We start from the raw sequence: 57671 nt of genomic DNA on the forward strand, positions 1-57671 counted from the left end.
CAGCTCGCCGTGCTCGCGCTGCGGCTGGAAATGGCCGCCGCCTACCTACGGCTGATCGGAACCCGCGGTACCGCACCCGACAGTCGAGGGCAGTACGGGGGAAGCTACTAGTGCACGAACTCGTTGGTGCGTTGCGCTCGTATGCCTGGGGCTCGCGCACCGCGCTCGCTCAGCTGTGCGGCAGGCCGGTTCCGTCCGCGCATCCGGAGGCCGAACTGTGGTTCGGCGCGCACCCCGCCGACCCCGCGCACGTCCTGATCGACGACCGCACCCGCTCACTGCTGGATTTCGTCGCCGAGGACCCGCAGCGCGAATTGGGCCCCGCCGCCCAGGAATTCGGCGGCAAGCTGCCGTTCCTGCTGAAGATTCTGGCCGCCGAGGAGCCGCTGTCGCTGCAGGCGCACCCGAGCACCGCGCAGGCGCGCGCCGGGTTCGAACGGGAGAACCGCACCAAGGTGCCGTTCGACTCGCCGATGCGCAACTACCGCGACGACAACCACAAGCCGGAACTGGTGGTGGCACTGGACCGGTTCGAGGCGCTCGCCGGCTTCCGTGAACCGCACCGCACCGTCGAACTATTGCGCGCGCTGGACGTGGACGGGCTCGCCTCGTTCGCCGATCTGCTTGCCGCGCAGCCGGACTCGGACGGTCTGCGCACCCTGTTCACCACCTGGATCACGCTGCCGCAGCACGTGCTCGCGACGTTGCTGCCCGAGGTGCTCGACGGCTGCGTGCGCTACCTGTCCGGAAAAGGCAAGCGCGGGTTCACCCCCGAGGCGCGCACCACGCTCGAACTCGCCGAGGCCTACCCCGGCGATGCCGGCGTGCTCGCGGCGCTGCTGCTGAACCGGCTGACGCTGGAGCCCGGGCAGGGCCTGTTCCTCGCGGCCGGCAACCTGCACGCCTACCTGCGCGGACTCGGTGTGGAGATCATGGCCAACTCCGACAACGTGCTGCGCGGCGGTCTCACGCCCAAGCACGTCGACGTGCCGGAACTGTTGCGAGTGCTCGACTTCGAGCCGATCGACCTGCCCGTGGTGCTGCCGGAACCGGCGGGCGACGGCTCGGTGCGCTACCGCACGCCCGCACCGGAATTCGAGCTGCGCCGCTTCGATCTGACCGCGGGCTCGGCGCAGGTCCCGCTCACCGCGGCGGGCCCAGGCATCGTGCTGTGCACGGCGGGGTCGGTGCGGCTGCTACACGGCGCGTCCGAGTTGACGCTGGAACGCGGCGCCGCGGCGTGGATCTCGGCCGCCGACACCGACATTCGGGCCCGCGCGTTGGACGGGTCGGCCCAGCTCTTCTGCGCCTGCGTCGGCAAGGTGTGAGCCGGCGCGGTGCCACCGCGGCCGAATGATCACCTCCGGTATCGGGTATCCGATCTCGGCACACGCTAAGTTAGCCAGGTTCGGGCAATCGGAGAGAGGACATCCAACCCATGTCGGCTGGTGGTGGCAAGAAGGCGATTCTCGCCGCATTGACGGCGAACGCGGGGATCGCCGTGGCAAAGTTCATCGGTGCGGCGATCACCGGTTCGGCGTCGATGCTCGCCGAGGCGGTGCACTCGGTGGCCGACACCTCCAATCAGGGTCTGCTGCTACTCGGTCAGCGCCGCGCCGCGCAGGAAGCCGACGAGCTGCATCCGTTCGGGTACGGGCGCAATCGCTACTTCTACTCGTTCGTCGTGGCACTGGTGCTGTTCACCATCGGCTCGATCTACGCGATCTACGAGGGCATCCACAAGATCCAGCACCCGGAGGATCTGAGCTCGCCGATCGTCGCGATCGTCATCCTGCTGATCGCGATCGGGCTGGAGACCTACAGCTTCATGACCGCCATCAAGGAGTCCCGGCCGCTCAAGGGAAATGCGAGCTGGTGGCGGTTCATCCGCACCTCGCGTAGCCCGGAGCTGCCGGTGGTGCTGCTGGAAGACACCGGCGCCCTGGTCGGTCTGATCTTCGCCTTCGTGGGCGTCAGCCTGACGATGCTCACCGGCGACGCCATCTGGGACGGTATCGGCACCCTGGCCATCGGCCTGCTGCTCGGCGTCATCGCCGTCATCCTGATCATCGAGATGCAGAGCCTGCTCATCGGCGAGGGCGCCACCCCCGCCGAGGACCGCGCCATCCGGGAGAACCTGGCCGACGGCGCGCGCATCGAGCGGGTGATCCACCTCAAGACCCAGTACCTGGGCCCGGAGGAGATGCTGGTCGCTGCCAAGATATCTTTCGTCCCCGACCTCAATATCGCCGACATCGCGGCCGCGATCAACGACGCGGAAGCCCGCGTGCGCGCCGCCGTTCCGGCCGCCCGGGTGATCTACCTGGAGCCCGACCTCTACCGCACCGAGAGCGTCTAAGGATTACGGAGCAGCGCCAACGGATCGGTGGTGATGCCGAACCGCTGACGCAGCACGTGGCGGGCCGCGTGCAAGCCGGACATGCCGTGCACACCGGGGCCGGGCGGGGTCGACGCGGAGCACAGGTAGACACCCGGAAGCGGTGTGGCGTAAGGGTTCCAGCGCGGTGCGGGGCGGAAGGCCCACTGGCGCAGCGTCATTGCGCCCGCCGAGATGTCGCCGCCGATGTAATTGGCGTTGTGCGCGGGCATTTCGGCCGCGGTGTAGACGTGCTTGGCGAGGATCAGGTCCCGGAAGCCGGGGGCGAAGCGCTCGACCTGGGCGATGATCGTCTCGCTGATGTCGCGGGTCGAGCCGTTCGGCACGTGCGCGTAGGTGTAGAGGGTGTGCTTGCCCGCCGGCGCGCGGGTCGAGTCGACCACACCGGGTTGAATGGTCAGCACATACGGTCGTTCTGCGTGCTGGCCCGCGGCGACCGCGCGTTCGGCGGCCATCGCCTCGGCCCTGGTGCCGACCAGATGCAGCGTGCCGGCGCGGTCGAGGTCAGCAGCCTGCCAGGGCACCGGGCCCGCGAGCGCGAAATCGACCTTGCAGGCGGCGCCGCCGTACCGGAAACGCCGGAGCCGCTTGATGTATCGGTCCGGCAGTCGATGACCGGCGATGCGCAGCAACTCCGCGGGCGCGAGGTCGAGCACGACCGCGCGGGCGTCGTCGAACTGTGCGAGCGCGTCGATGCGGTGACCGGTACGCATCCGCCCGCCGAGGCGTTCCAGCTCGGCGATCATCGCGTCCGGAATCGCCTGGCTGCCACCGCGCGGGATCACCCAGCCGCCCGCGTGCGCCAGCGTGCCGAGCATCAGCCCGGCCCCGGCGGCGGGCACGGCGCGCGGCGGGATGATCGCGTGGGTGGCGACGCCGGTCAGCAGCGCGGCCGCGGTGTCGTCGCGAAACCTGGTGTTCCACAACGGCGATCCCTGCTCGAGCGTCCGCAGCCCGAACCGCACCGCGGTCAGTAGGTCCTTGGGTGGTCGGCGCATGTCCGACATCGCCAGGTCGACGATCGCCTCCCAGTGCGGCACCAGCGGACCGAACAGCGAGCGCCACGCGGCGCCGTCCCGGCCGAGACCGTCGACGGTCCGGTCCAGATCACGCCAGGCGATGCCGGCCGTGCCGCCGTCCATCGGGTGCGCGTAAGACGCTTCCGGCGTGAGCAGTTCGACGCCGTGCGCCGCGAGATCGAACGCGCGGAAGAACGGGGAGGCCAACGCCATCGGGTGCGCGCCGGCGCACACGTCGTGCCGGTATCCGGGCAGGGTCAGCTCCGCCGTGCGCGACCCACCGCCCGCCGCGTACTCGGCCTCGTACACCTCCACGGAGAGTCCGGCCTTCGCCAGGATCACCGCGGCGGCGAGACCATTCGGCCCGGAACCGACGACCACAACATCAGGCATATCCCCCACGCTACCGGCCTGCGGTCGGTGCTTCCTCGGTCGGGAAACGCGCCGCGGCGCACAACGGCGGCCCCACCTGCCGCATCGGCGCGAAAGTGTCGCCTGCCACCCGCCGCAGTCGATTCGGTCCGCGGGAACAGGATTCGCCTCGGCAGGCGCGATAGTCGGCTGCGGTCAGGCCGACGTCGCGCCGACGGCGGCCAGCCACTCGGCGACCAGGATGTCGAGGCGCTGCTCGCGCAACTCCGGGCGCAGGCGGGCGCCGCGCTCCAGGGTCGCGAGGCCGTGCATCGCGCTCCAGGCCACCTCGGTGCGGGCGCCCAGCTCCGCCTCGTCGACGAACGGCCGGAACATCGCCTCCAACTCCGCGAAGGCGTCACGCAGCGTCTGCGACGCCTCCAGCCCGAACACGAGGTCGACATTCATCACGAACATGGCGTCGTAGCGGGCCGGGTTGGCGGCGGCGAAATCCAAATAGGCGCGGGCGACGCGGGCCATTCGGTCGGCCGGACTCGTCGCCTCGGCGTGCGCCTGGTGCAGGACGACGGAGAGATCGGCGATACCTTGCTCGGCAACGGCGGCCACGATGGCCGATTTGCCCGCGAAGTGGCTGTACAAGACCGGCTGGCTGTACTCGATGCGCTCGGCCAGCTTGCGCACGGTCACCGCTTCCCAGCCCTGTTCCTCGGCCAACTCGCGCGCGGTATCGATGATCCGCTGACGACGTTCGGCTCGTTCACGTTCCTTGCGCGTCTGGAGGGTCATGCTCAAATTCTAGCAGCGCTAGACAAGCTAACGAAGCTCCGTTATTGTTGCTCTCGAACCTAGCAACGCTAGAAATCAGAGCAGGATCAGCACCGCACCAAGGAGCAGCACCATGACCACCTCGCGCATCGCCACCGCACTGTCCCTCATCGGCGCGGCCTTCATCCTCTACATCGGCCTCAGCTACCTGATCAGCCCGGACACCATCGCCCCCGGCTTCGGCCTGCCCGCGTGGCCGGACGGCGAGGCGACCGCGTTCATGAACCTCAAGGGCGTCCGCGACACCGTCTTCGGCGTGCTCATCCTGGTGCTGCTCGCCGCGAAGCAGCGCTATGCGCTCGGCATCGCCACCCTGGTCATCGCCCTGGTCCCGGTCGGCGACATGCTGACCGTGCTCGCCTGGAACGGCTCCACCGCCACCGCCTTCGGCATCCACGGCCTCACCGCCGCCCTGGTCTTCCTCACCGGCGGCCTGCTGATCCGCGAGCACCAGCTGGCCCAGCGGGCAACCCCACTGCCCATCGCCGTCCCCGCCTGATCCCACCGCACCCACTGTCCGGTACCGGTTTTCGCCGGTGCCGGACAGTTCCGCGTCCGGACCGACTCGCGCAGACCAAAATTCGCACGCACTCGTGATCCGGCACACAAACCACCCGCGCCCGATGAATCTTCCGAAGCGCCGCCGTCAACACCACTGAACGCACGACGACCACAGGAGACGACCACCATGTCGACCAAGCCGCACGGACCCGCGTCCTACTTCCCGTCCATCGAGGCCAAGTACGGCCGCACCATCGACGAGTGGCGCACCGCGATGGGCGAGTCCGGCCTGACGTCGCACAAGCCGCTGGTCGAGTGGCTGAAGTCCGAGCACGCCATAGGCCACGGTCATGCCACCGCCCTCGCCCAGTACCACCTCAACCCGGAGAAGTGGGCCTCCTGACCCGAAATGCGCGAAGGGCCCGCAGATCCTGCGGGCCCTTCGTGTTTCACAGTGCAGCTAAGCCGGAACCAGGTCCTTGGTGTCGGGCTCCTGCTGCGGCTGCGCGCCGTGGTCGTCATCGACCATGGTTTGTTCATCGAAGGGCAGCTTGCGGTCGAGAACTTCCTTGACGCGGTCCGCGTCGATGGTCTTGGTCCAGGTGCCGAGGAGCACCGTGGCGACGGCGTTGCCGGAGAAATTGGTCAGCGCGCGGGCCTCGGACATGAAGCGGTCGATACCGACGATCAGGCCGACGCCGTCGAGCAATTCGGGTCGGTGACTCTCCAGGCCGCCGGCCAGCGTGGCCAGGCCCGCACCGGTGACACCGGCCGCCCCCTTGGACGCGACGATCATGAACAGCAGCAGACCGATCTGCTCGCCGAGGCTGAGCGGTTTTCCCATCGCATCAGCGATGAACAACGACGCCATTGTCAGGTAAATTGCAGTGCCATCCAGATTGAACGAATATCCGGTCGGCACAACCACACCCACAGTCGTCCGCTCGACGCCCATGTGTTCCATTTTCGCGATCAACCGAGGCAGTGCCGACTCCGAGGACGAGGTCGCCAGGATCAACAGGTACTCGCGGGCCAGATAGCGGACCAGCTTCAGCACCGACACCCGAGCCACCGCCCACAGCAGCACCCCGAGCACGCCGAACACGAAGATCAAGCAGGTCAGGTAGAACGCGATCATCAACGTTGCCAACTTCAGCACCGCATCCAGTCCACTCTTGCCGACCAGATTGGCGATCGCGCCGAACGCACCGATCGGCGCCAGCCACAGGATCATCACCAGGATGCGGAACACCAGCTTCTGCAGCAACGCCACACCGCGCAGAATCGGCTCGCCGGTCTTGCCCATGGCCTGCACCGCGAAACCGACCAGCAGTGCGACGAACAGGGCCTGCAGCGTGCTACCCGAGGTCAGCGAGGACAGCAGTGACGTCGGGACGATGCCGTTGAAGAAGTCCCACGTCCCGCCCGCCTTGTGCGCGGTATCGGTGAGCGACTTGACGGCTTTCGCGTTCTCGCCGACATTCAGCCCGGTACCCGGCGAGATCACATTGCCGACGACGAGCCCGATGATGAGCGCGGCGGTCGACATGATCATGAAGTACGCGATGGTCAGCCCGCCGACCTTGCCGACGGTCGCCGCCGAGCGGATCGAGCCGATGCCGAGCACGATGGTGCAGAAGATGACCGGCGCGATCATCATCTTGATCAGGTTGACGAAGATGGTGCCGAGCGGAGCAACCGACACCCCGAAACCGGGCGCCAGCCAACCCACCAGAATGCCCGCGATGACCGCGATGATGACGGCTATATACAGCCAGTGGGTGCGGTCGCGCTTGCGTGGGGGTGCTGCTGGTGTTGCTTGGCTCATACCGAGTGATGTCCTCCGAAGTGGTGCCGACGTGAAGGGCCTCACGCCTTCCAGGCAGAATGATGACGGCCCTGGTGACGCCGGTCACGGTTTGGTGCATTACGTTCAGCGGAGGAAAACAGCTAGTGAGACGCGGTCGGCTATCCCTGGCCGGTCAGGCCTTCGCACTACAGCTGATCGTGTTGACCCTGATGGTGGCTGTCGGCGCGGTCCTCGCGGTGGTCGACGCGCGGCGCCACAGCGACGTGACGACCACCCGCGAAGTGAGAGATGTCGCGGTGAGTGTCGCTGAAGCCCCGTCCACCCTGTCCGCCGTCTACACGATCAATCCCACGGCTCGGCTGCAACCGGTGACCGAACGCATCCGCCACGCGACCGGCATGGACTTCATCGTCGTGATGGCGCCGGATCGCACCCGCTATACGCACACCAACCAGAACATGATCGGCAAGCCGTTCAGCGGAAACATCGACCGCGCCCTCTCCGGGGAGACCTTCACCGAAACCTTCACCGGCACCCTCGGGCCGTCGATCCGCGCGGTGGCACCGGTTTACGACGGCGGCAAGGTGGTCGCGCTGGTGTCGGCCGGGGTGACCCGCGCCAAGATCGGTGATCAGGTCGCGGCGCAACTGCCGTTGATCCTGGGCATCGCCGCGGCGGGCCTCGCGGTCTCGGGCAGCGGGTCGTTCCTGCTGAGCCGCCGCCTGCGCAGGCAGACCCATGGGCTCGCACCCGACGAGTTGCGCGCCATGTACGAACAGCACGACGCCGTCCTGCACTCGATCCACGAGGGACTCGTCGTCTTCGGCATGGCGGGCGAGCTGGCCGAGGTGGTCAACGACGAGGCGCGCAGGCTGCTCGAACTGCCCGACGGCGAGGTGCGCCGCAGCGACCTGCCGACCTCGATGCAGCAGATGAGCTGGGGCGTGGTCCGCGACGAGATGCACGTGACCGGCGACCGGATCCTGCTCATCAACCAGGACATCGTCAGCTGGGAGGGCCGCCCGATCGGCACCGTCATGACGATCCGCGACCACACCGAATTACGCGCGGTGATGGGCGAACTCGACTCGGTGCGCAGTTTCGCCGAATCGCTGCACGCCCAGGCGCACGAATCCGCCAACCGGCTGCACACCGTGGTCACCATGGTCGAACTGGGCCGTTATCAGGAGGCGGTGAACTTCGCCACCTCGGAACTGCAACTGTCCCAAGCCCTCATCGATCGGCTGCTGAACGCGGTCGGGTCGCCTGCGCTGGCGGCGTTGCTGCTCGGCAAGGTGAACCAGGCCGCCGAGCGCAGCATCGAACTCACCATCACCGAGGACACCGCGCTCGACTCGATCGAGCCGCTGACCCCGCAGGAGATGGTCACGCTGGTCGGCAATCTCATCGACAACGCCATCGACGCTGCCGCCGAGAGTCCGTCGGGCTGGGTGGAGGTCACCGTGCGGCACTGCGGCGACAATCCCGAAGGTGTTCGCGCCGAACCAGCTTCGGCGTTATATGTGCGCGTCGCCGACAGCGGCCCCGGTATGTCCGAGGAGACGTTCGCGCGGGCGTCGCGGCGCGGTTATTCGACCAAGGCCGACCATCACGGGCTCGGCCTCGCACTGGTGCACCGCCTGGTGGCCAGGCACGGGGGAACCATTCGTACCGAACTAGATCCGGAAAGCGCGGTAACCGTGACGATTCCGCGAAAGGACGCACAGTGATCCGAGTGCTGATCGTCGAGGACGAACCACTCATCGCCGAGGCACACCGCGCCTATGTGGACCGCATCGAGGGCTTCACGCCCGTCGGGGTGGCCCACACCGGCCGCGAGGCGATGCGTGCGGCCGCCGAGGCCGCGGCCGAAGGCACGCCGATCGACCTGGTGCTGATGGATATCGGGCTACCCGATGCCAGCGGCTTGGACGTCGCGGCGGCCCTCACCGGCCTGGCGCCCCGGCCCGACGTCATCGCCATCACCTCGGCCCGCGACCTCGCCATGGTGCGCACCGCGGTCTCGCACGGCGTTGTCCTCTATCTCTTGAAGCCGTTCACCTTCGCCGCTTTTCGCGACAAACTGGACCGCTACCGCGAATTCCGCACGGCGCTGCCCGCAGGCGAGACCGCGGTCTCCCAGCACGACATTGACCGCGCGCTCAGCGCGCTACGCACCCCCGACCAACGCGCCACCACTCCCAAAGGCGTTGCGCCGCAGACCCTCGACGAGATCTCCCGCACCGTCCGGGCCGCTCCCGAGGGCATCACCGCCGCGGACACCGCCACCACCATCGGCGTCTCCCGGATCACCGCGTGGCGGTATCTGGAAAAGCTGGCCGACGACGGATTGGTCACCCGCCGTTCGGATTACGGCCGCGCGGGGCGGCCCAAAACCCGCTACGTCTGGAAAACCCGGGCGTGACAGAAGTCTTCGCACAGACACCTCGAAAGAGGGTCTGCGCGAAGACTTTCGGGCCGCCTATGCGGGCAGGTGGTTGTAACCGAAGATGTTGATGAAGTAGTTGCCGGGAATCAGTTGATTCATGGCATGCCACTGCCCGCCGGGGTCACGCTGGTAGTGGCTGACACCGAAACCCGCGTCGTAGCAGACGATGTCGGCGGTGCCGAACGGGCTCCAGTAGGCGCTGGTACCCGGGCGGGCGGGTTCGAACGGCGTTCTGAACTGGTGACTACACGGGGTGATGCTCGGTTCGTAGATCGATGGTGCCGCCGTCGCGCTCGGTGCGGCGCAGATGCCGACCGCCCCCGCGAAAGCTGCTGCGGCCAGCACCCGAAAGACAGACTTCCCCATAAACGTTCTCCTCAACTATTCCTATTGGCACAGTGAGCAAAGAAGCGATCCCGCGACGGAGCCCCGGGACCCTGGGCAGCACCCTGCCAGAAGCACCGTCGCGACGAAACCGTTTTCGAGGCTGCGCCGATCAGACGTCGGTGGAGAAGCGGATCCCGCCGTCGGGGATCTCGACGCCCGGCCACACCCGCGCGCCCCGTAGGAGTTCGCAGCGCGCGCCGACGTGCGCACCGTCACCGATGACGCCGTCGCGCACCAGCGCGCGCGGGCCGATGCGGGCGCCGAACCCGATGATCGAGCGTTCGACGGTGGCCCCCGCCTCGATGATGGCACCGTCGAAGATGACCGCGCCGTCGAGGCGAGCACCCGCGCCGACCTCGGCGCCGCGGCCGACGACCGTGCCGCCGATGAGCAGTGCGCCGGGCGCGACACCCGCGCCAGGATGGACCAGGGATTCACCGCGCTGGCCCGGCAGTGCGGGCGAGGGCGCGATGCCGCGGACCAGATCGGCGGAGCCGCGCACGAAGTCCTCCGGGGTACCCATGTCGCGCCAGTACGAGGTGTCGACGTGGCCCTGCACGCGGGCACCCTCGGCGAGCAGCTGCGGGAACACCTCGCGCTCCACCGAGACCGGGCGGCCCGCCGGGATCTTCTCGATGTACTCGCGGCGGAAGACGTAGCAGCCCGCGTTGATCTGATCGGTCGGCGGATCCTGAGTCTTCTCCAGGAACGCGGTGACCCGGCCGTTCTCGTCGGTCGGCACGCAGCCGAAGGCGCGCGGATCGCTCACCCGCACCAGGTGCAGCGTGACATCGGCGTTCGTGGACTCGTGCGTGTCCAGCACCGCGCCGAGTTCGGTGCCGCCGAGCACGTCACCGTTGAACACCATCACGGTGTCGGCGCGCAGTTTGGGCAGCACGTTGCGGATGCCGCCGCCGGTGCCGAGCGGCTCGGTCTCGGTGACGTACTCCAGCTCGAGGCCGAGCTCGGAACCGTCACCGAAGTGGTCCTCGAACACCTCCGCCTTGAAGGAGGTGCCCAGCACCACGTGCGTGATCCCGGCCTCGGCGATGCGAGCGAGCAGATGCGTCAGGAACGGCAGTCCAGCCGTCGGTAGCATCGGCTTCGGTGCCGAGAGGGTCAGCGGGCGCAGTCGTGTGCCCTGCCCGCCCACCAGGATCACGGCGTCGGTGCCTGCATTTCCTGCCATTCAAGGTCCCCTGTTCACAGTGGATCGATTGTTGCTCGCGCGCCGATCGACACTCGGCTGCGCGCCAGTTCACTCGGGCCGCACCGATTGGTGCGGGCCCTACCTCGATTGTCGCTCGGCCGGGTGACCAGCGAGTCACGCTTTGCACCCTATTGGCTCGCGGTTTGCGCTTGTTAACTCACGTCCTGCGCAGGTCGGCTCGCGTCCCGCAATTCGTCGACTCGCGCCCGGCAGTTTCGGCTTGCGCCCTACGCCTGTTGACTCGCGTCCTGCGCCTGTTGACGCAGCGCAGATCGAACCGCAATCCGGGAGCGCACCGCAAGTCCGGCCCGCAGCGCCAGCCGCAACGGCAGCTGCCACCAGTGCGGATGCCGGTCGGCCTGGAACCGGTACGCGCTCGCGTGGTGCGCGGGCAGCATCACCTCGGGATGCCGTCCCGCGGCGTGCCCCTTCGCGTGAGTGACCTCCGCGGACGGCACGAACACGTTGTGCCAGCCCGCCTTGCCCATCCGGTCGCCGAAGTCGACGTCCTCCATGTACATGAAGTAACGCGAGTCGAAACCGTCGATCGAGTCGAACGCCGCGCGCCGCACCAGCAGGCAGGAGCCGGACAGCCAGCCGACGGCCCGCTCGGAGATCTGCTCGTTGTCCTGGCGGTAGCGCTGGGTCCACGGGTTCGTCTTCCACACCGTGCCGAGGATCGCGTGACCGGCGCCGTCGAGCAGACCGGGCACCCGGCGGGCGGAGGGGTAGACGCTGCCGTCCGGTTCCAGCACCAGCGGGCCGAGCGCACCGGCCCGCGGCCAGCGCTTCGCGGCGGCGAGCAGCTGATCGATGGAGTCGGAGCCCCAGCGGATGTCCGGGTTGGCGATCACCACGAACTCGATGTCCGGATCGATCTCGGCGACCGCCCGGTTGATCGCGCCGCCGTAGCCGATATTGCCGCCGGTGCGCAGCAGCCGCACATGCGAATTGGCCTCGGCGATCAGTTCGGGCACCCCGTCGGTCGACCCGTTGTCCGCGAGGATCACCTGCGGTTTCTCGGTGGTGGCGGCAGCCAGCGTGCTGATGAAGTGCTCGAGGTGCTCGCCCGGTGAATAGGTCACCGTGACGACGGCCAGCCCCTTATGGGCGGAGTCGGATACGTCCACGGCCCGAGAGCCTAGTCGGACAACCGCGCGAGCGCGTCCCCCAGTGCCGCCTGCCAGGGCCGCAGCGGCGTCAACCCGGCTTCATCCCAGGCCCGGTGCGACAACACCGAATATGCCGGGCGCGGTGCGGGTCTCGGAAACGCGGACGAGTCACAGGGCCGGACCCGCGCCGGATCGGCGCCTATCCCCGCGAATACCGCCCGCGCCAGGTCGAACCAGCTGGCCTGGCCTGAGTTGGTCGCGTGCAGCAGCCGCGGCGCGTCCGGCCGCCCCGCGAGTTCCACCAGCGCCACCGCGAGATCGGCGGCGTAGGTGGGGGCGCCGAGCTGGTCGTTCACCACGTCGATGGTGTCGCGTTCGCGCTCCAGCCGCAGCATGGTGGCGACGAAATCACTTCCGCGCCCGGCATATACCCACGCCGTGCGCACCACGTGCGACTGCGGGGCAAGGGTCAGCACCGCGTGCTCGCCGGCCAGTTTGGACCGGCCGTAGACGCTGACCGGCCCGGTCGGATCGGTGGTCTCGTAGGGACGATCGTGCACGCCCGCGAACACGTAGTCGGTGGACAGGTGAATCAGCCTGGCGCCGATCCGCGCGCAGGCGGTGGCGAGCACGGCCGGACCGGTCTCGTTGCCCGCGAAGGCCGCGGCCACGTCGGACTCGGCGCGGTCGACCGCGGTGTAGGCGGCACAGTTGATCACCACATCGCCCGGTTCGAGCACGGCGGCGACCGCGGCCGCGGCGGTGATATCGAGGTCGCGGCGACCGAACGCGCGAGCGGCCGGCGCCAGGGCGAGCAGTTCCCGGCCGACCTGTCCACCTGCCCCGGTCACCACGAGGCGGGCGGGCGCGGCGGCGCCGGATGCTGTCGAAGCTGTCACGGGGTCGAGTCTGGCACGCCGCCACACCTGCGGATTGCGGGTGCCCGGGCCGGTATTCGTTAGCCTTCAGTCAGTTGCCCTCGGCAGACACCCGCCCGCGAACATGGGTTTGCTGAAAGGGTGCGGGGGCTACGGAAAGGTGGGGTGGTCGGTCGGACCGTGCTGTCGTAAGAGGCCCCGAGCGTGTCGAAAGGATGTCGTGTTGGCGAGAGGACACAAAGTAGCTGCGGCGGAGGGTTCCGGGTGACCCGGCCACGCAGCACCCAATCGCGGTTACCGGCGGGCGGTCCGCTGCGAGCCGGCGCCGCGGTGCTCGCGGTGGTGGTGCTCGTCATCACCGGCTTCGCCTGGCACAGCGTCGACAGCCTGATCTCCAACATCGAACGCATCGGCAATCTCGGCCTCGGCGGCGGGCGCGACGGCGCCGTCGACATCCTGCTGGTCGGCGTCGACAGCCGCACCGACGCGCACGGCAATCCGCTGAGCGACCGGGAGCGCGCGCTGCTGCACGCGGGCGACGAGGTCGGCACCAATACCGACACCATCGTGCTGATCCGGGTGCCGAATGACGGCCGGTCCGCGACCGCCATCTCCATCCCCCGCGACTCCTATGTCGACATCCCCGATCTCGGCAAGGGCAAGATCAATTCGGCGTACGGCGCGACCAAGGAGACGCAGCGGCTGAAGCTGATGAACCAGGGTGTTCCGGAGGCCGACGCGGACAAGCAGTCCACCCAGGCGGGCCGTCAGGCGTTGATCAAGTCCGTGGCCAACCTCACCGGCATCAGCGTCGATCACTACGCCGAGGTGAGCCTGCTCGGTTTCGTGCTGCTCACCGACGCGGTGGGCGGGGTCGAGGTGTGCCTGAACAATGCGGTGGACGAATGGATGTCGGGCGCCGACTTCCCGGCGGGCCGCCAGCGCCTCGATGGCCCGGCCGCGTTGAGTTTCGTGCGGCAGCGGCACAATCTGCCGCGTGGTGACCTCGATCGCATTGTGCGCCAGCAGGTGTTCATGGCGCAGTTGGTCGGGCAGGTGCTCAATGCGAAGACGCTCAGCAATCCGGGGCGGATGAAACAGCTCAGCGACGCGGTCGGGCGCACCGTCGTGCTCGACGACGACTGGGACGTGCTCGCGTTCCTGCAGCAGTTGCAGGATCTCTCGGGCGGCCAGGTGAAATTCGAGACCATTCCGGTCACCGACCTGAATTACCTGACCACCAGCGGTGAATCGGTGGTGCGGGTCGATCCGGCAGCGGTGAAGTCGTATGTGGGCTCGCTGGTCGACGGTAAGGCCGCCGAGCCGGAGTCGGACGAGCCCGCGCTGGACCCGGCCACGGTGACCGTCAGCGTGTACAACGCCAGCGGCGTCGGCGGCCTGGCCGGTCAGGTCGCACAGGCTTTGAGCGGTAAGGGATTCCACGAGGGTTTGGTCGGCAACTACACCGGCCCGAATGTGTCCAGCAGCCGGGTGCTCGCCGCGAAGACCTCCGACGCGAAAGCCAAGGCGGTGGCCAAGGCGCTCGGTGGGCTGCCGGTGCTCGCGGATACGACGCTGTCGCCGGATTCGGTGAGCGTTGTGCTGGCGAGCGACTATTCTGGTCCGGGCTCGGCGGCAGGAAGCATGTTCGACTTCTCCGGAACGTCGAGTGCCGCCGCGACGCCAGTCCCGCCCGCCCCACCGATCGACGCAGGCCAGAACGGACCGAAATGCGTGAATTAGACAATGCGTGAATTCGACAAGGCGCTCACCCTCACCGAAAAAGTGCTCGATCCGATTCTCGCGCGGGACCCCGCGGGGCCGCGCGTCACCTACTACGACGACGCCACCGGAGCCAGGATCGAACTGTCCGGGCTCACCCTGGCGAACTGGGCGGCCAAGACGGCCAACCTGATTCGCGACGAGTTCGGCCTGAGCCCCGGCGCCCGGATCGCGGTGCTGCTGCCCGCGCACTGGCAGACCGCCGCCGTGCTGCTCGGCTGCTGGTGGGCGGGCACCGAGGTGGTGCTGCGCCCCGACGAGCACGCCGAACTGGCCCTGGTGACACCCGACCGGCTCGACGACGCGGACGGCGTCGCCGAGGTCGCGGCGCTGTCGCTGGACGCGATGGGCGCGCCGGTGCGTGATCTCCCGGTCGGCGTCACCGACTTCGCGACCTCGGTGCGGGTGCACGGCGATCAGTTCCTGCCGGGCGGCGCGGGTGCCGCGCTGGACGGGATGCCGGTGGCCGAGGTGCTCGCCGAAGCGAAAAAATCGGCCATGCGGCAAGGGTTTTCCGAGGGCGACCGGGTGCTGTCGAGCACGCCGTGGGACACCCCCGCCGAACTGATCGACGGCTACGTCGCGGTGCTCGCGGCAGGCGCCTCGCTCGTCCAGGTGGTCAATCCCGATCCGGCCCTGCGCGATCGCCGCATCGAAACCGAACGCGTCACCGCCCAGCGCGCCTGACCAGCACCTCCTACCACGGTATAGGTGGAAGTCCGACTGGAGGACGTTCCACATTCTGGCCGGGTTCCGTACGGTGGACTTATCGCACAACGACGGAGTTGGTGAATGATGAAGCCGCAGTATTGGTTCCGCTGGTTGTCCGTTCAAGGTGCCCCCCGGCTGGTGTTGCGCAGGCAAGCCAAGCGCGGTGACGCGTTCGCCGAACTGATGGGCGGACCCGGCGGGTTCGCCGATCCGTATCCGCTCATCGAGCGTTTACGCGGTCGAGGCAGGCTCATCCGCACCTCGATCTCCTGGGCCACCTTCGACCACGAGCTGTGCCGAGCTATCCTGCGCGACAACCGATTCGGTGTACGCACCACCGAAAGCTTCGACATCCCCGGTCCGCTGCAGAAGCTGGCCAACTACTTCCCCTTGCCGCCGAACCCGGTCGAGCCACCGTCGATGCTGGTGATCAATCCACCGGAGCACACCAAGATGCGCAAGCCGGTCGCGTCCGCGTTCACCCCGCGCGCCATCGGCAGGCTACGCGACCGCGTCGAAACGGTCACCGCGGAACTGCTCGACGCGCTGCCCGCCGGCGGGTCCGCCGATCTGATCACCGCCTTCGCCGCGCAGGTCCCGATCGCGATCATCTCCGAAATGCTGGGCTTCCCGGACTCGGACAAGGACCGGTTCCTGCACTGGGGCGATGAACTGACACCGCTGCTCGATGTCGGCATCTCCTGGCGCGCCCACCAGCGCGCGTTGCAGGCCATGGAGGTGATGAACGCCTACTTCGACGAACACATCGCACGCCTGCGCCGTACCCCCGGCGACGATATTCTCAGCGCTCTGGTCACCGCGGGCGAGCTGGATCTGTTCGAGCTCAAGGCCTCGGCGAGCCTGCTGATGGGCGCGGGCTTCGAGACGACCGTGAACCTGATCGGCAACGGCGTGGTGCAGCTGCTCGACCATCCCGAGCAGCTGGCGCGGCTGCGCGCCGAACCCGAGTTGTGGCCCAACGCCATCGAGGAGGTGCTGCGCTTCGACTCACCGGTCCAGACGACGGCACGCACCGCGATGTGCGATGTGGAGATCGCCGGCGAGCGGCTGCGTGCCGGCGACACCGTCGTCCTGTCGCTGGCCGGCGCCAATCGCGACCCCGCGGTGTTCGCCGAGCCCGATCGTTTCGACATCGGCCGCGCGAATGCCAAGGAGCACTTGTCGTTCAGCAACGGCATCCACGTCTGCCTCGGCGCCAGCCTGGCCCGCATGGAGGGCGTCTACGCCTTGCAGGCCCTGTTCGACCGTTTCCCCGACCTGCAACTGGACGGGCCACCGCAACGCCGGGAGTTGTTCACCCTGCACGGATATGAGCAGCTGCCGGTCCGCCTCGGGCGGCGCGCACCCGCCCCCGAACCGACCACCGTCTGACTTCGCCGAGCGGCTCGGTACCTTCGAGCCGCACTGCGAGACAACAGGTCTCAGCCGAATCCGACGGCTTGCGCACCCCAGGCGGTGTGCAGTTCCGCGTCGGGGTCGTCCACCACCCGATCGACCGTATCGATCAGCAGCGTGGTGCGCGTGTCCGGACGGTACGGCGGCCAGTGTTTCGAGCCGTCCAGCGCTGCGGGCACCCCGTGGGTGGCGAAAGCCAGCCAGCGCCGCATCATTCGGCCGGACACCTCCATGGCCACCTTGCGGCCACCGAGCCAGAACGTCGGGTCGTGGTTGAACGAGCCGAAATTGCCGAAGACATAAGGCAATTCGGTCGCGTGCCCGGCGCCGACCCGGGCCGCCCGCAGCATCGGCGTCGCGTGGTCGAAGCGGTACATCCAGGTCGGTGAGTGCTGCGCGTGCGCGTCGGCCACCCAGTGCGCGGGCATCCGGAACGCGGCGTCGCCGGACATGGCCAGCGCGCCCCTGGTCTTGTCCAGATCCGGGTAGGCCGAGGTGATTTCGGCGATGCGCTCGTGCGAGAGCTCCGGGTGGCTGGCCGCCACATCGTTGAGCATCGCGTTCACCGCGTCCGGGGTCACCGGCATGATCGGCGACCGGAACACCCGGAACAGCGAGGCCTCGTCCTTGTTGGCGCCGATCATCAGCGGCACCCGGTGCGACCGCCCGTGCTGGAACCGCTCGATCGGATAGGTCGGCAGCAGATCGCCGTCGACCACCGGCGCCGCGGCCAACCTGCCCGGCTCCTTCAACGGAACCTCGTCCAGCAGGATGCCCGCGACCTCCACGATCTTCTCGACCGGCCAGTCGAGCAGTTCGACGGCCCTGGCCGCGGGCAGTTCCAGCAGTTCCAGGAATCGCCGCGCCACCGCGGCCGCCCGCTCCTGGCCGAAGACCGTGGTGGCCGGCGGGCTCTGCGCGATGGCCTTGTGGAACAGCCCGGCCGCGCGCGGCGAAGTCAGCAGTGCGGTAACGCAACCCGCGCCGGACGATTCGCCGAACAGCGTGACATTGCCGGGGTCACCGCCGAACGCGGCGATATTGTCGCGCACCCATTCCAGCGCGGCGATCTGGTCGTGCAGGCCGAGATTCGGCGTGAACGGACCGGGCAGCGAGGACAGATCGAGGAATCCGAGCGCACCGAGACGGTAGTTCACGGTGACCACGACGACGTCGCCGGTTTCGGCCAGCTTGCGGCCGTCGTAGATGCCCTGTGCGGCCGTGCCGAGGCAGTAGGCGCCGCCGTGCAACCAGACCAGCACCGGGCGCGGTTCGCCCGTATCGAAGGTGTGCACCAGGTCGCCGACGTCGCGCCGGGGCGACCACACGTTCAGCCAGAGGCAGTCCTCGCCCATCCGCAGATCGGAGTCGACGGGGACCATGTTGCCCATGGTCTGCGGCGCGATCTCGCCGAAGGTGGCGCAATCGCGGATCCCGTCCCACTCCGGTGCGGGCCGCGGCGGCAGGAACCGATGGGGGCCGCTCGGCGGCGCCGCGTAGGGAATGCTGCGCCATACCGCCACCGGGCCGTCCCAGCGGCCGCGTACATCACCCGAGGTCGTGGTGACGACTGGCTCGGCGCCGCGCACTTCCCAGCCCGCTTCCTTCTCGAACTGAGCAGTCATTGTTCGCACCTCCTGCCAGCGATCCATCGGTGTGCTGCCGATTTGCTCCAGCTGGCCTCGCACCGCGTGATCTCCTATTCGAGGGTACTTACCCACCGGCGACCTGGATATGCGACGCACCAAGCTGAGATCGCGACGGTACGCTTGACCGATGCCGAGCTACAGCTACCGGTGCCGCAGTTGCGGCGACACCTTCGAGGTGAACCGACCGATGGCGGAGTCGTCGAATCCGGCGTCCTGCCCCGCGGGCCATGCCGACACAGTCAAGCTGCTGACCACGTTTGCCACGGTCAGCCGTGGTGGCACGGCTCCGGCGCCGAGCCAGGCCGCGCCGCAGGGCGGTGGCGGCTGCTGTGGTGGCGGCTGCTGCGGCTGAGTCTCGCCTCGGCGGCTGGACGCCTGAGCCCGAAAGGCTCAGCGCCGGAGCTGCCTGGTTCAGTCGCGCCGATCCGCGTGGCCGAGATCACGGTCCGGCGCGACCCGGTCGCGCACCCGCTGCTTCAGCACCGCGATATCGGGAAAACCGCCGTCGGCCTTGCGTTCCCACACCTGCTCGCCGTCGACGGTGATCCGGAAGAGGCCGCCCGTCGCCGGAATCAGTGCCACCTCACCGAGTTCGGTGCCGAAGGTGCTCAGCAGTTCCTGCGCCATCCAGCTCGCGCGCAACAGCCAGCGGCACTGGGTGCAGTACTCGATCGCGACACGGGACATGGTGGCTCACGCTACCGTTCGGGCCCGCGCCGCGCCGCACGCACTCACGCCTCGATCTCACCGTCCAGGTACACCCAGGCGCCGTCGGCGCGCAGGAACCTGCTGACCTCGTGCAGTGCGCCGCGGGAGCCGTCCGCCCGATAGTGCGCGACGAACTCGACCAAGCCGGTCTCGTCGAACAGCCCGCCGTCGGCGGTGCGCAGTATCTCCAGGAACAACCAGCGCTGGCCGGGATCGAGCTCCAGCTCGGCGGGCCTGGTGCGCGGATGCCACGATTGGCGTAGATAGTCGGTGTCCCCCACCGCGAAAGCGGTGTAGCGCGAACGCATCAGCGCCTCGGCGGTCGCCGCCGCCCGCTTTCCGTTCAGCACCGGCCCGCAGCAGTCGTCGAAGGCCTCGCCCCGGCCACACGGACACATCCGGGTCCCACTCATGCCCCGATTCTCGCGTGCCGCCCTCGGTGCAGGTCCGGCCGGGTGGCCTGTTGCGCCGCGGCGGCGCCGGTCACCTCGGCTCGACGCTGGTCATCTCGACTCGACCGCGGCCAGCGCGCCTGCGATCGCCACGGTCTGTTCGCGCCAACGGCGCAGGTCGGTAACGCTGGGCGCCAACTCGTAGTCGTGGTGGTGCGCGGCCCGCGACAGCGCCGCCCACAGGGCGGCGACCTGCGCCGCCACCTCGGGCCCGGCGAAGGTACGTAACGCGATCAGTTGAGCGCGCATCGGGCAGCGCATCAGCGCCGGTGCGAGCCGCCCCCACAGCTCATCCACGGACTGCTCCAACGCGATTCGCAGAATCCACGCGGTCGCGCGGGACCACAGCCCGCCCGCGTCGGTCACCGCACCGGCCAGCAGGCGGTCCACCGTGTCGAGCCGCTCGGCCACCGACGGCCGCGGGCGTTTAGGGCCTTTCGCGGGTCCGCGTTTGGTTCCGCGACCGCCGCTCGGTCCGCGACGCGGTCCACGTTGCGCGCTCATGCCGGCCTTGCCGTCAGCGTGCGAGCCATGCGACGAATCTTTCGGTCTCCGTGATCAATTCGCGCATGCTGCGGCCGATCGGCACGTGCGCACCGGCGGTGGCGTCGCGCAACGCCTCGACCACCCATTTCCCTTCGCGCGCGACCAGATGCTTGTTGAGGTCGTCGACCTTGCCGCCGACCCCCATCACCGCGAGAGCCACCTTCGCCCTGGTGGATTGGGCCGCGTCGATGTGGCGCTCCACCTCGCGGTGGTTCATGCCGTCGGCGAGCAGGGTGCGCCTGGCCCGGCCGAGGCTCGCGGCCTCCACCGCGGAGCGACAGCAGGTGGCGACGAGTTCATCGGCGATGGCCTGCGGCAGCTGCGGGGTGCGCACGAGGGCGCGCGCGTCGTCGAGGTAGCGGCGCACCGGATCGCTGGACACCCGGACCTCGACCACCGAACGATCCCGGCGCTGCACCTCCAGCACGGTGGCGTCGAGCTGCATCCGGCGCACCGCCTCGGCGAGGCGCTCGTCGTGGGTGAAGACGACCACCTGCCGCGTCCACGCGACGGCGGCGAGCACCCTGGCCAGGCCGTCCACCTTCGCCGGGTCCATCGCCTGCACCGGGTCGTCGATCATCACGAAGCGGAACGGGCTCTCCTCGACGGTGGCCCGCGGCAGGAACAGCGACAGCCCGAGCGCGTGCAGTTCACCCTGGCTCATCACACCGAGCGCGGCGCCGTCCACCTCGTCGACGGTGACGTCGAGCAGCACCCGGCGCGCGGTTCCGGCGTTGCCCTGCAAGCGAATAGCGCCGAGTTCGACATTGCTCTGCTGGCGCAGCGTCTGCCAGACCCAGCGCGCGGTCGTCTCCAGCGGCGTCATGCGTTCGCCGCGCAGACCCGCGGTGGCGGACTTGAGCCAGTCCTCGGCCTTCTTGACGGTGCGCAGCTCGGCCGCGTGCGCGGCGACCTCGCGGGCACCCTCCAGCCAGCTCACGATGCGCGGCACCAGCGGTGTCCACACCTCGTCGAGCCGGTCGAGTTCCTTACGGGTGCCCTGCTGCACCAGGTTGAGTTCGTCGACCAGCCGGGCATGCGCGCCGCGCAGCCGGTCCGGCAGGTCGGGGGTGTAGTCGGCGGAGGTGAGCGCGGCCCAGTCGGCCCAGGCCCGGCGCACGGCGGCGGTGTCCACCGAGGGCGGGTTGCGCGGGTCGAAATCCAGTTCCGGCGGCACGAGATCCGGCAGCGACCGCGCCGCGCGCAGCGCCTGGCCGAGTTCGGTGCGTGCGGTGGTCAGCGCGTCGACGCGGGCGGCGAGGGTGGCGATCGAGGCGTCCGCCTCCTGCGCCCACGCGTCGTCCAGATCGCCGCGACCGCACACCGGGCACGGGCAGTCACCGCTTGCCGTGTGGTGGTCGCGGGCCCGGCGCAACAGCTCGAGCACGCGCAGGTCCGCCTCTGCGTCGGCGGTGGTGCCGCGGGTCAGCGCGGTACCGCATTCGGCGAGCCGGGTGGCCACCTCCGCCACCTCGGCGGCGGTAGGCAAGGTCAGCCGCACGATCGCGCGCAGACTCGCCGGGCCGCTCTGGTCATCGAAGGTGCCGATGACCTCGCGCCCCACCGCGGCGAGGTCGGGTTGGGCGGGTCGCAGCAGGCTGTTCACCCGGATGGCGCGGTCGTCGGCCACCGTCTCGAGCGCCTCCAGCAGCTCGAGCCGTTCCTGGCGCGAATCACGCACGGCGCGTTCCAGTTCCAGGCGGCGCATCCGAATTCGTTCCTGCGCCAGGGTCAGTTCGTCCAGGCCGAGCAGTTGGTGCAGCGCGTCGAACAGGTCGCTCGGTTTGCCGTCGACCAGCGCACCGAGCTCGCTGTAGGACAGGAACGGGCGGTAGAGCTCCAGCCGGCCCGCCCAGCGGTCGATGTCGAATTCCGTTGGCGCGGCGGGCGGGTGCTGTTCGGTCCACTGCGCGTCGGGCAGGTCGGCGTCGGCGGCCCATTCCTTGGCGATGGTGAGCTGCGGCTTGTTTCCGGTGGTGAGCAGCTCCACCTCGATGCGGGCGGTGCCGCCGTCGTGCAGGTTGCGCCAGCCTTCGCGCCAGGCCGCGGATCGGCCGTCCCAGCGGCGGTTTCCGCCGGTGAACACCAGCTCGGCGGCCTCGGCGAAGCTGGATTTGCCGCTGCCGTTGCGGCCGACGACCAGGGTCAGGCCCGGCCCTGGTGGTAGTTGCAGTTCCGCTTCCGGGCCGATGCCGCGGAAACCGCGGACCCGGATGGCCCGCAGGAAGATCCCGCCGTCGTCGAATTGGGCTGCGCGATCATCGTTCTCACTGCCGCCGAGGGCGCGCAGCACGGTCCGTGCGACCGAGGGCGTCACCGCGGGATCGTCGGCCAGCCGCCGGGTCACCACCTCGGTCAGCCGAGGCACCGGATCGGCGTCGGGACGCAATTTGGTCGGACCCCCTCCACCACCGAGCCGCTACACGTCCTCCGATCCCGTGCGCGGCGCCACTGTCGAAGCTGTGCGAAACGCTACCCGATCCCGTCGGATTCGCCCACCGGAGGTGAGACCTCCGGGAGCCATGCGAACCTGCCCGCGGGGATGGATATGGTCATCGAAACGGCTGGGGCCGCGCGTCGATGTCCACCCCTCGCCAGCCCCGGCGGGCAGCTCGATGGTGTATCACCCGATTTGGATGGTTCGGTCGAGCCGAACAGGACAGAATGCCAGAGAACACCCGCACATGCAAGATGTTTTCAGCACTGAAACCTGCGATGGCACAGGTATTTCCGTGCGAAGCACACCGGTCGACGCGGCACTTGTCGGTGGCCTGGGGTACAAATCCGGTCAACCGAGGAACGGGGGAAACATGACGCGCTGGAGCGAGGACCAGGTCACGGCGCTCGCGCCGGACGCGAGCTCGCTGTCGGCCGCGCGCAAACTCGCGAGTCGCTGGCGTGGCACCGGGCAGCACGACATCGCGCTGTGGGGACTGTGCCAGGGCAGCGGCGCCAAGCCGTATCAAACGATCGTCGACCTGTCCGTGCCCGCGTACAAGTGCTCCTGTCCCAGCCGCAAGTTCCCGTGCAAGCACGCGCTGTCGCTGTTGCTCGAGTGGGCGGCGGGCCGGGTCGAGCAGGCGCCGGGGATCGCCGATTTCGCGGCGAGCTGGATCGACGGCCGGGTGGCCAAGGCCGCCAAACCTGCGGCGGAGTCCACCACCCGCACCGCGAATCCCGCGACCGCGCAACAGCGCCGGGTCCGGGTCACCGCGGGGCTCGCCGAGCTTGACGTCTGGCTGGGCGATCAGGTGCGCACCGGGCTGGCACAGACCGACCGCTCGTTCAGGGCGTTCGAGGCGATCGCCGCCCGAATGGTCGACGCGCAGGCCCCCGGCGTCGCCTCGGCGCTGCGTCAACTGCCGACCGCCGTGGTGACCAGGGCCGACTGGCCCGAGGTCGTGCTGCGCGAATACGCGCGGCTGCACCTGCTCATCGCCGCGCACCGGCGGCTGGACGAGCTGCCGCCCGAGTTGTCCGCCACCGTCCGCACGCATGTCGGTTATCCGAATCCGGCCGAGACGGTGCGCACCGAGCCCACGGTCCGCGATCGGTGGATGGTGCTCGGCGTCCGGATCTCCGAGGACGAGCGCCTCTACACGCGGCGAACGTGGTTGTACGGGCGTTCATCTCGGCGCTGGGCGCTGGTGGTCGACCACTCGTTCGGCTCGCCGGGCTTCCCCGCGGACGTGCCGACGCTCGGCTTGCTCGCCGACGCCGACCTGCACTACTACCCCGGCGCCGCACCGCTGCGGGCACTGTGGGGCGAACGCCACGGTGCGGCAGAACCTTTCACGACCCTGCCTAGCGATCCGGACCACCCCGGCACGGTAGCCGCCGCGCTCGACGACCATGCCGCCGCGCTTGGCGCCGATCCATGGCTGCGCGGCTGGCCGGTACTGCTCGTCGATGTGATACCGGCGTGCACCGAAAACGGTTGGTACATCACCGAATCCGACGGCACCGCGTTGCCGGTGGCACACGGCGAGCAACCGTGGCGATTACTCGGTGTGTCCGGCGGCCATCCGGTGTCCGTGGCCGCCGAGTGGACCAGCGAGGGCTTGGTGCCGATCTCGGTGTTCAGCGCCGGCGAGGTGATCGACCTGGCCAGGCTCGATCCGGTCGGCCGGAGCACGACGAACAACACCCGGACCACACAGTCCTCGAACTCGGCTGATCTGACCTCCGTCGCGCTACTGGGCACCGCGCGCCGGGCACCGGACCTCACCCGGCTCGCCGCACCGGTGGCGCGCGCCGCCGACCTGCTACCCGCCGATCCGGCACTGCGCCTGCTCGAATCCGCCGCACTCCAGGACGTTTTCGCGCGCGGCGGAGTACGCGCGGTCACCGCGACCGCGCCCGAACCCGCCGAGGACGACACCCGGCGACTGCTGCCACCCACGGCCGCGGGCCACCTCGCGCGCATGCTCCAAGAGCGCTCCCCCTTCCTGCCCGAATGGTTCGCCGCGGCCATGCCGCTCGACTACCGCGCGCCGGACGCGCTGTGCGGGCAACTGCTCGATCAGGCGAAGAGCAACGCCGAACTGCGTGAGCCGCTGCTGCGCCTGGCGGGCACCCGTGGCCGATGGCTGGCCGGCCAGCATCCGGAATGGCGAAACCTGGTGCGCAAAGCGCCGGCCGCGGCGCCCACCGAGGAGGTGTGGCAGTTCGGGCAACCGCCGGAGCGTCGCGCATGGCTGGCCGAGTTGCGCCGCCGGGACGCGGACGCGGCGCGCGAAACGCTGGCCGCGGCGTGGCCGAAGGAGTCCGGGCCGTTGAAGGCGGAGTTGCTCGCCGTCCTCGCCGAGGAGATCTCCCGGGCCGACGAACCGCTACTGGAGGCCGGGCTGGACGATCGGCGCTCCGATGTCCGGCGGACCGCCGCCGGGCTGCTGACCCTGCTGCCCGATTCGGCGTTCGCGCTGCGCATGACCCGCCGCGCGAGCGAGTGGATCCGGGTCGAGCACCGGCTGCTGCACACCGAACTCGTTGTCGCCCTGCCCGATACGCTGGATCCACCCGCGCACCGCGACGGCATCACCGACCGCAGTGTCGAATTCAGCTACCGCTGGGGTGGTGGCCCCGACGTCACCGCGGGCAGGCTGCGGCAGCTGGTCGCGGCGACGCCGCTGCGCCACTGGGCCGGCGTGCTCGGCGCGCCCGATAAAGCAGTCAAGGCGACGATCGACGATCGCTACCGCCAGCCGATCTTCGACGGTTGGGTCGATGCCGCACTGGCGCAACACGATTCGTCCTGGGCGCGGGCGCTGTTCGACGCGGGCGTGCCGACCGACGTCGCCATGCTGCGCAGGCGGGAGTTGTTCGCGCTGCTGCCACTGGCCGATCGCACCCGGCACCTGCTAGAGCTGGACGGCTCCTGGCTCTCCGAAATCGAGGCGCTGCTGCCCGCGATGGGGCACCCGTGGCCGGAACCGCTGGCGCAGCACCTGATGCTGCTGCTGTTCGAACGTGCCCGCGCGGCCGCCCGCCGCCCCGAGGCGCACGGCAATACCCCCAACGCGCACCGGTCGCTGCTGTCCGCCGCCTCGGTGCACCTGCCCGTTACCGCGGCGAGCGCCGCCGCCGTGGTCGCGCGCCGGCGCGGGGATCCCGCCTGGGAGCGAGCCTTCGATCAGCTCGCACACGACCTCAACCACCGCTCGATGATGCTCGAGGAGTTGCAGTGACCATGACCGACGTGACGCCCGACCTGCTGCGTCCGCACGCCGAACAGGCCTACGCCGACGAACTGCGCGCGCTCGCCGCCGCCGACGAGCGTCCACGCCCGCCGTCCTGGCGGCTGTCCCCGTGGGCGGTGGTCACCTACCTGCTCGGCGGCACCCTCGACGACGGCACCGTGATCAGCCCGAAGTACGTGGGGCCGCGCAGGCTGATGGAGGTGGCGGTCGCGACGCTGGCCACCGACCGGGCGCTACTGTTGCTCGGTGTGCCGGGCACCGCCAAAACCTGGGTCTCGGAACATCTTTCGGCCGCCATCTGCGGCGAATCGACACTGCTCGTGCAGGGCACCTCGGGGACCGCGGAGGAGGCGATCCGGTACGGCTGGAACTACGCGCGGCTGCTCGCCGAGGGCCCGAGCGAGGGCGCGCTGGTGCCGTCGCCGGTGATGACCGCGATGCGCGGCGGCGCCATCGCCAGGATCGAGGAGCTCACCCGCATCCCGTCCGATGTGCAGGACGCGTTGATCACCGTGCTGTCCGAGAAGACGCTGCCGGTACCGGAACTCGGCACGGAGGTGCAGGCGGCCAAGGGCTTCAACGTGATTGCCACTGCGAACGACCGTGACCGCGGCGTGAACGAGCTGTCCTCCGCGCTGCGCCGCCGCTTCAACACCGTGGTGCTGCCGCTGCCCGCCAGCGAGGACGAAGAGGTCGCCATCGTCAGCCGCCGCGTCGAACAGCTCGGCGCCTCTTTGGAACTGCCGAAGGTGCCCGCCGCGGCCGAGGAGGTGCGCCGGGTGGTGCGCGTCTTCCGCGAACTGCGCTCCGGGATCACCGCCGACGGCCGCACCAAGCTCAAATCGCCGTCCGGCACGCTGTCCACCGCCGAGGCGATCTCGGTGATCACCAATGGGATCGCCCTGTCCGTGCACTTCGGGGACGGTGTGCTGCGGGCCGCCGACATCGCGGGCGCCGTGCTCGGTTCGGTGATCAAGGACCCGGTCGCCGACGCGGTGGTGTGGACCGAGTACTTGGAAGCCGTTGTCCGCGAACGCCCGGAGTGGTCGGACTTCTACCGGGCTTGCCGCGAGGTCTCCGGATGAGCATCGCCGACGCCGGTTCGGCGGCCGGCGGTGCGCTGACCCGAGTATTCGGCATCCGCCACCACGGGCCGGGCTCCGCGCGCTCGCTGCGGCTGGCACTGGCGCAGTTCCGGCCGGACACCATCCTGATCGAGGGGCCCGCGGATGCCGATCCGCTGGTCGGCTACGTGGCGGCCGACGGGATGCAGCCGCCGGTCGCGCTACTGGCCTATGTGCCCGACGCGCCCGCGAAAGCCGCATTCTGGCCGTACGCGGTGTTCTCGCCGGAGTGGCAGGCGCTGGCGTACGCGGCCGAACACGATGTGCCGGTGCGGTTCTGCGATCTGCCCGCGAGCATGGTGCTGGCCGCCGAGGAGGAGCCCGGTGATCGATTCGATCCGCTGACCGAGCTGGCCGCGGCGGGCGGTTACGACGATGCCGAACGCTGGTGGGACGCGGTGGTCGAATCCTCGCCCGACGCCACCGCTTTCGAGGCGATCACCGAGGCGATGGGTGCGCTGCGCGAAGGTGCCGAGCAGATCGCGGCCGAGCTGGAGCCGGTCGGCGCCGCACCGAACGGCCGCCGCGAAGAGGCCGAACATATAGCCGCCGAGCTCGATTCGTCCCCGGCCGTCGACGTGCGGCCCGAACATTCAGTTGCCGAACCTGATTCGTCTGCGTCGATCGACCTGCGGCCCGAGGCGGACCGCGAGGAACCGGCGGCCAATTCGGTCGCCGAGGCCACCGACGATGTCCTCGAGCTGGAACCGATCCGCCTCGGACCCGTCCGCATCGACGCGCACACGCTGCGGCGCGAGGCATACATGCGGCAGACGATGCGAAAGGCATTGAAGGACGGGGCGCTCCGGCTCGCGGTGGTGTGCGGGGCTTGGCATGCGCCCGCGCTGGCGGGCAAGCTCGGGCCCGCCGCCCCCGATACCCGGTTGCTGAAAGGACTTCCGAAGACGAAGACCACGCTGACCTGGGTGCCGTGGACGCATTCGCGGCTGGCCACGACCTCCGGATACGGCGCGGGGATCACCTCGCCCGGCTGGTACCACCATCTGTTCACCGAGACCGAGCGGCCGATCGTGCGCTGGCTCACCAAGGTGGCCGGGGTGCTGCGGGCGCACGATCTGCCGGTGTCGAGCGCGCACATCATCGAGGCCGTCCGGCTCGCGGACGCGCTCGCCGCCATGCGCGATCGCCCGCTGGCCGGGTTGTCCGAGGTCACCGAGGCCACCAGGGCGGTGATGTGCGCGGGCGACGAGACGATGCTGCGGTTGGTCGTCAACGAACTCGTCGTCGGCGAGGCCCTCGGTACCGTGCCCGAGGGCACGCCGACCGTGCCGCTCGACGCCGACCTGCGCGCTCGGACACGCTCGCTGCGGATGAAGCAGGAGGCCCTGTCCCGGGTGCTCGACCTCGACCTGCGCAAGGAACGCGAGGTCGAACGATCGCGCCTGCTGCACCGGCTGCGCGTGCTCGAAATCCCGTGGGGCGAGCTGACCACCAGCGAGGTGCGCAGCACCGGTACCTTCCGCGAGACCTGGACGCTGCAATGGCGGCCGGAGTACGCCATCTCGATCATCGAGGCCTCCCGCTGGGGCACCACCATCCGCACCGCCGCCGAAGCGAAAATCCTCGACACGGCCGGCCGAGACGACAGCACCGTCGGCGATCTCACCGCCGCACTGGAGGTCGCGCTGCTCGCCGACCTCGGCGGCGCCACCGACGGATTGATCAGCAGGCTGGAATCCGCCGCCGCGCTGGACCACGACATCACCCACCTGCTCGCCGCCTTGCCCGGACTCATCAGGACGCTGCGCTACGGCGATGTGCGCGGCACCGACACCAAGGCCCTCGCGCACGTGGCCGACGGCCTGCTGGTGCGCGTCTGCGCGGGCCTGCCCGGCGCCGTCACCGGGCTGGATACCGACGCGGCCACCGAGTTGCGCGCCCAGCTCGACGCCGCGCACACCGCCATCCACACCCGCGACGACGGCTGGGCCACCGGTGAATGGCTCGGCGCGCTGCGCAAGCTCGCCGACCGGGACGACGTGCACGGCGCCCTGGTCGGCCGTGCCGTCCGGCTGCTCTGCGACGCGGGCATCATCGACGAGACCGACTCCGCTCGTCGGCTCTCCGCCGCGCTGTCGGTCGGCAATACCGCCGCCGCCAAGGCCGCCTGGATCGACGGTTTCCTCGGCGGTCGCGGCCTGCTGCTGGTGCACGACCGAGAGTTGTTGCGCCTCATCGACGATTGGCTGAGCGAGCTGCGCGAAGACCAGTTCGTCGAGACGCTTCCCTTGCTGCGCAGAACTTTCGGCGCTTTCGAATCGGGTGAGCGTCGCGCGATCGGTCGAGCGGTGCGCGATGGGGGTGCCGCCACCGTGCGAACCGATGGCGAGGGAAGTTTCGATATGGCGCGGGGCAGCATCGCACTGCGTTCCGCCGCAGAGATTTTGGGGGTCGCGGTATGAGTACGATGAACACCGACAACGAAACCCAGGCCCGGCGTTGGCGTTTGGTGCTCGGCACCGCCGCGGAGGAGGGGCTCGGCGGCCTCGGCTCGGCCGACGACGTCGCGATGGATCGCGCACTGTCGGCGCTGTACAACGACGACGAACGGACCTCGGGCAAACGTTCGGGCGGGCTGGAGGGATCCGCACCCCGAGTGGCGCGCTGGCTCGGCGACATCCGCAATTACTTTCCCTCGACCGTCGTCGAGGTGATGCAGCGCGACGCCGTGCAGCGGCTGAATCTCACCCAGTTGCTGCTCGAGCCGGAGCTGCTGGAGGCGGTGGAGCCGGACGTGCACCTGGTCGGCACCCTGCTGAGCCTGAACCGGGTGATGCCTGAGACCACCAAGGCCACCGCGCGTCTGGTGGTGGAGAAGGTGGTGCGCGAGATCGAACGGCGCATCGCCGCGCACACCGTCGCCGCCGTCTCCGGCGCGTTGAACCGGGCCGCGCGCGTCTCTCGCCCCCGGCTGCGCGATATCGACTGGGACCGCACCATCCGCAAGAACCTGGCCAACTACCTGCCCGAACACCGCACCGTCGTGCCGGAGCGGCTGGTCGGCTACGGCCGCAAAGCCCAAGCGGTACAGCGTGATGTGGTGCTGGCCATCGACCAATCCGGCTCGATGGCCGCCAGCGTCGTCTACGCCTCCGTCTTCGGCGCCGTGCTCGCCTCCATGCGCTCGCTGAAGACTTCCCTGGTCGTGTTCGATACCGAGATCGTCGATCTCACCGACAAACTCGACGATCCCGTCGACGTCCTCTTCGGTACCCAGCTCGGCGGCGGCACCGACATCAACCGCGCCATCGCCTACTCGCAAACCCTGATCACCCGCCCCACCGACACCCTCTTCGTCCTCATCTCCGACCTCTACGAGGGCGGCGTCCGCGACGAAATGCTGCGCCGGGTCAACGCCATGAAGGAATCCGGCGTCCAAGTGGTCGTCCTGCTCGCGCTCTCCGACGAGGGCGCCCCCGCCTTCGACCACGACAACGCCGCCGCCCTGGCCGCCCTCGGCGTCCCCGCCTTCGCCTGCACCCCCGACAAGTTCCCCGCCCTGCTCGCCGTAGCCCTGGACCGCGGCGACCTCCAAGTCTGGGCCAACGCCAACTCGAGCCATAGCTGAAGGGATGTTGGTCATGTATCCTCGGATGTACATCACCAACATCGAGACCGAGGTGTGCCATGTCAGTGACGCAGATCGACCTGGACGACGACGCGCTTGCACGGGCAATGGCACTGTCCGGCGTCCGCACGAAGAAGGAGGCGGTCAATATGGCTCTTCGCTTCTACGCGGAACAGCAGCAACGGGCCGCCCTGGTGCGCGAACACTTCGAGCGCGCCCGCACTTGGGGTGCGGTAGCGGACGCCGAGCGGCTGCATCTCGCCGAGAAAGCGGAACGCGATCGGTGATCTACCTACTCGACACCTCCGGGCTGGTGCGCCTGCTCGCAGACCCGGCCATTCAGACAGCCTGGGAGCAAGCCATCGTCGCGCAGACCGTCGGATCCTGTTATGTACAGCGCTCGGAGTTTCTCTACAGTGCCCGCGACGCGCAGGAGTTCGATGAGCTCAACGAGATGTTCGCCGACATCTACCCGGACGTTTCGGTGCCGAAGCAAGCGGGCGCGTGGGTCAACGCCGTGCAACACCGCATGTCACGAGCCGGCCAGCATCGCAGCGCCTCGGCCGTCGATCTGATCATCGCGGCCACGGCCGCCCATCATGGGCTGACCGTGCTGCACGACGACAACGACTTTCGCACCGTCGCCAAGCACGCGACCGACTTGACCGAACACAACATTCGCAATTATTAGGCAACCACTCACCCCGACAGGCTGGAGAGGGCTGAGGCCAGGTTGACCAGCTGGATGGCGATGCCGAGCAGGGTGGAGAGGGTGGAGAGGTCCATCGGGCTCCTATCTGAACGGGCGAACCGGACAGCTCAGGAGATGGTACGGCAGAGATCGCGGGGAAGAGCTGGGTTCGGCATACCGGCGCGCGACTGGTTTCAGCTGGTCACGGTAGGTTTTGCGACAACGGGGCCCATGATGCCCCAGGCGGTCGCCGCCGTCGGGACGAGTTTGGGATGCAGCAGGGCGGCCACAGCCAGCAAACCAATCGCAACCATGATGTCCAGCCAGTAGTGGTTGCCGGTGCCGACGACTATCACGGTGGTGAGCACCGGGTGCGCCAGGGCGAGCCAGCGCCACGACGTGCGCGTCGCGGCGACGACGGCGAACGCGAGCAGCAACGCCCAGCCGACGTGCAGTGACGGCATCGCGGCGAACTGATTCGACAGTCCGCCGGATTCGGCCGAACCGTAGACGGACTGGCCGTACACCGCGGCCAGATCGACGAAACCGTGCTCCGGCAGCATGCGCGGCGGCGCGAGCGGGACCAGAACGTGCACGACCAGGGCGGCGGCGGTCAACGCCACCATCAGGTTTCGCGTCCACCGATAGTGCTCGGGCCGAAACATCCACAGCCACAACAAGACCGCCACCGCGACGGTGAAATGCGCGGTGGCGTAATAGAAGTTGGCCGGCACGGCGAAGAAGTCGCGGTGCACGAAGATCGACTGAACCGTCGTCTCCGCCGGCAGCCCGAGCCGATCCTCCAGACCGAGCAGACCACGCGCGTTGCCGAACGCGCGCACCGTGTCGTCCGCGGTGAACATCCGGCCGACGCGATAACCGAGATAGAGCACGGTGATCAGGGCCAATTGTCCAGCCGCCTCACCACCACGGCCGTGCACCGCCGCCCGCACCCGCTCGACGATCCCGCTCGGCGCGAACTCCAGACCCACACCGGGCCCGCCAAGACCCACAGCCACCATTGCCTGCGGCCTCCCTCTCCGTTGAACCAGGCCGATCCCGGCAGTTAAGTGGAGCTACATCCTCCGTTTAACTTAGCAGCGCAGACCGGCCGATTTCCACAGGGGTGATCAGGGAGACAGAGCGATCGGCCTACCCGCACCAGACCTGCTGTGGGGACGGCGGATTCGACCCCGGCACAAAACGGCGGGCCCCGAAGATCGGGGCCCGCCGGATAAAGCGCTGTTACAGGTCGGCGATCGCCGCCAACGGTGGCGTGCGCGCCGCCCGCACCGCAGGCCAGAGCGCAGCCAGAACGCCGACCACCGCCGAACTGACCAGCACGAGCACCAGCTGAGACCACGGAATAGCGATCTGATCCAGACCGAGATCACGCAGCGTCCGCAGGAACCCCACACCGAGACCGAGCCCGAGCAGCATGCCGACGATCGCCCCGAACACGGCGATGAGCATGGATTCCAGATAGATGGTCCGCCGCACTTGAGCGCGTTGCATGCCGACCGCGCGCAGCATGCCGATCTCCCGACGCCGCTCCACCACCGACAGCGCCAACGTGTTGACGATGCCGAGGATGGCGATCACCACCGCCAGCGCGAGCAGGCCGTAGAGGATGGCGAGCAGCGTATTGATCTGCTGGCCCTGCGCGCCTTTGAATTCCTCCCGGTCCTGCACCTGGACCACCGGGAACGGTTCGACGGCTTTCTCCAGATCGGCGCGCAGCTCGGTGAGGTCCGTGCCCGGCTGGGCGGTGACCAGCACCACGAAGTTGCTCTGGAAGTTGACCGGCACGACCTCCTGGTACACCACCGGCGACACCACCAACGCGCCGAGCAGCGGGGTCTTGCGGTAGATGCCGGTGACGGTGAGCGGCACCTTCTTGCCGTCGAAACTGGTCGGCGACACCTGCTGGCCGACCCGCCAGCCGCGCTTGTCGGCTTCGTCCTCGGACACCAGGATGTCGCGATCGCCGAGTGTCGCACTGCCGCGCAGTATTTCGTAGTTCAGCGCCCGATCGAGCTGTCCGTCCGGCGAGGCGCCGCCGACCTGGTCGTCGCCGATCTTGAAGCCGACCCCGCGAATCCCGACGACATCGGCGACGCCGGGCACCGACTTGCGGACCGCGTCGGCGGCGCCGAACGGCACACCGACGAACTGCTGTCCCGCGAGCACGTACTCGGATCTCACGCCCTTGTCCACCAGCACACCGACGCTCGCCTTCGCCGAGGCGCCGAGCATGCCGATCGCGGTCACCAGCATCAACCCGAGGGTGAGCGCGAAAGCCGTTGCGGCGGTGCGGCGTGGGTTGCGCGCGGCGTTGTTGCGCGCCATCCGCCCGATCGGCCCGAACGGGCCGATGAGCACGCCGAGCCCGGCCACCACCGGCCGCGACAGCGCCGGCGCGGCCAGCAGTACCGCCAGGATCAGCGCCAGCGCGCCGATGCCGACGGTCAACGCCGCGTTGCCGCCGGTGGACTGCGCGCCGACGTATACGAGCACGCCACCGGCCACCGCGAGCACCGCGCCGACCAGCGTGCGCACCCGCAAAGAGTCACCGGCCGAAGCGAATTCCTCGCGCATCGCCTCGACGGGCGGGATCTTCGCCGCCCGGCGGGCCGGGGCGTAGGCGCTGAGCACCGTGACGGCCAGGCCGACGAGCAACCCGACCACGATGGTGCGCGGCAGCACCGCCATCGACCCGGTGGGTAGTCCGACATCGAACGCGTTGAGCACCGCGGACAAGCCGAACGCCAGACCGACACCACCGGCCAAACCCAGTGCGCTGCCGACCAATCCGATCACGAACGCCTCCGCGACGACGGACCGGCCGACCTGCTGTCTGTTCGCGCCGACGGCTCGCAGCAACGCGAGTTCGCGCAGCCGCTGCGCGACGATCATCGAGAAGGTGTTGTAGATGATGAAGGTGCCGACGATCAGTGCGATCGCGCCGAACGCGAGCAGGAAGTAGTTGATGAAGTTGAGCGCGTTGGAGACCTCCTTTTTCAGGTCCTCGCGCACCTGATCGCCGTTCTGCACCTTGTAGTTCGGCAGCGCCTTGGCGAGGTCGTCACGCAGTTGGTCACCCGGGATACCGGCGACAGCGAGATCGACATAGGCCACGTGCAGCCCGTCGGTGAACAGCTTGCGCGCCTGACCGTCGTCGAACAGCACACCGATGAAACCGCTGGTGTCCGCAGGCACCTCGTAGATGCCGGTGAGGGTCACATCGAGGGGATTGCCCTGGGACGGGATCATCACCTTGGTGTGCTCGCCGAGCTTCAAGCCCGCCCGCTCGGCACCGCTGGCATTCAGCGCGATCTCGCCCGGTTTGGTGGGCGGGGCGCCTTGCACGAACTTGTTCGGTTCGGCGACCGCCTGCTCCGGCGGCAGATACGACTGACCGAAGGTGGGCGCGCCACCGGTCTGAATCGCCTTCTTGCCATCGGGCGTCAGCAGCACCACGACGCCGTTCACGCTCGGCGCGGCCGTGCGCACTCCGGGATACTTGCGCAGCTCGTCGACGATATTGTTCGGAATGCCTTGCGCTTGCCGCTCTTTCGGGCTCACCCGAACATCGACGCCCTTCGCCTGACCCGCGAAGATGCCGTCGAACGTGCGCTGCAGCGTATCGGTGAACACGAACGAGCCCGCGATGAACGCGGTGCCGAGCACCACCGACAACAGGGTGAGCGCCAGCCGGACCTTATGTGCCGCAAGGTTGCGCAGGGCAACCTTGCGCATCGGACTACCCATCAGGCTTGCTCCAGCGCCTTCATCCGATCGAGCACGGTTTCCGAGGTCGGGTCCCGCATTTCATCGACGATCTGCCCGTCGGCCAGGAACACCACCCGGTCGGCGAACCCGGCGGCGTGCGGCTCGTGCGTGACGATCACCACGGTCTGCCGGAACTCGTCCACCGCGGCTCGCAGAATCGACAGCACCTCCTCGGAGGCCTTGGAGTCCAGGTTGCCGGTCGGCTCGTCGCCGAAGACGATCTCCGGTTTGGCCGCCAGCGCCCGCGCGCAGGCCACCCGCTGCTGCTGCCCGCCGGACAACTCGCTGGGGCGATGGGTGAGCCGATCGTTGAGGCCGAGCCGTTTCAGCACGGTGTCCAGCCACTCCTGGTCCGGTTTGCGCCCGGCGATGTCCAGCGGCAGCGTGATGTTCTCCAGTGCGGTGAGCGTCGGCACCAGGTTGAACGCCTGGAAGACGAAGCCGATCCGGTCGCGCCGCAGCCGCGTCATCTGCTTGTCCGAGAGCCCGGCCAGGTCGGTGTCACCGATCCGGACGGTGCCCGTGCTGGCGCTGTCCAGTCCGGCCAGGCAGTGCATCAGGGTCGACTTGCCGGACCCCGAGGGGCCCATGATCGCCGTGAATTCCCCCTTCGCGAACTCGGCCGACACCCCGTCCAAGGCCCGGACCTGCGTATCTCCCGACCCATAGACCTTCACCAGGTCGATAGCGCGGGCCGCGACATCGGTCGGAACCGCCACTTCGGCGGTGTCGGAACCCAAAGCTTGCGAAGTCATGCACACCAGTCTTACCGGGTTCGCCCCCGCGCGCCATCAGGGAATTCCCCGACTCCTCCGGTATCGATGCGCCGCGGCGGGCTACGTGGTAGCGGGTTCGGTGTGCAGTTGGTCGACCATGGCGGCCAGCGACTTGGCCAATCGTGCATGGCCGGTGGCGAGCACATCGAGGCCGCTGGCGCCGACGGCACGGTTCATTGCCTGGTAAGCGAGCTGGCCGCGGCGGGTCGGGAATACCAGCACCCGGCGGCGATCGGTGTCGTCGACTTTGCGGTGCACCAGGTTGTCGGCGATCATCCCGTCGATCAACCGGGTCAGGTTGGCCCCGGTGAGCAGGGTCGCCTCCGCGAGGTGCGACATGGGATGGCCGACGCCGTCCACCACCGCGGCCAGGACGTGCCAGCGCGCGACCGAGTTCTCGCCGAGGCTGGTCGCGATGGCCCGGTCGAGTTCCTGCGATGCCCTGCGCACAAGCCGGGCCAGCTCCTCCAGCGCGGCGGGGGCGGTGCTATCGTCCACAGCAGTACTATAGCCAACCCCGTATGGTAAATATTCAAATGGAAATATACGGTGGTGATTTCCGTTGTCGCGCTCCGGTTTTCGTCGATCCACGGTAGACATCGCACTGGTGGTGCCGCTGAGCGGCACGGCGGGCATGTTCGGGCCCTCCTGTGAGGCCTGCGCCGCCCTGGCGATCGGCGACATCAACGCCGCGGGCGGCATCCTCGATCGGCCGGTCCGGCTGCACCCCGTCGACGCGGGCGCGCCGCTGCCCGTGCTCGCCGCGACGATCGACCGGATGGTCGGCACCGGGATGGTCGACGGCGTCGTCGGCTGGCATTTGTCCAACGCGCGCAAGGTGATCACCCCGCACACCGCGGGCCGGGTGCCCTACGTCTACACCACTTTCTACGAGGGCGGCGAGGACTCCGACGGCGTCTACATGGTGGGTGAGACCCCGGAGCAGCAGCTGTTCCCGGCGCTGCGCTGGCTGCGCGCCGAGCACGGCATCCGCCGCTGGTGCGTGGTCGGCAACGACTACGTCTGGCCGCGGGAAACCGCAAGGGCCACCCGGGAATTCGCGCTGACCACCGACATCGAGGTGGTCGGGCAGACCTTCGTCCCGCTCGGCGGCCGCGACTTCCGGCAGGCACTGGAGCTGGTCCGCCGCTCCCCGGCGCAGGGCGTGCTGCTGTTCATGGTCGGCGCGGACTGTGCCGCGTTCAACCTGGCCTTCGCCGAGGCCGGACTCGACGACGGCAGACTGCGGCTGAGCATGATGATCGGCGAGGACGTGCTGTACGCGGGCGGCGCCGACAGCACGCGCGGATTGTTCACCGCCAGTGGCTATTTCGAGAGCGTCGTATCGCCGGCCGGGATGGATTTCGGCGCACGTTACCTGCACGAGTTCGGCGCGGCCGGGCCCGCGCTCAACAACATCGGCGAATCCTGTTACGAGGGACTGCTGCTGTTCGCCTCGCTCGCCGAATCCGCCCGCAGCCTCGACCTGCGGGCCATCGAGCGCAACGCCCCCATGGTCAGCTACGGCGGCCCGCGCGGCGAGGTGCGGGTCCGCGGCGCGCACACCACCCAGCCGGTCTACCTGGCCGACGCCGACGCGCTCGAATTCAGTGTGCTCGCCGAACTGAACTCCTGAATCTCGTAACACGAACTTCACCTTGCGGTTTCGCTGCGGCGACCTGCCGGGCTTTGTATCGTCATCATACGAAACATATTCAAATGAAAATAATGAGGTCTGCGTGCCCCTTTACTGGTTCCACTGCCGCGCCTGCGGCGGCTTCGATCTCACCTTCACGATGGCCGACGTGCCCGCCGCCGCGCCGTGCCCGGACTGCGCGTCGAACAGCAAACGACAGTTCGGCGTCGCGGCGCTGATCCGGCCCGGCTCGTCGGCCACCCGGCTGATCGATATGACCGAACGCACCGCGAGCGAACCGTCGGTCGTCGCCGGGCCACCGCCGCGCCGGTCCGTGCCGGTGACGCGTAACCCGCTGCACCGCAAGCTGCCCCGCCCCTGACCCCGAAGGAGACACCATGCCCGAGTTACTGTTCCCGCTCGACTCCAGCAAGCGGTTCACCGAGCAGAAGGTCGTCGGCCACAACCGGTGGCACCCCGACATCCCCGCCGCGGTGACCGTCAAACCGGGCGACGAGTTCCGCGTGCACGTGCGCGAGTGGTTCGACGGCGCCATCCGCAACGACGACTCCGCCGAGGACGTGCTGAACGCCCCGCTCAGCACGGTGCACTGCCTGTCGGGCCCGTTCGCGATCGAGGGTGCGCAGCCCGGCGACCTGCTCATCGTCGACATTCTCGACATCGGCCCCATCCCGCAGGAGGACGCAGGCCCGCTCGCCGGTCAAGGCTGGGGCTACACCGGCATTTTCGCCACCGACAACGGCGGCGGCTTCCTCACCGAACACTTTCCCGACGCCTACAAGGCCATCTGGGATTTCAGCGGTCAGGCCACCACCTCGCGGCACATCCCCGGGGTGAAGTTCACCGGCATGACGCACCCCGGCTTGATGGGTACCGCTCCGTCCGCCGCGCTGCTGTCGAAGTGGAACGCCCGGGAGGAGGCGCTGATCGCGACCGACCCGCACCGGGTGCCGCCGCTGGCGCTGCCGCCCGAACCGCGCGACGCCGTGCTCGGCACGCTCGCGGGCGCCGAGTTCGACCGGGTCGCCGCCGATGCCGCGCGCACCGCGCCGCCGCGGGAGAACGGCGGCAACCAGGACATCAAGAACTTCACCCGCGGCAGCAGGGTGTTCTACCCCGTGTTCGTCGACGGTGCCCATCTCTCGGTCGGCGACCTGCACTTCTCCCAGGGCGACGGCGAGATCACCTTCTGCGGCGCCATCGAGATGGGCGGATTCATCGACCTGCGGGTCGATCTCATCAAAAACGGCATGGAGCTCTACGGCGTCAGCGAGAACGCCATCTTCGTTCCGGGTAACTCCGGCCCCAATTACTCTGAATATCTTGCTTTTTCGGGCACCTCGGTGACGCTCGACGGCGAACAGCGTTATCTCGACTCGCAGCTGTCGTTCGAGCGGGCCTGCCTGCACGCCATCGACTACCTCACCAAGTTCGGTTACTCCCCGGAGCAGGCTTACTTATTACTCGGCGCCGCGCCCATCGAGGGCCGGTTCTCCGGTGTGGTCGATATCCCGAATTCCTGTGCCACCGTGTACATTCCGACCGCGATCTTCGACTTCCCCGTGCTCCCGACCGCAGCCGGGCCGACACGGATCGACGCGGGCCCCGGCGCACCACGCGCCACCCGCTGACCGACCACGCGGTGCCGGTTGTGCGCGCCAGTCACAACCGGCCCGCTGTGTGATTGCTGAATCATTGCGGGTGTCCGTAGATAGAACTGCGGCAAACCGTGCGGTCGGCGTTCGTACGCAGGTGAATTAGTGGTCATCCGTCAAGTTACCGAATACCGCCCTGGCCCGAAGCCACGGTGGTTCAATCGAGAGGCGTGTGCTCTGAAGTAGCTATTGGTAGCGAAAGGAGTTCCATGGGCCCTACAGTCGCCGAACGGATTCGCCTGCGCGTCGATGGCTTTCAGACCGGCAGACTCGCCGGGCACTGGGGCGGGCGGCACATTCTGCACGGCGGTGTGCCCGACCACGGTGATGTCGTGCTCACCAGCAACGACTATCTGGCGCTGTGGGCCGATCCGCGGATCACCCACGCGGTGGAGACCGCGCTACGCGCCCCGACCTCCGGAAGACTCGCCGCGAGCGCGTTCCTGCGCGACGACCACCCGCAGGTGCTACTGGAACGTGCGCTCGCCGATCAGCTACGGTCGCCCGCCGGAATACTCTGCCAATCCGGCTGGAATGCGACTGTCGGGTTGCTGCAATCGATCGCGGATGCCGAGACTCCGGTCTACATCGACCAATTCGCCCACATGTCGTTCTGGCACGGCGCGCGGGCGGCCGGGGCGCCGATCTATTCGTTCCGGCACAACTTTCCCGGTCACCTGCGCGAGCAGATCCGCGCGCACGGGCCGGGCATCATCGCGGTGGACGCCATCTACGGCAACACCGGCAGCCGGTGCCCGCTGACCCACATGTGCGATATCGCCGACGAAACCGACAGCGTGCTCGTCGTCGACGAATCGCACGCGCTCGGCACCGACGGTCCCGCCGGGGCGGGCATGGTCGCGGCGCTCGGCCTCACCGATCGCGTGCCGTACCGAATCGCCAGCCTGGCCAAGGCCTTCGGCGGCCGGGCCGGGTTCGTCGGCGCGAACAGCATCGATTTCGTGGACTACTTCAAGCTGGAGTCGCATCCCGCGGTCTTCTCCTCGACCATGCTGCCGTACGAGATCGCCGGACTGGCCGCGACGCTCGAGATGATCCGGACCGACAACTGGCGGCGCCAGCGACTACGCGAGCTGTCGACCATGGTGCGCCGGGCGCTGACCACGCTCGAATTCGACCTGGCCGGCTCGGCCAGCCACATCGTCGCGCTACAGGCCGGACCGGACCTGCGGGCCGCCGCCATCCGGGACTTCCTGGAAATCCGCGGCATTTTCGGCACCCTGCTGTGCCCGCCGCACACCGCACGCAATCACACGCTGATCCGCTTCTGCCTGCACGCGGGCCTCACCGACCAGGCCGTCGACCGGATCATCGACGCGTGCACCGAAGTTCGCACCCGGTTCGGCGCGATGCCACCGGTCGAGCCGTTCCCCAAGCCGAGCGCACCACCACCCAGACACGCGCAGACATCAGCGACCGGTTGAGTGACACCGTGCGCGGAGGAGTCCCCGCGCACGGTGTCGCATCACTAACCGGTGGCGAGCACGGTGCCCGCGCCGACCGTGCGGCCACCCTCCCGGATGGCGAAGCCGAGCCCCGGCTCCAACGGCACCGGGCGGCCCAGTTCGACGGTCACCTCGACCGTCTCCCCCGGCATCGCCACCCGGATGTCGCCGGGCAGCGTCACGTCGCCGACCACGTCACCGGTGCGGATGTAGAACTGCGGGCGGTAGCCGGTGGCGATCGGCGTCCGCCGGCCGCCCTCCGCCGCGCCGAGCAGGTAGACGCGGGCGGTGAACCCGCTGTGCACGGCGACGCTGCCGGGTTCGACGACGACCTGGCCGCGGCGGACCTGATCGCGTTGCACGCCGCGCAGCAGCAGCGCGACATTGTCGCCCGCCTCCGCGACATCCATGGTGCGGCCGAAGGTTTCGACGCCGGTGACGACCGAGGTGAGCTCGTCACCGAGGCCGAGCACGGCCACCCGATCGCCGAGCCGGACCCGGCCGCGTTCCACCGCACCGGTGACCACGGTGCCGCGGCCGGTGATGGTGAGCACGTTCTCCACCGGCAGCAGGAACGGCGCGTCGGTGTACCGGACCGGGGTCGGCACGTGCGTGTCGACGGCGTCCAGCAGCTCCAGCAGCGCGGCCGTCCACCGCTCGTCGCCGTCCAGCGCACGCAGCCCGGAGACCCGGACGACCGGCAGGCCGGCGCCGGGATAGCCCTGCGCGGTGAGCAGTTCACGCACCTCCAGCTCGATCAGGTCGAGCAGCTCCGGGTCACCCGCGTCGGCCTTGTTCAGGGCGACGACGATGTGCTCGACGCCGACCTGGCGGGCCAGCAGCACGTGCTCGGCGGTCTGCGGCATCACCCCGTCCTGCGCCGAAACCACCAGGATGGCGCCGTCCAGCTGGGACGCCCCGGTGATCATGTTCTTCACGAAGTCGGCGTGACCCGGCATGTCGATGTGCGCGTAATGCCTGGTCGCCGTCTCGTATTCGACGTGCGCGATATTGATGGTGATGCCACGCTGCGCCTCCTCCGGCGCCCGGTCGATCCGGTCGAACGGCACGAAGCTGCCGCCGCCCCGCTCCGCGAGCACCTTGGTGATCGCCGCGGTGAGCGTGGTCTTGCCGTGGTCGACGTGGCCCATCGTGCCGATGTTGAGGTGCGGCTTGGTGCGCACATAGGTCTTCTTGGACATGGTTTTTCCTGGTTTGCCTGGCGGGCACGAGCGAATGTGCCCGACGATGTCGAGCGGGACCTCAGCGACGGGGCGACCTTCCCCGTCCGAGGTCCCGGGACATCCCGGGGAAGGTCAGCTTCGGGCTCCGTCGAGCTGCGCGGCAGATGCTGCCGAGGCGGCCAGGACAGCAGCCATCGCGCCCGCGACTGCGGACGATGCGACGATGGCATAGCTGAACATGCTGGGAATGGTAAGCGTCGAGACCCGCTGAGCGCGACGCATTTTCCGGGCGCCGGGGGCGCGCAATCGGCCACCGCCGTGCGAGGCCCGCGGTTCGCCACGCGAGCGTCACCGCCCGTGGGCTGTCGGAGTGCTTACTCGCCGCTGAGGTAGGTCATGCGCCAGTGGACCGCTGGCTGACCCATTCGAAGGCTTCGGCTTTTGATCGTGCGCCTTCGGCGGTGCGGGAGCGGTTGGGTTCGCCGAGGTCGGCGAGGAGGTTTTCGGAGAGGTCGACCAGGGTGGCGAGGGTGGTGGGGGTGAACCTGGCTCTTATATACATCCGGCGCTGCCGACGAAGGCTTAGGGGGGGGTCTCGGGGGGTCCCGCGTTCTTTCACAGGAACGGGTGGAGAGTGNAGGGTGGTGGGGGTGAACCAGGCGGGGCGGGTGGCGAAGAGGATGTCTTCGGTGGCGGTGTTGCCGCTGGCGCCGGGGGCGAAGGGGCAGCCGCCTAGGCCGCCGAGTGCGCCGTCGACCATGGTGGCGCCGGCCGTGATGGCGGCCAGGGTGTTGGCTACACCCATGCCCCAGGTGTCGTGGCCGTGGAAGACGATGCGGCGCTGGGGGGTTCGGGTGTGGACGGCGGAGACCAGGGCGGCGACCTCGCCGGGATGGGCTTGGCCGAGAGTGTCGGCGAGCACGATGTCGTCGGCGCCCGCGGTGCGCGGGTCGTTGGCGATGGCGAGGACGCGCTCCGGATCGACCGGGCCGTCGAAGGGGCAGGTGAAGCTGGTGGCCAGGCACAGCTGGATCGAGCCGCCCACGGCAGCGGCGAGCCGGACCGCGTCGGGCATCGCGGCGACGCTGTCCTCGGTGGTGCGGCCGATGTTGGCCTTGTTGTGCGCGTCCGAGACCGAGAAGCAGTACTGGAAATTGCGCACCCCGGCCGCGGCCGCCTTCTCGACGTGCCGCGGCGTGGCCACCCACACCCAACAGTGTTGCAGCTCTTCGGGACTCAGCGCGGCGATGAGCTCCATGGTGTTGGCCATCGGCGGCACCAGGTCGGGCCGCGCCATCGAACCGATCTCCAGCGCGGGCACCCCGAGCCCGAGCAGCCGCCGGACGAGGTCGGCCTTCTGCTCGACCGGCAGCACCTTCCCGGTGAGCTGCAAGCCGTCACGCAGAGTCACGTCGCGCAGGACCGCCGAGCTCACCGCTCGTCCCGCTCCTGCCGCGGCGCGCACATCACGCCGCCCCACGGCTTTTCGTGCACGCCCGCGGGGTTGGGATGCACGGTCGGCCGGGTGAACCCCGGCGAACGGATGTCGCGTGGTCCGCGTCGCGGCGGTCGCCTGCGGTCTTCCCTCATTTCGCCTCCAAGGCGTCGATCTCGCTGTCGCTCATGCCGAGTAGCCCGGACAACACCTCGTGCGTGTGCTCCCCCAGATCGGGTCCGACATTGCGGATGGGCAGGGACTGTTCGCCGATCACCGGGACGATGCCGGGGAAGCCGACCGACTTCGGTTCCGCCGCACCGACATCCACCGAGAACTGCTGAATCATGTTGCGCGCCTTGTACTGTTCGTCGGCGACGATGTCGGCCGCGGTGTAGATGGGGCCGCACGGGATGCCCGCGGCCTCCAGGATCTTCAGTGCCTCGGCCCGCGTGTGCCTGCTGGTCCACTCGGTGATCGCGGCGTCGAGGCGAACGTGGTTGCGCCAGCGGCCCGCGTTGTCGTGTAGTTCCGGGTCGGCGGCCAGATCGGGGCGGTCGATCACCTGCATGTAGCGCTGGAAGATGGCGTCGCCGTTGCCGCCGATGATGATGCTGACGCCGTCGCTGCACGGGTAGGCGTTACTCGGGGCGATGCCCTCGACGAGTCCGCCGGTGCGTTCGCGTTTGATGCCGTAGGCAAGGTAGTCGGGCACGAGGGATTCCATCACCGACAGGATCGTCTCGTTGAGGGCGACGTCGATGACCCGCTCGCGCAACGGAATCGGCGTCTCGTCCGGCTTGCGCTCGCGCTGGAACAACGCCATCACGGTGCCGAACGCGGCATAGACGCCCGCGATGGAGTCACCGATGGACACGCCCGTGCGCACCGGCGGCCGGTCCGGTTCGCCCATCAGTTCGCGCAGGCCGCCCACCGCCTCGGCGACGGCGGCGAAGCCCGGCCGGGACGCGTGCGGTCCGGTCTGCCCGTAGCCGGAGATCCTGGTGATCACCAGATCGGGGTTCGCCGCGTTGAGCACCTCCGGGCCGAGCCCCCACTTCTCCAGCATCCCGGGGCGGAAGTTCTCCAGCAGCACATCGCAGCGGCGGACCAGGTCGAGCACGACGGCGCGGCCCGCTTCGCTGCGTAGGTCCAGCGTGATCGACTTCTTGTTCCGGTTGACGGTGCGGTAGAGCATGGAGGTGTCGCCGCCGTAGAGCCGCCAGTTGCGCAGCTCGTCTCCCGCCTTCGGCCGCTCCACCTTGATCACCTCGGCGCCGAAGTCGCCGAGGATGCGCCCGGCGGTCGGCGCGGCAATGTAATTGCCCAGCTCCAGGACGCGAACACCGTCCAACGGCCGAATACTCATCGCACCAGTGTCTCAGGGGCCGCAGCGGCAGCGCACGACGACACCTCGCTGGGACCCATCTACCCCACGTGCTCGCGCAGGTAAGCCAGATCCTCGGCCACCCCGTCGGCGGGGGTTTCCAGGATGACCGGGGCGTCGGCGGACTTGCAGACCTCGGCAAGTAGCTGGGGGTCGATGGTGCCGTCGGCGAAGTTGGCGTGGCGGTCGGCGCCGGAGTTGAACTCGTCGCGCGAGGAGTTCAGGTGCACCAGGTCGATGCGGCCGGTGATCGCCTTGATGCGGTCGACGACGCCGATCAGTTCCTCGCCGCCCGCCCAGGCATGGCAGGTGTCGAGGCAGAAACCCGCGCCGAAATCGCCGACGGCGTCCCACAAGCGGGCGATCGAGTCGAAATGCCGCGCCATCGCGTGGTTACCGCCCGCGGTGTTCTCGATCAGGATCGGCACCGCGAAGCCGCCCTTGTCCTGCTGGCGTTCGAACAGTTTGCGCCAGTTGTCGACGCCGGTCTCCAGCTCGGCGTCCGAGCGCACGTGCCCGCCGTGCACGACCAGACCGATCGCGCCGAGGTCGGCGGCGGCCTTGGCCTGCTGGGCGACCGCGTTGCGGGAGGGCATGCGCAGGCGATTGTTCAGGCTCGCCACATTGATCTGATAGGACGAGTGCACCACCACGTCGATCGGGCTGGCCACGATCTCCTCGGTCCGCGGGTGCGGGGTGGGTTTGTCCCAGCTCTGCGGGTCGACGACGAACATCTGGATGACGTCGGCGCCGAGTTTCTCGCCGAAGCCGATCGGGTCGCCATCGAGCCTGACATGTGCGCCAATCTGCATAGGGGCCAGCTTAACGACCACCACCGACAGCCAGCCGCAGACGGCGAACCGGGATGTGTTGCATCGCGGGAGCCCAGCGAGATACATCGGTAGTATCCGCGCGCTCGACCCGACAACGGGGGTGAATACCGTGTTGCAGACCGACGATGTCGTCGCCGGCCAGGTTCTCGATGGTGCCCTTGACCGGCCTGCCCCCGCCTTCTCCGGCGGGCCATCGGAACAGTGACTACTGCTATGGTTTCGATGTTTTCCGTGGTCCGGCCCGTGCCTGATCGCGCGTTCTTATGCTGTACGCCTGTTCGTCGGTGGGTCCCGGCGGGCGGCGGGAAGTGGAGCAGACATGCTGGCCAGCGGTGACGTTTTCGCCGGTTATGTCATCGAGCGGCAACTGGGTCGCGGTGGCATGGGATCGGTCTACCTGGCGAAACACCCTCGGCTGCCGCGCCTGACCGCGTTGAAGCTGTTGAACAGGGAGATGTTCTTCGACAAGGAGGTGCGGGCGCGGTTCGAACGGGAGGCGGATCTGGTCGCCCAGCTCGACCACCCGAATATCGTCACGGTCTACGACCGCGGGCTCGAGGCCGAGCAGCTGTGGATCTCCATGCAGTTCATCGACGGCATCGACGCCGCATCGGTGCAACCGCAGGCGCTGCCGCCCGAGCGCGCCGTGCAGATCGTCAAGGAAACCGCGGACGCCCTCGACTACGCGCACGGCATCGGTGTGCTGCACCGCGACGTGAAGCCCGCGAACATCCTGCTGGCGCGCGGCGGTGGTGGCCGCGGCGAGCGGGTGTACCTCACCGACTTCGGTATCGCCCGCTTCCGGGACGACACGGGCCATCTCACGCAGACCGGAACCTTTACCGCCACACTGGCTTACGCGTCGCCCGAGCAGCTCACCGGTTCGTCGCTGGACCATCGGTCGGATCAGTATTCGCTGGCGTGCTCGCTGTTCTGGTTGCTCACCGGGACCGGCCCGTTCTCCGCGACCAACCCCGCGGCGGTCATCCAGGGTCATCTGCAAGGTGCGCCGCCCGCGCTGAGCAGCCACCGCCAGGGCCTGCCGTACGCGCTGGACAGGGTGCGGGCCAGGGCTATGGCGAAGCGACGGGAGGACAGGTCCCCCAGCTGCGCCGACTCCGCGGCCGCCGCCCGCCACGCCCTGACCAATCCGAGCGTGCCCTCGATGCCGGTGGCCGGCGGGCCGCGGCCGTTCACCGCGCCACCGACGGCGGTGGCCGGACCACGGCCGACCACCGGGCCGAGGCCGACCACCGGACCCCGGCCCCTATACCCCTCCGACCCCGCCGGAGAAGGNCGGACCCCGCCCCACCACCGGAGGGCCCACCCCCACCACCGGCGCGCCCTACCCGGCGCAGTACGGCCAGCCGACCAGCGGGCCGAATCACCTTGCGGGATCGCCGTTCACGCCGCCGCCGGCCACGCTGGCCGCGCCGCAGTACGGCAACGGCCAGGCACCACAGCCGACCGCCCCGTACGCGGGGCAGCAGTTCGGCAACAACTACGGCCCGCCGCCCATGTCGCCGGTCGGCGTCGCCGGACGGCCGCCGAAGAAGTCCAACGTCGGCGTCATCATCGGCATCTGTGTCGGTGTGGTGGTGCTGCTCGTGGTGACGCTGGCCATCATCGGCGCGGTCAGCGATTCGACCGCCTCCGGCGGCGATACGACACCGAGTTCGGTCGCATCCGGCGTGAACGGGCCCGGTAAAACGGTGCCCGCGACCGTGGACTCGATCAGTGCCGAGTTCCCGCGCATGGTGCCCGCCACCAAGTCCGAGCAGGTCGGCTACAACGGCGCCAAATGCTGGGAAACCGACGCCACTTACACGCCGTCGCCGAGCGAGGGCGACCCGGAGTTCGGTGACTGGGCCTGGCAGTGGCGCTGCTACGGCGGCGGTGACAGCTCCGACCCGCTCTATCGCATCTACGTCTACAAGTCCGCCGCCGACGTGCAGGCCGTGCTGAACACGCTGCCCGCCAACACCAAATCCACCGACACCAACGGCGGAAAGTCCTACACCAACTACAAATACGACACGGGCGGCCCGAAGATCGTCACCGCCTTCACCGGCGATCCGGACCGTGCCCAGTACCTGATGTTCACCGACGGCTCCGGCGACATCGATCGGACCCTGCGCTGGTGGCGCTCGGCGCCGCTGAACTGATCCATGCTGCATCCCGGAGAGATATTCGCCGGGTACACCATCGAACGGCTGCTCGGTCGCGGCGGCATGGGCTCGGTGTACCTGGCGCGGCACCCCCGCCTGCCACGGTTGACGGCGATGAAGCTGTTGAACCCGGAAGTGTTCCACGACAAGGAGATCCGTACTCGGTTCGAGCGGGAGGCCGACCTGGTCGCCCGGCTGGATCACCCGAACATCGTGACCGTGTTCGACCGCGGCGTCGAGGATGAGCGGCTGTGGATCTCGATGCAGTACATCGACGGCACCGACGCCGCCGGGGTGGACGCGCGGTCCTTGCCGCCGGAGCGCGCGGTGCAGATCATCGGCGAGACCGCCAAGGCGCTCGACTTCGCGCACCGTCGTGGCGTGCTGCACCGAGATGTGAAGCCCGCCAACATTCTGCTCGAACGCACCGCAGGCGCCGGCGAGCGGGTGTTCCTGACCGACTTCGGCATCGCGCGCTTCCGCGACGACACCGGGCGGCTCACGCAGACCGGAACATTCACCGCTACTTTGGCGTACGCGTCACCGGAGCAGCTGTCGGGTGCGCTGCTCGATCACCGCTCGGACCAATACTCGCTGGCCTGCACGCTGTTTCGGCTGCTGACCGGCACGGTGCCGTTCGACGCCACCAACCCGGTCGCGGTGATCCAGGGACATTTGCAGGTGCCGCCACCACCGGTCAGCCGGTTGCGGCCGGGGCTGCCGGTGGCGCTGGATGCGGTGCTGGCCAAGGCGATGGCGAAGCGACCCGACGGGCGGTTCGATTCCTGCGCCGAATTCGCCGGTGCCGCTTGGCGGGCGCTGACCGCACCGCAGGAGCTCGCGTCACCTGCAGTGCCGCAACAATTTGCGCCGTCCTCTGCACGGCAACAATTTGCGCCCTCCGCGTCGCCGCATCAGCAGCCCCAGCGTGCCATCGCGCAAGGTAGACCCGACGCCGGACCCTCCCGCAGCGGCCCAGTTCCCGTGCAGCGCCCCAAGTCCAACGCCAAGCTCGGCGGCGGCATCGGCGTGCTCCTGGTGCTCGGACTCATCGCCTCGCTCATCATGTCCTCCCGCGGCGAATCAGGTTCGGCGGGACCGACGGTCACCACGACCGTGACCACACCACGCGCTACCGTCATCGCCGACCCCACCGAGCCGCCGAGCTCGCCACCACCCGCGACGACCGCCGACCCCGCTCAGGTGGGCACGAACGCGGCGGCGCTCAGCGCCGAGTTCCCGGCGATGCTGCCGAAAACCACTGCCCAGCAGCTGGTTCACTCCGGAACGGGCTACCACAAGGCGGGCTGCTTCGCCTATGACCCGGCTTCCGCGCCGACCATCGACGAGGAGGATCCCGCCTTCGGTGCCTGGCTGGTGATGTGGCGCTGCTTCGGCGGCACCGAGAACAAAGCGGCATTCTCCTTCTACCTCTACAGCTCCCCCGCCGACGTCCGCGCCGCGCTCGACGCCTTACCCGTCAACGACCGGACCACGGCCACCAATCACGGCCACGCCTACACCAATTACACGCTGCACAACAGCAGTACCCGGCGCCCGCGCATGATCACCGAGTTCACCGCCGCCCCGCAACGCGCCACGATCCTGATGTACAGCGCGGGCTTCATCGCCACCGAGTCCGAGCTGATGCAGTGGTGGACCGAAGCACCACTGAACTGAGCGGGCTGACCACCCACCCACTACGGCTGGAAGACCCAGGCGCTCAACCGAATGCGTGGTGCACGAACTCGTGGGTCGGATGGAAGCCGATGGACTGGTAGATCTTGCTCGATGTGCGGTTGGCGGTGTCGGCGAACAGGCACACGTTCAGGTTGTCGGCGCGCAAGACTTGCGCGATGTGCGCGGTGACGGCGCTGGCGTAACCGTGCCCGCGCTCCTGCGCCGGTGTGTACACCAGGCCGACCCGGGACCAGCCGTGCACCGGAAGGTGGTGGGCGGCAAAGCTGGTCGGGCGGCCGTCGCGCTCCCAGAACCACATCAGTCCGGCCGCGACCCGGTTGCGGATGGTCGCCTTGTCCAGCCCGGGCGGCGAGATTCCAGCCTCGGCGCGCATGGCCTCGGCCCATTCGAGACACAGCTCGACCTCGGATTCGGTTGCCCGGCGCGGACTCCCGGGCACATCGGGGATACGCAACGCACCCAGCCGGTACAGCCTGGTGGTGTAGGACGGTTGCACTCCGACCCCGAAGCGGTCGCTCCACCGCTTGGCAAAGATGTCGGCGTCGGCCGCAAGCCCTTCTACCCCGGCGCTTTCCGGTGCCACCTCGGCCAGCGCGTCCGCCACCGCGCTCGCGCCGCCCTCCGGCAGCTCGCCCAGGTACATGTCCCGGTCCGCGACCCGCATGGCGACACCGGTCACGGACGCGCCGTCGCCGTACAACGCCAGAAATCGCGAGCCGCCGTCGGCGGCCTGGAGGCCCGCCACCTGGTTGGCGATGCTGGTGCTGATCACGGTGTGCCGCAGCGGATCACGGAGCAGGAACGACTCGGTGCGCGAGCGGAACTCGGCCGCATCCGTGCTGATCTCGATCCTCATGATCACCACGGTAGGCGGCGGATGCGTTGCGCGCCCGCGTGTCTCGCCGGCCTGCCACCACGACCGACCGGTGGTCGAGTCGGCCTGCCGGCTCAGTTGGGTTCGGCGTCAATCCGTTTCGTTGCCGCCACGGCCACCTGTGCGAAGTTTGAGCAGGACCAGCCCTGCGGTGCACGCGAGAATCAGTCCGGCGACGGTGATTTCGACGTGTAGGCCTGCGATGCCGAGGACAGCCCCGACGATGCCGCCAATGAAGATCAGCCAGGCGAGTGTCCGCGAAAGAATCGTGGACAGCGAGCGCGCTGACCCGTTCGACACGAGATGCTGCGAAGAAGCCGACACCGCATCCTTGGCGGCTGCGGACGACTCCTGCTGCGACGCTGTCGAGTAAGCTCCCATCATCTACTCCTCGATGACGCCGATCAGAGAACCAATGCCGCGTTCATCACACAACGCTTCTCTCATCTGGGTACAGGCGTCTCACGCGTAACTTTGCTCACACGCTACGACCATGCCGCGCCATATGACAGCGACACGTGCCCACGACACGCCGAAGAGACCAATTCGATATCTGAGTTACCGGCGTTTAAAATGGGTGGGTCCGACGCACCGGCGGCGACCGCTTCGCCTGGCCCGGTGGACCGCGCTCGAGTAAGGTGATGCCCACTCGAACCGCAGCAGGAGTTGTCACCGATGGAGAGCACCAGGACCAAGATCGCAGGTCCGGCGATCGCCGCAGGCGCGATCTCCGTCGGGCTAGTCCTCATCGGCGCCTGCGGAATCGGCAAACAGGACACCTACGTCGCACCCCCGCCGTTGCAGTCGGACCCGAATGTCGCGCCCGTGGTGCACTCGGGCACCAGCGTGACGGTGCCGAAAGTGTCGATTCCGCCGTCGCCGACCTGGCGTATCGCCCCCTATCAAGCGCCCCAGGCGACGCCGTTCACCGGGTTCGCCACCACGACGTCGGGCGAGCCGGCCCCGGAAGAGTCGCACGGGATTCCACCGCACGAGACCCCGTCCGAGGACACCCGCCCACCGGCCACCACCACCGAGGCGCCTACGACGGAAGCGCCGACGACCAGGCCGACCACCACCAGGCCGACCAGGCCGCGGCCGACGACCACGACTCCGGACGAGCCGACCACTCGCCCGTCCGAAAGCCCGTCCGGCGGATTGAACAGCGACCACGAGTAGACCCGCGGTGGTGCGCAGAACACGCACCACCGCAAGGATTTACAGCTCGGGCAGCTCGTGCTCGCCGACCCGCGCGCTGAGCACCCGCAGATGCTCCAGCCCGCCGCCCAGCGTGCGTTCGATGGCGGTCAACCTGGCCACGTAGTGACTGACCGGGTACTCGGCGGTGACGCCGATCCCGCCGTGCAGCTGGATCGCTTCCTGACCGATGTGCCGCGCCGAGCGACCGACCTGGAGCCGGGCCCGCGAGGCGACCTGGTCGTCGATCGCACCGTCGGCCGCGGCCGCGGTGGCGTAGAGGCTCATGCTGCGCGCGAGTTCCAGCGACACATACATGTCCGCCGCTCGATGCGTGAGCGCCTGGAACTTCGACAGGGTGACCCCGAACTGCTTGCGCTGCTTCAGGTAATCGGTCGTCAAGCGCAGCGCCTCCTCCATCGCACCGATGGATTCCGCGCACAGGCTCGCCTGCGCTTGGCCCTGTGCGGCCCGAATCGCCTCGGCCGCATCGACTTCGCCGCCGAGCAGTTCGGCCGCTGCCTGATCGAGCTCGACCTGCGCGCCGCGCTGCCCGTCCACCGTGCGGTAGGCCTTGCGGCTGACGCCCTGAGCATCGGCGGCGACCAGGAACAGCCCGGTGCCGCCGCCCGGCAGCTGTGCGCTGACCACCAGCTCGTCGGCGCAGTCGCCGTGCGTCACCGGATTCTTGATGCCGGTCAGTGCGTACGAATCACCCTGCGGCACAGCGGTGGTGGCCAGTTCGGTGGCCGGCCAGCGCACGCCGGGTTCGGCGTGCGCGAAGGCGAGCAGCTTGCTGCCCGAGGCCACCTCGGGCAGCACGCGCTGCCGCTGTTCGGTGCTGCCCGCGAGGGTGATCAGCGCGCCGGGGATCAGCACCGCATCGAGGATCGGCTCCGGCGCCAGCCTGCGCCCCACCTCCTCGAGCACCACCATGGTCTCCACCGGGCCCGCGCCCACGCCGCCGTCGTCCTCGCTGAAAGTCAGTCCGAGCACGCCGAGTTCGGCGAGCTGCTGCCACACCTCACGGCTCCAGCCGAGTTCGGTGTCGGTCACCTTCAGCCTGGTCTCCGGGTCGTAGTTGCGAGCGAGCAGCTCACGCACCGTGTCCCGCAGCATTTCCTGTTCATCGGTGAGATCGAAATCCATGGCGGCGCCTCACAATCCGAGGATCGTGGAGGCGATGATGGTGCGCTGCACCTCGCTGGAGCCTCCGTAGATGGTTGTCTTGCGGTAGTTCAGGTAGCTGGGACCACTGCGCTGCGCCCACCCGGGCGAAGCGATGTCGTCGGCGCCGACCGGCACCGCATCCGGGCCCGCGATATCGAGCAGCAGCTCGGTGGCGGCCTGCTGCAACTCCGAGCCGCGCAGCTTCAGCACCGAGGACGCCGGATTCGGCTTGCCGTCCGAGGAGTTCGAGACCACCCGCAACTGGGTGAGTTCCAGCGCGAGCAGCTCGTTCTCCAGTTCGGCGAGCCGCGCCGCGAACAGCGGATCCTCGAGCAGGGTTGCGCTGCCCGACCTGGTCTGCGCGGCATACTCTTTCGCCACGCCGATCTTCACCTTGGTGCGACCGACGCCGGTGATGCCGGTGCGTTCGTTGCCGAGCAGGAACTTGGCGTAGGTCCAGCCCATGTTCTCCTCGCCGACCAGCTGATCGGCGGGCACCCGCACGTTCTCGAAGAACACCTCGTTCACCTCGTAGCCGCCGTCGATCAGCTTGATCGGGCGGATGGTGACACCGGGTGATTTCACGTCGAACAGCAGGAACGAGATGCCCGCCTGCTTCTTCGGCGCGCTCGGATCGGTGCGCACCAGGCAGAAGATCCAGTCCGCGTACTGGGCCAGGGTGGTCCAGATCTTCTGGCCGTTGACGATGTAGGAGTCGCCGTCGCGCACCGCGGTGGTGCGCAGCGAGGCCAGGTCCGACCCGGCGTCGGGCTCGGAAAAGCCCTGGCACCACCAGATGTCGAGCGCGGCGGTGGGCGGCAGGAAGCGCTGCTTGAGCTCCGGCGAGCCGAAGTGCGCGATCACCGGGCCGACCATCTGGGCATTGAACGTCAGCGGGTCCGGCACCGAGGCGAGCTGCATCTCGTCCTGCCAGATGTGGCGCTGCATCGGGGTCCAGTCCTTGCCACCCCACTCGACGGGCCAGTTCGGCACCGCGAGGCCGTGGTCGTTGAGGGCCTTGTGCGAGCGGACGATGTCGTCGCGGGACAGCTCCCGGCCGTATTTGAAGCGCTCACGGATGTCGGCGGGGATCTCGGTCCGATAGATGTTTCGCAGTTCGTCGCGGAAGGCGACTTCATCGGGGGACAGGCTTATTTTCATACGCAGCTCCGTCTGTGTCTCGTACGTCCGAGTCCAACCTACCCTCCGGTAATCCTCCACTGTCGACTGGATCACACAGGTAGGACACGCTCGGCGGGCGTCAACCGGGGGTGGACACCGGCGCTACCTGGGCGGCACCTCGGACGAACTGGTACGTTGCTGGACGTGGGTTGGGGACCCCGAGACTTTGCGTATCGAGGAGTTCGAGTGAACGGCAGGACCATCGCACGAGCCAGTACGGCCGTGGCAGCGCTCGGCATCGGCGCGGCACTGACCCTGGGTGGCCCGGCCACCGCCGATCCCGAACCGTCACCAGTGGACGCCGGACTCACCCACCTCACCGAGATCGCGGGCCCGGACCCGGCCGTGCAGGCGGGTGTCGGCGCGCTGACGCAGTACACCAAGCTCGCCGACGTCGCCGGATTGCGCCACGTGACGAGCGCCTTCACCCCGTTCGCCTACGCCGCACCCACTTTCGGCTGTGGCAGCGTCGGCCCGGTCACCACGATCATCGCGGCCGCGACCACCGACGGCGGCGGCAACAACCAAGACCTCAATATCGCGCCGGGCACGCTGCGGTTCAGCGCGACCCCCGCGCACACCGGCGCGCCGCTCGCCTCCGGCCTCGTGGTGGCCTGGGTGAACATCAACAACGGCGCCAGCGGCATCGACTCGCTCGACGACCTCACCGAGTACGGCCTCCCGTCGCTGTCCAAGACGGTGCACAGCGGACCCGGCACGGTGATCGCCTCGATGTGGGGCATCATCAACTACCCGTTCGCGAACTGCGTGATGACGCCGACCGTCGGCACCTTCATGGTGCCGGACCAGCCGGTTAACCACCCGAGCAATCCGGCGAACACGACCGGTCCCGGACTGACCGCGCCCGGCCCCAACGGGACCGAGATCGGCCCGGCGCCGGCCCCCGCACCGTCCGCTGCGCCGCGGCCCGCGCCCGCGCCGGGGGTGGTCGGTACCGCCGGGGGCGCCGCGGTGCACGGCGAGTTCACCAAGCCTGCCGGCTGACTCGGCGGCACCGCCACGACGAACGGTGCCGCACAGCCTGATTCAGCGCACCTTTGCGAAGAACGCGCGGATATCGGCCACATGCAGCTCAGGCAGTTCCATCGCCACGAAGTGATTGCCGGTATTGCCCTTCGGCCAGTGCACGATGTCGTTGTCGCGCTGGGCAAGTCGCAGCATCAACGCTGATCCCCCACCGTAAACGCCGGTCGGAACCCGCTTCTGCCCCTTCGGCCAGGCAAATCCGTTGTCCCCGAGCCCGTTGTACATCGGCCAGGACGAGGTGGCCGCCGTATTGGTGAACCAGTACAGGCTCACGGTAGTCAGCAGATGGTCACGGTCGATCACATCCTCGGCTTGCTCGGCGAGCGGGGCGAATTCGTTGAACTTGTGCATGAGCCAGCCCAGCAGGCCGACCGGGGAGTCGGTCCACGCGTGCGCGAAGGTCTGCGGGGCGGCGCGCAGCAGCTCGTGGTGGTTCACGCCGGTCATCCACTGCTGCATGAGATCCCATTCGGCGCGCTCGTCCGGTGTCATGGTCGGCACGTCGGCCGCGCTCGGCATGCCGATACCACCATCGATGTGCACGCCGATCACTCGGCCCGGCGCGGCGATCGCCATTTCCGGCGCGATATAGGCGCCGAGATCGCCGCCCTGGGCACCGAATCGCTGGTAGCCGAGCCGCTCCATCAGTACCAGCCACATCTCGGCCACCCGCTGCGGCGTCATCCCCACCTCGCGCGGCGCTGCCGAGAACGCGAAGCCGGGCACCGACGGCACCACCACGTGGAAGGCCTGCGCCGGGTCGAGTCCGTGCTTGCGCGGGTCGGCGAGCAGGCCGATGGTTTTGCTGAACTCGGCGAAGGTGTTCGGCCAGCCGTGGGTCAGGATCAGCGGCACCGCGTCCGGCTCGGGCGAACGGACGTGCACCAAATGCACGTCGAGGCCGTCGATCTCGGTAAGGAACTGCGGAAACTCGTTGAGTGCCGCTTCCTGTGCCCGCCAATCGAATTCGGTCCGCCAGTACTCGGCGAGCTCGCGCAGGTAGGTGACGGGCACGCCACGCTCGCGTCCCGCACCGGGCAGCTGGGCCGACCAGCGGGCCCGGCTCAGCCGGTCGTGCAGGTCGTCCAGGTCCGCCTGGGCGATGTCGATGCGGAACGGGCGAACAGCGGTGCGGTGGTCGGTCATCGAGAGGCTCCTCGTGTGTCGGTCGTTCGATCCGAGCACTACGTTAGGAAGCATCTAGGACCATCTATGTCCTAGTTGTCTGGCACTCTGAGATTCATGAACGACACCCCCGCCCGCCTGCTGCGTCTGCTGTCGCTGCTGCAGACCCCACGCGAATGGCCGGGCAGCGAACTGGCCGAACGACTCGGCGTCACCGATCGCACGGTGCGCCGCGATATCGACCGATTACGCGAACTCGGTTATCCGGTCGAGGCGACGGTGGGTGCGGCGGGCGGCTACCGGCTGGTTGCGGGATCGGCGCTGCCGCCGTTGCTGATCGAGGACGACGAGGCGGTCGCCATCGCGGTGGGACTGCGGGCCGCGGCGGGCTACGCGGTCGCGGGCATCGAGGAGGCGTCGGTGCGCGCGCTCACCAAACTGGAGCAGGTCCTGCCCGCGAAGCTGCGCCGCAGGGTGCGGGTGCTCGGCCCCGCGCTCACACCGCCCGCCGATACCGGCCCGCTGGTCGATCCGGAGGTGCTGACGGCGCTGGCCGCCGCCGTAACCAACAGGGAGCGAGTGCGTTTCACGTATCGCGACGGCCGTGGCACGCAATCGCGCAGGCATGCCGAACCCGTCGGACTTGCTCCGGTCCGGCACCGCTGGTACCTGGTCGGCTACGACGTCGATCGCGACGACTGGCGCGTCTACCGGGTCGACCGCGTCGAGCGGGTACAGCCGACCGCCGCTCGCTTCGCCCCGCGCGAACTGCCCGCGGCCGATCCCGCCGCCTACGTGGCGGGGCGCCGAACCGACTGGGGTACGCCGACTTTCCGGCTCTCCGTCACCATTCACGCACCCGCACAACGGATCGCCGGCCGGCTCGGCGACGACCCGGGCGACCTCGTCGCGATCGACGAGAACTCTTGCCGCCTGGACGCCCTCCGCGACGACTCACCGGAGTGGTTGGCGCACCGGCTCATCACCCTCGGCGCCGACTTCGAGGTGCACGAGCCGCCGGAGTTGGTCCGACAGTTGCACACGGTCTCCGCGCGCATCGAGCGCGCCGTAGCCGGCCCGAACGCGAAAGCTCAGCGGGACAATTGAATACGCAGCACCGCGCCGCTCTCGGTACCTGCCAGCAGCTCGTTCGGCTGTCCCGGCGTGGCGACCACCGACGTCAACGGCTGGCCGGTGAGCACCGCGCAGGCCGCACCGGTCGCGGGATCGACGCGGACGAGCTGGCCGGACAGGGTGGTCACGTACAGGATGCCGTCGGCATCGATGTGCAGATCGTCGGCGAAGTCCGGCACACCGGGCAGCGACGAGGCGAGGTTCGCGATCACAGTTTGCGCACTCGGGTCATCGATCGCGAGGCGGACGAGCTGGCCGAGCGTGCTTCCGTTAACCGTCACGTAGAGCGAATTACCCTGCACGACAATGCCGTTGGCTCCCGTCCTGGCCGCCTTCTCGGTCCAGGCGGTATCGACACTGCCGTCCGTACGCACCCGGATGACACCGGACATGGCGGCGATATAGAGATTGCCTGCCGCATCGAAGGCGGCGCCATTGGGCATGGGGAAGCCGGAGACGAAGACCTCGGGCTTCGGGTCCGCGGCCGCCGGATCGAAACGAACGACGCCGCCGGGGCGGATCGCACTGGTGGGCGAATCACCGTAGACGACATAGAGCAA

54 protein-coding genes (2 of these 54 cut by a window edge) are annotated in these 57671 nt (G+C 68.8%); 27 read left to right on the top strand and 27 right to left on the bottom strand.

What is annotated here, in order from left to right:
• From DBO33_RS35930 to DBO33_RS35940, 3 genes are all read left to right on the top strand, one after another.
• On the top strand, positions 1-111 hold the final stretch of the coding sequence (locus DBO33_RS35930) for a tobH protein (RefSeq protein ID WP_107659010.1). It extends 1092 nt beyond the left edge of the window; 111 of the gene's 1203 nt are visible here — the last part of the coding sequence; the start codon falls outside the window, past its left edge; the stop codon is at positions 109-111.
• A complete protein-coding gene (manA, locus tag DBO33_RS35935) occupies positions 111-1328 on the top strand; it encodes a mannose-6-phosphate isomerase, class I (RefSeq protein ID WP_107659011.1) in 1218 nt (405 codons plus the stop codon). Before DBO33_RS35930 ends, manA begins: the two co-directional genes overlap by 1 nt.
• Positions 1329-1438: 110 nt before the next feature.
• Positions 1439-2359, top strand: a complete 921-nt coding sequence (locus tag DBO33_RS35940) for a cation diffusion facilitator family transporter (RefSeq protein ID WP_107659012.1) — start codon at positions 1439-1441, stop codon at positions 2357-2359.
• Here DBO33_RS35940 and DBO33_RS35945 read toward each other — a convergent pair.
• Positions 2356-3810 (bottom strand): phytoene desaturase family protein, encoded by a 1455-nt coding sequence (locus tag DBO33_RS35945; RefSeq protein WP_107659013.1) that lies wholly within the window; start codon positions 3808-3810, stop codon positions 2356-2358. The two genes, DBO33_RS35940 and DBO33_RS35945, sit on opposite strands and share 4 nt — an antisense overlap.
• 174 nt (positions 3811-3984) lie before the next feature.
• Positions 3985-4575, bottom strand: coding sequence for a TetR/AcrR family transcriptional regulator (locus DBO33_RS35955; RefSeq protein WP_107659015.1), 591 nt, complete (start codon positions 4573-4575; stop codon positions 3985-3987).
• 112 nt (positions 4576-4687) lie between these two features.
• Here DBO33_RS35955 and DBO33_RS35960 point away from each other — a divergent pair, with 112 nt between their 5' ends.
• Entirely contained in the window at positions 4688-5113 is a 426-nt protein-coding gene (locus DBO33_RS35960) for a DUF4267 domain-containing protein (protein WP_107659016.1), read from the top strand.
• A 189-nt stretch (positions 5114-5302) separates the two neighbouring features.
• Positions 5303-5518, top strand: coding sequence for a DUF4287 domain-containing protein (locus DBO33_RS35965; RefSeq protein ID WP_107659017.1), 216 nt, complete (start codon positions 5303-5305; stop codon positions 5516-5518).
• Positions 5519-5575: 57 nt separating this feature from the next.
• Here the strand turns inward: DBO33_RS35965 and DBO33_RS35970 are convergent, their stop codons facing one another.
• Positions 5576-6943 (bottom strand): cation:dicarboxylate symporter family transporter, encoded by a 1368-nt coding sequence (locus DBO33_RS35970; protein WP_107659018.1) that lies wholly within the window; start codon positions 6941-6943, stop codon positions 5576-5578.
• 125 nt (positions 6944-7068) lie between these two features.
• On the opposite strand from DBO33_RS35970, the gene DBO33_RS35975 reads away from it, so the two are divergent.
• Both DBO33_RS35975 and DBO33_RS35980 read left to right on the top strand, forming a co-directional pair.
• A complete protein-coding gene (locus DBO33_RS35975; protein ID WP_234391230.1) occupies positions 7069-8655 on the top strand; it encodes a sensor histidine kinase in 1587 nt (528 codons plus the stop codon).
• The gene (locus tag DBO33_RS35980; RefSeq protein WP_107659019.1) at positions 8652-9350 is read left to right on the top strand and encodes a response regulator; all 699 of its coding nucleotides are present in this window, start codon (positions 8652-8654) and stop codon (positions 9348-9350) included. Before DBO33_RS35975 ends, DBO33_RS35980 begins: the two co-directional genes overlap by 4 nt.
• Before the next feature lie 57 nt (positions 9351-9407).
• Here the strand turns inward: DBO33_RS35980 and DBO33_RS35985 are convergent, their stop codons facing one another.
• From DBO33_RS35985 to rfbD, 4 genes are all read right to left on the bottom strand, one after another.
• Complete coding sequence (locus DBO33_RS35985) at positions 9408-9740, bottom strand: hypothetical protein (protein ID WP_107659020.1); 333 nt, start codon at positions 9738-9740, stop codon at positions 9408-9410.
• A 130-nt stretch (positions 9741-9870) separates the two neighbouring features.
• The gene (gene manB, locus DBO33_RS35990) at positions 9871-10950 is read right to left on the bottom strand and encodes a mannose-1-phosphate guanylyltransferase (RefSeq protein ID WP_107659021.1); all 1080 of its coding nucleotides are present in this window, start codon (positions 10948-10950) and stop codon (positions 9871-9873) included.
• 248 nt (positions 10951-11198) lie between these two features.
• Positions 11199-12101, bottom strand: coding sequence for a glycosyltransferase family 2 protein (locus DBO33_RS35995; protein WP_199856856.1), 903 nt, complete (start codon positions 12099-12101; stop codon positions 11199-11201).
• Between the two features lie 11 nt (positions 12102-12112).
• On the bottom strand, positions 12113-12982 hold the full coding sequence (gene rfbD, locus DBO33_RS36000) for a dTDP-4-dehydrorhamnose reductase (protein WP_107660887.1): 870 nt from the start codon (positions 12980-12982) through the stop codon (positions 12113-12115).
• Positions 12983-13225: 243 nt separating this feature from the next.
• Between rfbD and DBO33_RS36005 the strand changes: the two genes are divergently transcribed.
• The 3 genes from DBO33_RS36005 to DBO33_RS36015 all read left to right on the top strand — a co-directional run bounded on the left by DBO33_RS36005 (position 13226) and on the right by DBO33_RS36015 (position 16846).
• Positions 13226-14704, top strand: coding sequence for an LCP family protein (locus DBO33_RS36005; RefSeq protein ID WP_407670573.1), 1479 nt, complete (start codon positions 13226-13228; stop codon positions 14702-14704).
• A gap of 3 nt (positions 14705-14707) precedes the next feature.
• Positions 14708-15430: a TIGR03089 family protein gene (locus DBO33_RS36010; RefSeq protein ID WP_107659022.1), complete on the top strand. Its 723-nt coding sequence runs from the start codon at positions 14708-14710 to the stop codon at positions 15428-15430.
• A gap of 108 nt (positions 15431-15538) precedes the next feature.
• Positions 15539-16846 carry a cytochrome P450 gene (locus tag DBO33_RS36015; RefSeq protein WP_107660889.1) on the top strand — a complete coding sequence of 436 codons (1308 nt, stop codon included), beginning with the start codon at positions 15539-15541 and terminating at the stop codon, positions 16844-16846.
• 50 nt (positions 16847-16896) lie between these two features.
• On the opposite strand, the gene DBO33_RS36020 is transcribed toward DBO33_RS36015, so the two are convergent.
• A complete protein-coding gene (locus DBO33_RS36020; protein ID WP_199856857.1) occupies positions 16897-18495 on the bottom strand; it encodes a carboxylesterase/lipase family protein in 1599 nt (532 codons plus the stop codon).
• A gap of 151 nt (positions 18496-18646) precedes the next feature.
• Between DBO33_RS36020 and DBO33_RS36025 the strand changes: the two genes are divergently transcribed.
• A complete protein-coding gene (locus DBO33_RS36025; protein ID WP_107659023.1) occupies positions 18647-18871 on the top strand; it encodes an FmdB family zinc ribbon protein in 225 nt (74 codons plus the stop codon).
• A 59-nt stretch (positions 18872-18930) separates the two neighbouring features.
• On the opposite strand, the gene DBO33_RS36030 is transcribed toward DBO33_RS36025, so the two are convergent.
• From DBO33_RS36030 to DBO33_RS36045, 4 genes are all read right to left on the bottom strand, one after another.
• Positions 18931-19206, bottom strand: coding sequence for a SelT/SelW/SelH family protein (locus DBO33_RS36030; protein WP_107659024.1), 276 nt, complete (start codon positions 19204-19206; stop codon positions 18931-18933).
• Between the two features lie 44 nt (positions 19207-19250).
• Entirely contained in the window at positions 19251-19640 is a 390-nt protein-coding gene (locus tag DBO33_RS36035) for a YchJ family protein (RefSeq protein WP_234391231.1), read from the bottom strand.
• Between the two features lie 90 nt (positions 19641-19730).
• Positions 19731-20183: a hypothetical protein gene (locus tag DBO33_RS36040; RefSeq protein ID WP_107659026.1), complete on the bottom strand. Its 453-nt coding sequence runs from the start codon at positions 20181-20183 to the stop codon at positions 19731-19733.
• A gap of 13 nt (positions 20184-20196) precedes the next feature.
• A complete protein-coding gene (locus DBO33_RS36045) occupies positions 20197-22614 on the bottom strand; it encodes an AAA family ATPase (protein ID WP_107659027.1) in 2418 nt (805 codons plus the stop codon).
• A 421-nt stretch (positions 22615-23035) separates the two neighbouring features.
• Between DBO33_RS36045 and DBO33_RS36050 the strand changes: the two genes are divergently transcribed.
• Genes DBO33_RS36050 through DBO33_RS36075 form a run of 6 tightly spaced genes read left to right on the top strand, consistent with a single transcriptional unit; the run spans position 23036 to position 31328 of the window.
• Complete coding sequence (locus DBO33_RS36050; protein WP_107659028.1) at positions 23036-25912, top strand: SWIM zinc finger family protein; 2877 nt, start codon at positions 23036-23038, stop codon at positions 25910-25912.
• A 2-nt stretch (positions 25913-25914) separates the two neighbouring features.
• The gene (locus DBO33_RS36055) at positions 25915-27009 is read left to right on the top strand and encodes an ATP-binding protein (protein ID WP_107659029.1); all 1095 of its coding nucleotides are present in this window, start codon (positions 25915-25917) and stop codon (positions 27007-27009) included.
• Positions 27006-29471 carry a DUF5682 family protein gene (locus DBO33_RS36060; protein ID WP_107659030.1) on the top strand — a complete coding sequence of 822 codons (2466 nt, stop codon included), beginning with the start codon at positions 27006-27008 and terminating at the stop codon, positions 29469-29471. Before DBO33_RS36055 ends, DBO33_RS36060 begins: the two co-directional genes overlap by 4 nt.
• A 5-nt stretch (positions 29472-29476) precedes the next feature.
• Complete coding sequence (locus DBO33_RS36065) at positions 29477-30637, top strand: VWA domain-containing protein (protein ID WP_107659031.1); 1161 nt, start codon at positions 29477-29479, stop codon at positions 30635-30637.
• A 59-nt stretch (positions 30638-30696) separates the two neighbouring features.
• Positions 30697-30924: a type II toxin-antitoxin system VapB family antitoxin gene (locus DBO33_RS36070; protein ID WP_199856858.1), complete on the top strand. Its 228-nt coding sequence runs from the start codon at positions 30697-30699 to the stop codon at positions 30922-30924.
• Entirely contained in the window at positions 30921-31328 is a 408-nt protein-coding gene (locus tag DBO33_RS36075) for a PIN domain-containing protein (RefSeq protein WP_107659032.1), read from the top strand. The genes DBO33_RS36070 and DBO33_RS36075 overlap by 4 nt, the downstream gene beginning before the upstream one ends.
• Positions 31329-31522: 194 nt before the next feature.
• Here the strand turns inward: DBO33_RS36075 and DBO33_RS36080 are convergent, their stop codons facing one another.
• The 4 genes from DBO33_RS36080 to DBO33_RS36095 form a co-directional block, all read right to left on the bottom strand.
• Positions 31523-32350 carry a phosphatase PAP2 family protein gene (locus DBO33_RS36080; protein ID WP_107659033.1) on the bottom strand — a complete coding sequence of 276 codons (828 nt, stop codon included), beginning with the start codon at positions 32348-32350 and terminating at the stop codon, positions 31523-31525.
• Positions 32351-32573: 223 nt separating this feature from the next.
• The gene (locus tag DBO33_RS36085; protein WP_107660892.1) at positions 32574-35087 is read right to left on the bottom strand and encodes an ABC transporter permease; all 2514 of its coding nucleotides are present in this window, start codon (positions 35085-35087) and stop codon (positions 32574-32576) included.
• A gap of 11 nt (positions 35088-35098) precedes the next feature.
• The gene (locus tag DBO33_RS36090) at positions 35099-35875 is read right to left on the bottom strand and encodes an ABC transporter ATP-binding protein (RefSeq protein WP_107659034.1); all 777 of its coding nucleotides are present in this window, start codon (positions 35873-35875) and stop codon (positions 35099-35101) included.
• 81 nt (positions 35876-35956) lie between these two features.
• The gene (locus DBO33_RS36095; RefSeq protein ID WP_234391233.1) at positions 35957-36394 is read right to left on the bottom strand and encodes a MarR family winged helix-turn-helix transcriptional regulator; all 438 of its coding nucleotides are present in this window, start codon (positions 36392-36394) and stop codon (positions 35957-35959) included.
• Positions 36395-36458: 64 nt separating this feature from the next.
• Here DBO33_RS36095 and DBO33_RS36100 point away from each other — a divergent pair, with 64 nt between their 5' ends.
• From DBO33_RS36100 to cqsA, 4 genes are all read left to right on the top strand, one after another.
• Entirely contained in the window at positions 36459-37532 is a 1074-nt protein-coding gene (locus tag DBO33_RS36100) for a substrate-binding domain-containing protein (protein WP_107659035.1), read from the top strand.
• Between the two features lie 103 nt (positions 37533-37635).
• Complete coding sequence (locus tag DBO33_RS36105) at positions 37636-37914, top strand: FmdB family zinc ribbon protein (protein ID WP_107659036.1); 279 nt, start codon at positions 37636-37638, stop codon at positions 37912-37914.
• Between the two features lie 16 nt (positions 37915-37930).
• Positions 37931-39184, top strand: coding sequence for a formamidase (fmdA, locus tag DBO33_RS36110; RefSeq protein WP_107659037.1), 1254 nt, complete (start codon positions 37931-37933; stop codon positions 39182-39184).
• 233 nt (positions 39185-39417) lie between these two features.
• Positions 39418-40653: an alpha-hydroxyketone-type quorum-sensing autoinducer synthase gene (gene cqsA / locus DBO33_RS36115; RefSeq protein WP_107659038.1), complete on the top strand. Its 1236-nt coding sequence runs from the start codon at positions 39418-39420 to the stop codon at positions 40651-40653.
• Positions 40654-40697: 44 nt separating this feature from the next.
• Here the strand turns inward: cqsA and tuf are convergent, their stop codons facing one another.
• The 5 genes from tuf to DBO33_RS36140 form a co-directional block, all read right to left on the bottom strand.
• On the bottom strand, positions 40698-41876 hold the full coding sequence (tuf, locus tag DBO33_RS36120) for an elongation factor Tu (protein ID WP_107659039.1): 1179 nt from the start codon (positions 41874-41876) through the stop codon (positions 40698-40700).
• A gap of 376 nt (positions 41877-42252) precedes the next feature.
• Complete coding sequence (locus tag DBO33_RS36130; RefSeq protein ID WP_234391235.1) at positions 42253-43293, bottom strand: hydroxymethylglutaryl-CoA lyase; 1041 nt, start codon at positions 43291-43293, stop codon at positions 42253-42255.
• Positions 43290-43448, bottom strand: a complete 159-nt coding sequence (locus DBO33_RS43260; protein ID WP_159080695.1) for a hypothetical protein — start codon at positions 43446-43448, stop codon at positions 43290-43292. The genes DBO33_RS36130 and DBO33_RS43260 overlap by 4 nt, the downstream gene beginning before the upstream one ends.
• Positions 43445-44662, bottom strand: a complete 1218-nt coding sequence (locus DBO33_RS36135; RefSeq protein WP_107659040.1) for a CaiB/BaiF CoA transferase family protein — start codon at positions 44660-44662, stop codon at positions 43445-43447. The genes DBO33_RS43260 and DBO33_RS36135 overlap by 4 nt, the downstream gene beginning before the upstream one ends.
• A gap of 59 nt (positions 44663-44721) precedes the next feature.
• Positions 44722-45492 (bottom strand): deoxyribonuclease IV, encoded by a 771-nt coding sequence (locus DBO33_RS36140; RefSeq protein ID WP_107659041.1) that lies wholly within the window; start codon positions 45490-45492, stop codon positions 44722-44724.
• A 403-nt stretch (positions 45493-45895) separates the two neighbouring features.
• On the opposite strand from DBO33_RS36140, the gene DBO33_RS36145 reads away from it, so the two are divergent.
• Genes DBO33_RS36145 through DBO33_RS36155 form a run of 3 tightly spaced genes read left to right on the top strand, consistent with a single transcriptional unit; the run spans position 45896 to position 49361 of the window.
• A complete protein-coding gene (locus DBO33_RS36145; RefSeq protein ID WP_456093898.1) occupies positions 45896-47221 on the top strand; it encodes a serine/threonine-protein kinase in 1326 nt (441 codons plus the stop codon).
• 16 nt (positions 47222-47237) lie between these two features.
• On the top strand, positions 47238-47678 hold the full coding sequence (locus DBO33_RS36150) for a hypothetical protein (RefSeq protein WP_199856860.1): 441 nt from the start codon (positions 47238-47240) through the stop codon (positions 47676-47678).
• 3 nt (positions 47679-47681) lie between these two features.
• Entirely contained in the window at positions 47682-49361 is a 1680-nt protein-coding gene (locus DBO33_RS36155; RefSeq protein WP_107659042.1) for a serine/threonine-protein kinase, read from the top strand.
• Positions 49362-49404: 43 nt separating this feature from the next.
• Here the strand turns inward: DBO33_RS36155 and DBO33_RS36160 are convergent, their stop codons facing one another.
• Positions 49405-50238 (bottom strand): GNAT family N-acetyltransferase, encoded by an 834-nt coding sequence (locus DBO33_RS36160; RefSeq protein WP_159080696.1) that lies wholly within the window; start codon positions 50236-50238, stop codon positions 49405-49407.
• Positions 50239-50346: 108 nt separating this feature from the next.
• Positions 50347-50637 carry a hypothetical protein gene (locus tag DBO33_RS36165; RefSeq protein ID WP_107659044.1) on the bottom strand — a complete coding sequence of 97 codons (291 nt, stop codon included), beginning with the start codon at positions 50635-50637 and terminating at the stop codon, positions 50347-50349.
• Between the two features lie 294 nt (positions 50638-50931).
• Between DBO33_RS36165 and DBO33_RS36170 the strand changes: the two genes are divergently transcribed.
• A complete protein-coding gene (locus DBO33_RS36170; protein WP_107659045.1) occupies positions 50932-51435 on the top strand; it encodes a hypothetical protein in 504 nt (167 codons plus the stop codon).
• 39 nt (positions 51436-51474) lie between these two features.
• Here the strand turns inward: DBO33_RS36170 and DBO33_RS36175 are convergent, their stop codons facing one another.
• Both DBO33_RS36175 and DBO33_RS36180 read right to left on the bottom strand, forming a co-directional pair.
• Complete coding sequence (locus DBO33_RS36175; protein ID WP_107659046.1) at positions 51475-52602, bottom strand: acyl-CoA dehydrogenase family protein; 1128 nt, start codon at positions 52600-52602, stop codon at positions 51475-51477.
• Positions 52603-52611: 9 nt separating this feature from the next.
• Positions 52612-53784: an acyl-CoA dehydrogenase family protein gene (locus tag DBO33_RS36180; protein WP_107659047.1), complete on the bottom strand. Its 1173-nt coding sequence runs from the start codon at positions 53782-53784 to the stop codon at positions 52612-52614.
• A 207-nt stretch (positions 53785-53991) separates the two neighbouring features.
• On the opposite strand from DBO33_RS36180, the gene DBO33_RS36185 reads away from it, so the two are divergent.
• Positions 53992-54810, top strand: coding sequence for a hypothetical protein (locus DBO33_RS36185; protein WP_234391236.1), 819 nt, complete (start codon positions 53992-53994; stop codon positions 54808-54810).
• Positions 54811-54852: 42 nt separating this feature from the next.
• On the opposite strand, the gene DBO33_RS36190 is transcribed toward DBO33_RS36185, so the two are convergent.
• Complete coding sequence (locus tag DBO33_RS36190) at positions 54853-55998, bottom strand: epoxide hydrolase family protein (protein ID WP_107659048.1); 1146 nt, start codon at positions 55996-55998, stop codon at positions 54853-54855.
• Positions 55999-56094: 96 nt separating this feature from the next.
• Here DBO33_RS36190 and DBO33_RS36195 point away from each other — a divergent pair, with 96 nt between their 5' ends.
• On the top strand, positions 56095-57084 hold the full coding sequence (locus DBO33_RS36195) for a helix-turn-helix transcriptional regulator (protein WP_107659049.1): 990 nt from the start codon (positions 56095-56097) through the stop codon (positions 57082-57084).
• Here DBO33_RS36195 and DBO33_RS36200 read toward each other — a convergent pair.
• On the bottom strand, positions 57069-57671 hold the 3' portion of the coding sequence (locus DBO33_RS36200; RefSeq protein WP_107659050.1) for an SMP-30/gluconolactonase/LRE family protein. Its footprint extends 330 nt past the window's final position; 603 of the gene's 933 nt are visible here — the last part of the coding sequence; its start codon lies off the right edge, out of view; it ends in the stop codon at positions 57069-57071. The genes DBO33_RS36195 and DBO33_RS36200 overlap by 16 nt on opposite strands.

This window comes from Nocardia suismassiliense (assembly GCF_900269665.1).
Taxonomy (GTDB): Bacteria; Actinomycetota; Actinomycetes; order Mycobacteriales; family Mycobacteriaceae; genus Nocardia; species Nocardia suismassiliense.

Coding starts and splice junctions, on each gene's coding strand:
- DBO33_RS36195 (WP_107659049.1), top strand. CDS start 56,095: ATGAACGACACCCCCGCCCGCCTGCTGCGTCTGCTGTCGCTGCTGCAG.
- DBO33_RS36170 (WP_107659045.1), top strand. CDS start 50,932: ATGGAGAGCACCAGGACCAAGATCGCAGGTCCGGCGATCGCCGCAGGC.
- DBO33_RS43260 (WP_159080695.1), bottom strand. CDS start 43,448: ATGAGGGAAGACCGCAGGCGACCGCCGCGACGCGGACCACGCGACATC.
- DBO33_RS36165 (WP_107659044.1), bottom strand. CDS start 50,637: ATGGGAGCTTACTCGACAGCGTCGCAGCAGGAGTCGTCCGCAGCCGCC.
- fmdA (WP_107659037.1), top strand. CDS start 37,931: ATGCCCGAGTTACTGTTCCCGCTCGACTCCAGCAAGCGGTTCACCGAG.
- DBO33_RS35945 (WP_107659013.1), bottom strand. CDS start 3,810: ATGCCTGATGTTGTGGTCGTCGGTTCCGGGCCGAATGGTCTCGCCGCC.
- DBO33_RS36155 (WP_107659042.1), top strand. CDS start 47,682: ATGCTGCATCCCGGAGAGATATTCGCCGGGTACACCATCGAACGGCTG.
- DBO33_RS35960 (WP_107659016.1), top strand. CDS start 4,688: ATGACCACCTCGCGCATCGCCACCGCACTGTCCCTCATCGGCGCGGCC.
- DBO33_RS36080 (WP_107659033.1), bottom strand. CDS start 32,350: ATGGTGGCTGTGGGTCTTGGCGGGCCCGGTGTGGGTCTGGAGTTCGCG.
- tuf (WP_107659039.1), bottom strand. CDS start 41,876: ATGTCCAAGAAGACCTATGTGCGCACCAAGCCGCACCTCAACATCGGC.
- DBO33_RS36025 (WP_107659023.1), top strand. CDS start 18,647: ATGCCGAGCTACAGCTACCGGTGCCGCAGTTGCGGCGACACCTTCGAG.
- DBO33_RS36035 (WP_234391231.1), bottom strand. CDS start 19,640: ATGAGTGGGACCCGGATGTGTCCGTGTGGCCGGGGCGAGGCCTTCGAC.
- DBO33_RS36015 (WP_107660889.1), top strand. CDS start 15,539: ATGAAGCCGCAGTATTGGTTCCGCTGGTTGTCCGTTCAAGGTGCCCCC.
- DBO33_RS35970 (WP_107659018.1), bottom strand. CDS start 6,943: ATGAGCCAAGCAACACCAGCAGCACCCCCACGCAAGCGCGACCGCACC.
- DBO33_RS36060 (WP_107659030.1), top strand. CDS start 27,006: ATGAGCATCGCCGACGCCGGTTCGGCGGCCGGCGGTGCGCTGACCCGA.
- cqsA (WP_107659038.1), top strand. CDS start 39,418: ATGGGCCCTACAGTCGCCGAACGGATTCGCCTGCGCGTCGATGGCTTT.
- DBO33_RS35985 (WP_107659020.1), bottom strand. CDS start 9,740: ATGGGGAAGTCTGTCTTTCGGGTGCTGGCCGCAGCAGCTTTCGCGGGG.
- DBO33_RS36070 (WP_199856858.1), top strand. CDS start 30,697: ATGTCAGTGACGCAGATCGACCTGGACGACGACGCGCTTGCACGGGCA.
- DBO33_RS35940 (WP_107659012.1), top strand. CDS start 1,439: ATGTCGGCTGGTGGTGGCAAGAAGGCGATTCTCGCCGCATTGACGGCG.
- DBO33_RS36090 (WP_107659034.1), bottom strand. CDS start 35,875: ATGACTTCGCAAGCTTTGGGTTCCGACACCGCCGAAGTGGCGGTTCCG.
- DBO33_RS36030 (WP_107659024.1), bottom strand. CDS start 19,206: ATGTCCCGTGTCGCGATCGAGTACTGCACCCAGTGCCGCTGGCTGTTG.
- DBO33_RS36020 (WP_199856857.1), bottom strand. CDS start 18,495: ATGACTGCTCAGTTCGAGAAGGAAGCGGGCTGGGAAGTGCGCGGCGCC.
- DBO33_RS36065 (WP_107659031.1), top strand. CDS start 29,477: ATGAACACCGACAACGAAACCCAGGCCCGGCGTTGGCGTTTGGTGCTC.
- DBO33_RS36010 (WP_107659022.1), top strand. CDS start 14,708: ATGCGTGAATTCGACAAGGCGCTCACCCTCACCGAAAAAGTGCTCGAT.
- DBO33_RS36040 (WP_107659026.1), bottom strand. CDS start 20,183: ATGAGCGCGCAACGTGGACCGCGTCGCGGACCGAGCGGCGGTCGCGGA.
- DBO33_RS36140 (WP_107659041.1), bottom strand. CDS start 45,492: ATGCAGATTGGCGCACATGTCAGGCTCGATGGCGACCCGATCGGCTTC.
- DBO33_RS36055 (WP_107659029.1), top strand. CDS start 25,915: ATGACCGACGTGACGCCCGACCTGCTGCGTCCGCACGCCGAACAGGCC.
- manB (WP_107659021.1), bottom strand. CDS start 10,950: ATGGCAGGAAATGCAGGCACCGACGCCGTGATCCTGGTGGGCGGGCAG.
- DBO33_RS36190 (WP_107659048.1), bottom strand. CDS start 55,998: ATGACCGACCACCGCACCGCTGTTCGCCCGTTCCGCATCGACATCGCC.
- DBO33_RS36160 (WP_159080696.1), bottom strand. CDS start 50,238: ATGAGGATCGAGATCAGCACGGATGCGGCCGAGTTCCGCTCGCGCACC.
- DBO33_RS36180 (WP_107659047.1), bottom strand. CDS start 53,784: ATGAAAATAAGCCTGTCCCCCGATGAAGTCGCCTTCCGCGACGAACTG.
- DBO33_RS36135 (WP_107659040.1), bottom strand. CDS start 44,662: ATGAGTATTCGGCCGTTGGACGGTGTTCGCGTCCTGGAGCTGGGCAAT.
- DBO33_RS36085 (WP_107660892.1), bottom strand. CDS start 35,087: ATGCGCAAGGTTGCCCTGCGCAACCTTGCGGCACATAAGGTCCGGCTG.
- DBO33_RS35955 (WP_107659015.1), bottom strand. CDS start 4,575: ATGACCCTCCAGACGCGCAAGGAACGTGAACGAGCCGAACGTCGTCAG.
- DBO33_RS35965 (WP_107659017.1), top strand. CDS start 5,303: ATGTCGACCAAGCCGCACGGACCCGCGTCCTACTTCCCGTCCATCGAG.
- DBO33_RS36175 (WP_107659046.1), bottom strand. CDS start 52,602: ATGGATTTCGATCTCACCGATGAACAGGAAATGCTGCGGGACACGGTG.
- DBO33_RS36050 (WP_107659028.1), top strand. CDS start 23,036: ATGACGCGCTGGAGCGAGGACCAGGTCACGGCGCTCGCGCCGGACGCG.